Raw genomic sequence first — 45,255 nt, 5'->3', positions numbered from 1 at the left:
GCGCGAGCGCATCGGGTCGCGCATGGCCACCTGGCCCGATTGGTGGCCGATGGCTGGCCAGACGATGGTCGAGCGGACCATCGTGCTCGCGCTGTTCGCGCTGGTGTTGGGCGGCACCGTGCAACTCGTCCGACGTGCTATGGAGCGGCGCCCGGCACCGGCGCGCGGCCCGGCCGTTCCGTAATCACCGGCTCACCCTGAGCCTCGCCCCCTCGCTCTCTCCCTCCGATGGCCACCTGCATGCTTCGATACGCCCTCCTGCTCGCACTGCCGACGGCTTCCGTTTGGGCTCAGCCCGTCGTCACCAAGGCCACCCCCGGCACGCGAACCTCGGGATCCACGGCCGCTGACACGCTGCGCCCGTTCGGGACGCTCCGGGATCAGGCCTTCAAACAGCAGCAGTGGCTCGAACTGCGCATGGAGCGCACGCTGCCCGCCCTGATGCGCCGCGAAGGGGTGGACATGTGGGTGATCCCCATGCGCGAGTACAACGAAGACCCCGTGTTCACCGCCATCACGTCGCCCACTACGTTCGCCGCGCGCCGGCGCACGATCTATGTGTTCTTCGATCGCGGGGCGGCCGGCATCGAGCGCATCGCGCTTGGCGGCACGTCGCAAGGCAACGTGTTCAAGGCGGTGCGCAGCATGAAGCCGGTGCCGGCGCCGGCGGCCGGCAGCCGCGGCAACGAGCGTTCGGCCGAGCTGTGGGGCGACGAGCAGTGGAATGTGCTCAAGCAGGTCATTGAGGAGCGCCAACCGAAGAAGATCGCGGTGAATACCTCGCGCACCTTCGCCTTCGCCGATGGACTCACCAGCGGTGAACGTGACGGCATGCTGCAGGCGCTCGGACCGTCGTGGGCGGCCAAGGTGGTGCCCGCCGAGGCCCTCGCGGTCGACATGATCGCGTCTCGTCAGCCCGAAGAGGAGGCCATGTTTCGCGAGTTGAATCGCGTGGCGTGGGAAATCATTCAGGAAGCGTTCTCCAACAAGGTCATCACGCCCGGCGTGACGAAGGCCGACGACGTGGTCTGGTGGATGCGCCAGCGCATCAGTGATCTCGGGCTCTCCACCTGGTTCCAGCCCAGCGTCGAAATTCAGCGGCAGTTCGGCAGCCCGGAGTTGGTGGGCGTGAATCCCACCATTCTTCGTGGTGACATGCTGCACTGCGACTTCGGCATCACGGCGCTGGGGCTCAACACCGACACGCAGCACAACGGCTACGTGCTCCGCGAGGGTGAGACCGACGTGCCTGCGGGGCTCAAGAACGCGCTGCGCGCGTCGAACCGACTGCAGGACATCACGCTCGAGGAGCTCCGGCCGGGCCGCACTGGCAATGAGGTGCTGGCGGCCACGCTCAAGCGCATGCGCGACGAAAAAATCGACGGCACCGAGTATTCGCACCCCATCGGGTTGCACGGCCATGGCGCCGGCGCGCTGATCGGCCTGTGGGATTATCAGGACGGCGTGCCGGGGCGCGGCGACCACAAGATCATTCCCGGCATGTGGTATTCGATCGAACTGCAGGCCACCACGGCCGTCCCCGAGTGGAACAACCAGCTGGTGCGCTCGGCGCAGGAGGAAGACGTGATCATCGACGCCAAGGGCACCGTGCGGTGGGCGTTCGGACGTCAGAGCACGTTCCACCTGGTGAAGTGATGGCGGCGCGACGGGAGGCGACGAAACTCGCGTCCTCGCGCTCCGTAGGATCACGATATCTCTAACGTCTCGGGAGCGGCTTCCATGTCTTTGGGCGATTTTCTCCGTAAGCAGTTCGTTGACGTCATTCAGTGGACCGAGTCCGGTCCCGGCGTCCTCATGTATCGCTTCCCCATGCAGGACATGGAGATCCAGAGCGGCGGCAAGCTGACCGTTCGGGAATCGCAGCTCGCGCTCTTCGTGAACGAAGGCCGCGCGGCCGACCTGTTCGCGCCGGGGCTGCACACGCTGGTCACGGCGAACCTGCCGCTGCTCACGAACCTCCAGAACTGGGACAAGGCCTTCCAGTCTCCGTTCAAGAGCGACGTGTACTTCTTCTCCACGCGTGTCCAGACCGGCCAGCGGTGGGGTACGCAGCAGCCGATCACGATCCGCGACAAGGAGTTCGGCGCGGTGCGTCTGCGGGCGTTCGGCATGTACGCCTTCCGCGTGGCCGACGCGGCGGTGTTCCAGGCCAAGGTCGGCGCCACCGACGCCGAGTATACCGTCGCGCAGATCGATCCCGCGCTGCGCAACGCGATCATGAGCGGCTTCACGTCGGCCTTCGCCAGCGCGCAGGTGCCGTTCCTCGACATGGCGGCCAATCAGGCCGAGCTCGCCAAGCAGATTGCGACGGCGGTGCAGCCGGCGTTCGCCGAGCTCGGACTCGCCCTCGAGTCGTTCACCGTGGAGAACCTGTCACTCCCCGACGAGCTGCAGAAACGTCTCGACGAGCGGATCTCGATGAACATGATCGGCGACCTGCGTCAGTACACGCAGTTCCAGGCGGCGCAGTCGATTCCGATCGCAGCGGCGAATCAGGGGGGCATGGCGGGGCTTGCTGCCGGTATCGGTGCCGGTGTCGGACTCGGAGGCATCGTGAGCGACGCCATGCGCGGAGCCATGGGCACCCCAACGCCGGCCGCCCCGAACAGTGCGGCCGTCGGCGCCGGTGCGGCGGCGGGTGCAGCGGCGGGAGACGCGTCGTCCGGCGACACCAAGTTCTGCACGAATTGTGGGGCCAAGCTCCCCGCGCCCGCCAAGTTCTGTTCGTCCTGCGGCGCGCCGCAGGGCTGACGCGGCGCACGCCCATCATCACGCCGCCGCTCGCGCCTCGCGTGCCCCCGTCGGAGCACCATACTGGCTGTGAATGGATCGTCGAGGCATATGGGTGCGATCCCGTGCGCCTTGCCGATCCAGCCGCGTTGCGCGCGCTCTTCGACGCCATCGTGATCGAGCTGTCGTTGCATCCGGTGGGCGAGCCGGTGTGGCATCAGTTCCCGGCACCCGGCGGGCTCACCGGACTGCTGATGCTCGCCGAGTCGCATCTCACGGTACACACCTTCCCCGAGCACGCGTCGGCCTGTCTCAACCTGTTCTGCTGCACGCCGCGCGCCCCCTGGGCGTGGGAGGCGCGTCTCGCGGCGTTGCTTGGCGCCCACAGGGTGGCCGTTCGCGAACTCGCACGCGAGTACGCCCGCGGACCCGTTCGCGCCGCCACGCTCAAGGAGGCCGTCCGGTGACCGTTCCGCAGCCGCATGGCGTGGCCTGCCCGAACTGTGGCGCGCCGGTGCGTTTTCTGTGGGCGCAGGCGGTGCAGACCACCTGCCCGTACTGTCGGTCGGTGTTGGTGCGCCGAGATCTCGACCTCGCCACCCTCGGGAAGCAAGCCGATTTCCCCGCCACTGGCTCACCGATCCAGATCGGCACCGAGGGACAGTGGCACGACCAGCGGTTCGTCGTGGTCGGACGCATCGCCTACGGCTGGGCGCGTGGCAAGTGGAACGAGTGGCACTGTGTGCTCAATGACGGCACCAGTGCCTGGCTGTCCGACGCGCAGCTCGAATACGCCATGACGATCGCCGCGCCGGCTGATTTCGACGTGCCGGCCGTCAGCACGGTGCAGGTGGGCGAGACGTATTTCTGGAACGACACACCGTACGAAGTGGCCAGCATCACCGAGGCCCGCTATCTGGGCACCGAGGGCGAGTTGCCGTTCACCACGTGGGAGAAGTCGGCCTGTCTGTTCGTCGACCTGCTCAACGCGCAGCACGGACTCGCCACGATCGACGGCTCCGAAGCACCGCCGATGCTCTTCCTCGGCGAATATGTGAACTTCGACGACCTTCGCTTCCGGCAGCTGCGGGAGTTCGAGGGATGGTAGCACCGTTCGCAACACCGACGGCGCGCGTGCCCAAGGCCGCCGGATTCAACTGCCCTTCGTGTGGCGCGGCGATCGCGCTGCAGGCGCAGGGATGGGCCGTGTCCGTGGTGTGCGGCGCCTGCGGGGCGCAGCTCGACGCCACCGACGACAACCTCAAGGTGCTGCAGTACGGCGAACGCGTCACCGCCAAGCCCCGCATCCCGCTGGGCACGCGCGGTACGTGGAAGGGTGCGCCCTGGGACGTCATCGGCTTTCAGGTCGTCACCATCACGGTCGAGGGCACCGACTACTCGTGGACCGAGTACGTCTGCTTCAATCCGTACCGCGGCTTCCTGTATCTCTCGGAGTATCAGGGACACTGGAACGTCATCGAGAAGCTGCGCCGGCGTCCGGAGCGTGAACGGGGCGGGCTCCAGCCCACGGTGGAGCTGAACGGCACCACGTACAAGCACTTTCAAACCGCCACCGCGGTCACCACTGCGGCCTTGGGCGAGTTTCCGTGGGAGCTGCGCCTCGGTGACAGCGTGGTGAGCCGGGATTTCGTGGCGCCGCCGTACCTTTTGAGTTCGGAAGCATCGGGAAGCGAGGTCACGTGGTCGCTGGGCACGTACACGCCGCCCGAGGTGATCCAGAAGGCGTTCGGATTGACCAAGCCGCCCATGCAGCCGATCGGCGTCTTCGCGAATCAGCCGAATCCGCACGCCGGAACGCCCACGCGTGTGTTCGGACGATTCGCCATGGCGTTGCTGGCGCTGGTGCTGATGCTCGTCCTGAACATCACGACGGCAGCCAATCGGACGGTCTTTGAGCGGGCGTTTTCGTTCAGCCGCGCCGAGGACGCGCAGGCCACGGTCACCGAGCCGTTCGCACTCGATGGGCGCACGTCGAGTGTGGCGATCGACCTCGAGTCCGACCTCGACAACGACTGGATATTCTTCGTGTTGTCGCTGATCAACGAGACCACCGGGGAAACCCGCGAAGTCACGCGGCAGCTCAGCTACTATCGCGGCGTCGACAGCGATGGTTCATGGAGCGAGGGCGACAAGCGCGAGACGGTGCGGATCGCGTCGGTGCCCGCCGGTCGGTACTTCCTCCGTGTGCAAGCCGAGGGCGGTGAGCCGGGGCGGGCATCGGCGTCGTACACCGTGCGAGTACGTCGCGATGCACCACACTATGGGTTCTACGGGATCGCCGTGCTGGCGCTCTTGCTACCCGTGGTGTTCGCCGTGGTCCCATCCGCCAGCTTCGAAGGTCGGCGCTGGGCGGAGAGCGATCATGCCCAAACGTCGAGCAGCGATGATGACGATGAGTAGAGGAGCCGCCTGATGGGTGCCCGCATCTACACCGTGTGGGCGGTGGCTGTGCTGATGCTGTTGGGCACGGCCCAGTATCGCGGCTGGAGCCTCACGCGTGCCAATGAGTCCCGCAATAATCCCCGGTCGGTGCGCGACAATCCCGGCGCGTATCGCTCCTCGTACTACATCCCGGGGCGTACGCTCCGCGGCAAGTGAGGATCCTGTGATGGACCAGTTCGCTCAGAACGTGCTCAATTCCGGCGCCTTCGCGCTGATCGGCGTGGTGATGTTCATCCTCGCGTTCATCATCATCGACCTGCTTACCCCCGGCAAGCTCTGGGACGAGATCGGCGTGAAGAAGAACACCGCGGCGGCCATTCTCATGGGCTCCGTCGCGATCGCCCTTGGCATCATCGTCGCCGCCGCTATTCACTAGTGTCGCTCGCGCTGTTCATCTCAGTTTGTCTCATCGCCGCCTGTGGGCTCATCTATGAGCTCGTAGCCGGCGCGCTGGCGTCGTACCTGTTGGGCGATAGCGTCACGCAATTCTCGACCATCATTGGCACGTATTTGTTCGCCATGGGGATCGGCAGCTGGCTCTCGCGCTTCGTCGTGCGCGGGGTCGTCACGCGCTTCGTCGTGGTGGAGATGCTGGTGGGGGTGATCGGCGGCCTGTCGTCGCTGATCCTCTTCCTCGCCTTCGCCTATACCGAAGCGTTCCGCCCCACGTTGTACGGCATCGTGTTACTCATCGGTATTCTTGTCGGGCTCGAGATACCGCTGCTCATGCGCATCCTGCAGGATCGCTTCAGCTTCAAGGACGTGGTCGCGAACGTGCTCACGTTCGACTACATCGGCGCTCTCTTCGCGTCGCTGCTCTTTCCGCTGCTGCTGGTGCCGCGGCTCGGGCTCGTGCGGTCGGCGCTGCTGTTCGGCGTGATCAACGTGATGGTTGGTCTCTGGAGCACATGGCTGTTCCGTGATGTGCTGCCGCGCAAGAACTGGCTCCGGGCCGGCGGCCTGCTGGCGTTGCTCGTGCTTGGCGCCGGCCTCTGGAAAGGGCAGCGGATCACGACGCTCGCCGAAGAGGGGATGTACGCCGACCCCATCATCCTGGCCAAGGACACCCGCTACCAGCGCATCGTGCTCACCAGTTGGAAGGACGATCTGCGGTTGTATCTGAACGGGCACCTGCAGTTCGCGTCGCGCGACGAGTACCGCTATCACGAGGCGCTGGTCCATCCCGGCCTGTCGGCGGCGACCGCACGCGGCCGCGTGCTGGTGCTGGGCGGCGGCGACGGTCTCGCGGTACGCGAGATCCTCAGGTATCCCGACGTGCAGCAGATCACGCTCGTCGATCTCGACGAGGGAATGACGGCGCTCTTTCAGCAGCATCCGCGGCTCACCGGCCTCAACGCCGGTTCCCTCACGGACCGGCGCGTGCAGGTAGTGAACGCCGATGCCTTCACGTGGCTCGACAGCTCGGCCGTGCAGTTCGACTTCGTCGTCGTCGACTTCCCCGATCCGTCCAACTATCACGTGGGCAAGCTGTACACCAGCGCCTTCTATCGGCTCGTGAAGCAGCACATCGCCCCCGGCGGTTTTCTGGTCGTGCAGAGCACGTCGCCCATGTTCGCGCGGCAATCGTTCTGGAGCATCGTCACGACGCTCGAGAGCGCCGGGCTGCGCACCTGGCCGTATCACGTGTACGTGCCGAGCTTCGGCGAGTGGGGCTTCGTGATCGCGGGGCTCAGCAGTTACGCGCCTCCCGCCACGCTGCCCAACGGCCTGCGCTATCTCACGGCGTCCACCGTGCCGGCCCTCTTCGACTTTCCGGCCGACATGCAGCGCGTGCCAGCGCTGGCGAACCGGCTCAATGATCAGGTGCTCGTGCGCTACTACGAGCATGAGTTCGACGCGATCAACCGGTGACGGCGCTCCAGTGAAGGCGCTCCGGTGAGAATCGATTCATGACCGCGTCGCGCCGCGAGTTCTTTCGCGCCCTGGGCGCCCTCGCAGCGGCGCCGGCGTTGATCGGGCTCACGCCCAAGGGGCGCGTGATCGGCGGCGGCTTCGTGCCCGATGGCAGCGCCGAGGGTCACCTGCTGCGCGACGGCACCGCGCGCGATCGATTGCGGGCGGGCACGACGCGTCGGGTGGAACGTCGGGTGAAGGTCGCGATCGTAGGTGGCGGTATAGGCGGCCTCTCCGCCGCGTGGCGACTCGACGCGCTCGGGATGCACGACTGGACATTGCTGGAAATGGACGCCCGTACCGGCGGCAATGCACGTTCGGCCGACTATCGCGGCCAGCGCGCGCCGTGGGGGGCCCACTATGTGCCGGTGCCGTCGGTCGATGCCGTGTACGTGCGGCAGCTGTTCCGCGAGCTTGGCGTGCTGAGCGCCGACGGCACGTGGGATGAGCGCGTGCTCTGCCACACGCCGCAGGAGCGGATCTGGCAGCACGGACGCTGGCACGAAGGGCTCGAGCCCACCGACGCCATGTCGCGTGCGCACCGCGAGCAGTTCCGTCGGTTCGAGGAGCGCATCGGGGAGTGGCGCGCATCGGGCATGTTTCGCGTGCCGAGCGCGCAGGGGCACGCGCAGCGCATGGTGGCGCAGCGGGCCGGCGGTACCGCGGCGAAGCTCGCGACCCGCGTCGCGTCGCTCGACGGCATGACGGCGCTGGAGTGGATGACGCGCGAAGGCTTCGATGCCCCGGCACTGCGCTGGTGGGTAGAGTACGGCACACGCGACGACTACGGCGCCTCGCTCAGCCAAGCGAGCGCGTGGGCGGCGGTGCACTACTTCGCCGGCCGAGAGGCCGACGAGCAGGGGCCGCTGACTTGGCCGGAGGGGAACGACTGGATCGTCCAGCAGCTGACGGCGCGCCTGTCGGCCCGCCGTCACCCCGACGGTCTCGCCCGCATCGCGACCGGCGCCCCGGTGTGGCAGCTCACGCGCGCGGGCGCGCGCTGGATCGTCGAGACGCCGCGTGAGCGCATCACGGCCGATGCGGTGATCTGGTGTGCGCCCCTGTTCGTCCTGCCGGGGGTCTGCGAGGGGGTCACGCTGCCCGTGACGCACGAATACGCGCCGTGGGTCGTGGCCAACATCGTCGTCGATCGCCCCCCAGCGTCGGCCGGGGCCGAATTGGCGTGGGACAACGTGATCTACGGCAGCCGCTCACTCGGCTACGTGAACGCGGCGCATCAGGGACTCGGCACGCCGCCCGATCGTACCGTGTGGACGTGGTATCACGCCGTGGTCGATCGCCCGGCGCGCGATGCACGGATCTGGATGCAGCAGCGCGCGTGGACGTCGTGGCGCGATGAGATCCTGGCCGACCTTTCCCGCGCGCACGGCGACATCGCCGAGTGTGTGGCGCGCATCGACATCATGCGTTGGGGACATGCGATGGCGCGCCCCACGCCCGGTGTGCTGGGGCGAATCGCCGCGCTGCAATCGTGGCAACCCGCTCCACACCTGTTCGTGGCGCACGCGGATCTGAGTGGCCTCAGCCTCTTCGAGGAGGCCCAATGGCATGGCGTGCACGCCGCGGCATCAGCGTATTCTGCCGTGGCGGGGTGAGTTCGTGGTACGCGTCGGACGGATCGCGCGGGCGCGGCGCCCCTGAGCGCTTGCTGTAGCAACGGGGCGGTTGGAATCGACTTGCCAACCGCGCTCCGGCGGCGCCGTGGTGCCCCCCCCCCCTCCAGCCCACCCGCGGCCCGGCTCCCCCACAGCGGCTCTCTGCAAGCGAATGCCGGCGCGCCAGCGCCCGGCGATCCGCGCCGCAGCAAAGCCGCGAAGGGGGACGCCGGGCCGCGGGCGGGCGGCTCCGCCAGCACACGAAAGCCCAACGCCCAAAGCCCAAAGCCGGCAGATTAGATTCCACCAAGAACCCCAGCGCGTGTCAGGAGTACATGAATCGCAAGCACAAGCGTTTGATCGTCGTCGGTGACCGCGTCCTCGTGAAGACCGAAGCCGGCGACCAACGATCGAAAGTCGGGCTGTATCTGCCCCCAACGGCTATCGACAATCAGGCCGTGCAGGGGGGAGAGATCGTGTCCACCGGCCCCGGTCTCGCTCTGCCCGAGCTCACCGACCAGGGCGAAGAGCCGTGGCGGATTTCCGGGGGCTCGGGGCGCGAGGCGCGCTTCGTGCCCATGCAGGCGCAGGTTGGTGACTACGCGCTCTTCTTCCGAAAAGCCGCAGTCGAGATCACGTTCGAAAACGAACAATACTTGGTGGTACCGCAGGCGGCGATCCTCGCCCTCGTGCGTGAGCCGCGAGAAGACATTCCGGAATACTAGGAGATCGATCGATGATGTATCCCGAGTACATGCTCCAGCCCATGCGTGAAGAACTCACCCGTCTGGGCGTGCAGGAACTGCGCACCGCCGATGCCGTGGACGCTCTGCTGCAGGAGCACAAAGGTACGGCGCTGGTCGTGGTGAATTCCGTGTGTGGCTGCGCCGCGCGCAACGCCCGTCCGGCCATCGCCATGGCACTCGCCAACGCCGCCAAGCCCGAGGTATCCACCACCGTGTTCGCTGGTCAGGATCGTGAAGCCACCGACCGCGCACGGTCGTACTTCACCGGCTATGCGCCGAGCTCTCCGTCGATTGCGCTGTTCAAGGACGGCGACGTCGTGTTCATGCTGGAGCGCTATCAGATCGAGGGTCGCAGCGCGCAGGAAATCGCCCAGGATCTCGCCGGCGCCTTCGACCAGTACTGCGCCGCGTAATCGGTCGCGGCGATGCCGACGTGGACGTACCGCGTCGGCATCGCGCCGCCCGCCGTCGCCAGCCGCAATCCCCGGTGCATCACCGCGTGGTCATCGACCGCTAGCGGATCCACATCCAGCGCCACACCTCGCGCAGGCTCGGGCGCTTCCCGTACATCAGCACGCCGACGCGATACAAGCGGCTGGCGACGAACGTCATGCCAAGGGCCGAGAGCGCCAGCACCACCAGCGAGATCACGATCTCACGCATGGCGATCGGCGCCAACGACAGGCGCAGCGGCAGGATGATCGGCGAGGAAAACGGCACCACGGTGAGCAATCGCGCCATCGTCCCCTCGGGGCTCGTGAGAATCCCCTGCACCGAGCCAAGACTGATCGCGAGCAACAGCACGACCGGCAACTGCGCCTGCTGCGCGTCCTGCTCTGAACTCACGACGGCGCCCACCATGGCGAACAACGCGGCGTAGAACAGGAAGCCGAGGACGAAGCTGAACAGGATCACCAGCCCCATGCCGACGCTCAGCTCCGGCAGTGAGAACCCGGCGGCCGCGATCCCGAACTTCGCGAGAATCGGCGCGCGCGCAAAGAGCAGGGTGGTGGCCACCGCCAGCCAGATCAGCAACTGCGTGAACCCCACCGCACCGATCCCGATGACTTTGCCCATCAGCAGCGCATCGGAGGGCACGCTCGACAGCACCACCTCCGCCACGCGCGTCTGCTTCTCTTCGAGGACGCCACGCATCACGTTGGCGCCGTGCATGAAGATGGTGAGGTACAAGGTGATGGCGATGCCGAGGGCGAAGGCCACGCCGATCTGACCGGAACCGCCGCGTCCGCGCTCGGTGAGCCGTTCGGTTTCGACCCGCACCTGCTGCCCCGCCAGCATCGCACTGCGATCGGCGTCGATGCCGCTGGCTTCGAGCTGGCGCGAGAGCACGGCGCGGTTGAGGGTGCGCTCGAGCTGTTGCATCGCCAGCAACGCCGTCGTGTTGCGGCCACTGTAGCGCACCACGCCACGGCCCAAGGCACCCGGCTCGATCTCCAAGTAACCGACCAGTGATCCGGAAAGCACGTCGCGCGTCGCACGGTCGCGCTCTGCGGTCATGGCGGTCGGCGACGCTGCGCGCGCGAATTGTGCCCGCGCCGTATCGCCCATGATGCCGCCCTGCAGCGCCGATACCACCAGCCGCCCGACCGAGTCCGGCGTGGCATCGATCACGCGCACCGTACCGGCCTCCGCCTTCCGCGCGCGCAGCTCGAGGAGCGACGGCAGGAACAGCATGAACGCCATGAAGACCGGTCCGATCAACGTCGCGATCAGAAACCAGCGCGAGCGCACGCGCTCGAAATACTCGCGCGCGATAATGGTGTCGAGCTTTGAGATGAAACGTGGCATGTGTTGGTTGCTCACCCGTGTCCGGACAGGCCGACTTCGACTTGCGCGCCGACTTTCTCGAGGAAGATCCGGTGCAGCGACGGGCGCACCAGCTCGAACCGTTCCAGCCGGGCGCCCGTCGTCACGAGCCGGGCCAGCAAAGCCTGCGGATCCGCATCGGCCGCCAGCTCCACCTCCACCGTGAGGTGCGCGTCGTTGTAGTGCCTGACCAACGCTGGATCACGCAGCACCACATTCGCCTCGGCCGTCGGTGCCGACTCGAACTGAATCATCACTACGCGCGAGCCATGGACGGCGCGCACCTCGCTCACCGGCCCATCAAGTACCTTCTCGCCACCGGCTACGATGCAGACGGCATCGCACATGCGCTCCGCGTTCTCCATCACGTGCGTGGAGAAGATCACGGTGCGGCCCTTGGTACGCAGCTCGAGCACCGTGTCCTTGAGCGCTTGCGCGTTCACCGGATCCAATCCGCTGAATGGCTCGTCGAGAATCACGAGCTCCGGATCGTGCAGCAGCGCGCCGATGAACTGCACCTTCTGCTGCATCCCACGCGACAGTTCATCCACCCGGGCGCGACTCCAGTCTTCGCCGCTGCCGCGCAGCTGAAAGCGCTCCAGCCATCGGTCGATGCGCGCATCGAGTCCCGCGCTGGGCACGGCCTTCAGTCGCGCCAGGAACCGCAGCACATCACGCACCCGCATCTTGCGGTAGAGGCCGCGCTCTTCCGGCAGGTAGCCGATCCGGTCGTTCAGCGAGGCGTCGCCGTGAGTGCGCCCCAGCAGGGTCACCGATCCCGTATCGGGCACCAGAATGTTCAGGATCATCCGGATCGTCGTCGTCTTTCCCGCGCCGTTCGGGCCGAGCAGGCCGTACACCGACCCTGTCGGGACGCGCAGCGACAGCTCCCGGACGGCTACGTGGCTCGCGAAGCGCTTGGAGATCTGGTCGATCAGGATGGCGGGTTCGTTCATCGGGGGAAGATCGGGGGACGTCGTGGCAGAGACACCACGCCTGCATGGACGACTTGCGGTCGGGTGACGCCACCGACTCGGTCGATGCTTCCGGGCGGCGCCGGCGTTAGTCTACCCCGTACGCTTATGCCGACGTTCCCTCCGCCCCACCCGCTCCGCTTCACCCGCGCCGAATTCGCCGGGGCGTTCGGTGACCTCGGCACTGACCTCCCGTTGCTGGTCGGCATCGTCGTGGCCACCGGCATGGACGCGACCACGGCCTTCGTGGTGTTCGGCGCCTTGCAGATCGCCTCCGGGCTGGCGTATCGGCTCCCGATGCCGGTGCAGCCCCTCAAGGCCATGGCGGCCATCGCCATCGCCGGCAAGCTGGCCCCACCGCTCCTGGCGGCCGGTGGGCTCATCGTCGGCGTGGTCATGCTCGTCCTCGCCCGATCAGGCGCGCTCGAGTGGATCGCCCGCACCGTCCCCAAGCCCGTCGTGCGCGGCATTCAGGTCGGACTCGGCATTCAGCTCGCCCTGCTCGCCCTGACCCGGTTCATCCCGGCGGATGGCACGCGTGGCTGGCTGCTCGCGGCGGTGTCGCTCGGCATTATCGCCTGGCTGCGCGAGAGTCATCGCGTGCCCGCGGCGCTGGTCGTGATCGCCCTCGGCGTTGCCGTCGCGGCCATCACCTGGCCGACCGGCGCGCCGCTGCCGCTCGGTGTTCGGCTCCCCGTGCTTCCGGCGCGCTGGCCCACGCCCGGCGAATTCGCCCAGGCCTCGCTCCTGCTCGCCCTCCCGCAGCTCGCGCTCTCTCTGGGGAACTCCGTGCTGGCCACCAGGCAGGTGGTGGCCGATCTCTTTCCCACCCGTGAACCGCTCAGCGTGCGACGCATCGGTACGACCTACGCGCTGATGAATCTCGTGGCCGCGCCGTTGGGAGGGATTCCGGTCTGTCACGGCTCCGGCGGCATCGCCGGTCACTACGCCTTCGGCGCCCGCACCGGGGCCAGTGGCATCATTTACGGCACCTTTCTGGTGCTCTCCGGGTTGCTGCTCGTCGGCGAGCCGGCGGCCTTCCAGCGCCTATTTCCCGGTCCGGTGCTTGGCACACTGCTGCTCGTCGAAGCCGTCACGGTGCTGCTGCTCGTGCGCGACCTGCGTGACACCCCCGGTTGGCTGGCCTTCGCCGTGGCCTGCGGGCTGGCGGCGGCGTTCCTGCCGTATGGCTACGCCGTGGCCCTGCTTGGTGGGACCCTGATCAGCCTGGCGCTAAAACGTTGGCGGTCCCCACGCGGGTCACGCTGATCACGCCGGCGCCGACTGCGCTCGTTGGCGTCGGCGCGGCGCCTTAGAAGAACCAGCGCTGCAGTCCCGTGCGCCCCTGGTTGTTGGCGCCGGCCAGACGCCAATACAGGGTGAACCCGCTCACGGTGAGCGCGAGCAGGGCGAGGCCCCAGAGCATCGACGCGACCAGTCCGCCGTCGCCGAACACCTCACCGCTATGCACGCGGTTGATGAAGGGCTTGTCGGCGTACCCGTCGATGCGCAGGAACTTCCCCGTCCGTGCATCGAACAGCAGTCGACGGTCTTCACCGCCCGTTTTCGTGCCGAGGTACAGGCTGATGACCGGTGCTTGCCCCTTGAGCTCGATCGCGATCTTGTCGATCGGCGCCCCCGGGGCCTCCTTGGCGGCGCTGGCCATGGCGGCGTTGATCGCCCCCATCCACGCGTCGGGCGGGGAGTCGGTGTGCACGGCACTCACCAACCCGCGATTCGCCTCGCGAACGGCTTCGTCTTCACCAAAGAACTCGGTGCCGGCGACCAGCACGCCGGTCACGGAGGCGAAGGCCAGGAACAGCGTGGCTGGCGCGCCAATCCACCGGTGCCAGCGACGCCAGAAAGCAGGGGTAGGCATACGGACGGTCTATGGGGTCAGAGACTCGGGGCGGGGAGGTTCGGCTGCAACCTGTCGCGCGACACTCCCGCTCGCAAACCGCCGGATCGGTGATACCTTTCCTGCGTGGACCCCCGGTGACCCTCGTTGAGCGTCCTCCCCCACCATTTAGAGCTTTCATCATGACCAAGATCCGTATGGCCGTCGTGTCGGCCGCACTCGCCCTGTCCGTGACCGCCGTGGCGGCACAGCGCATGTTCGCCGACTTCAGCGGCAAGTGGAACGTCGCGATCGACGCGCAGGGCCAGTCGATGCAGTCGCTCATGACCGTCACGCAGAAGGGAGACTCCGTCTCCGGCACCACCGAATCGCAGATCGGCACCGCGAATTTCGACGGCGTGGTGAAGGGCGACTCGATCTTCTTCGGGTTTGCGTACGACATGGGTGGACAGCAGATCAGGATCCGTGGCACCGGCGTGATGACGGAGAAGGACAAGATGATGGGCACCATGGAAGCCGAAGGGCTCGGCGCCTTCCCGTTCGCCGCTGCGCGCCAGCCGAACTAACCGGACATGCCGTCCACCGCACTCGGCGAGTTCGTCGGAACGCTCGTACTGATTTTGCTCGGCAATGGTGTGGTGGCCGGCGTGTTGTTGGAGAAAACGAAGTCGAACGGCGCGGGATGGCTCGTCATCACGGCCGGTTGGGGCTTCGCGGTGCTCGGCGGCGTGCTGGTGGCCGTGGGGCTCGGGGCCCCCGGTGAGCTCAATCCCGCGGTCACGTTGGCCAATGTGATCGCGGGGACGCGCACCGTGCCCGATGCGCTCGGGCACGTCGCGGCGCAGATGGCGGGCGCGATCCTCGGCGCGACGCTCGTGTGGGTCCACTACTTCTCGCACTGGCGCGAAACGCGCGATCAGGGCGCTATTCTCGCCTGCTTCTGCAACGCACCGGCGATCCGTCGCCCCGTGCCGAACGTGATCAGCGAGATCATCGCCACGATGGTTCTGGTGCTCGTGGCCAGTGCGATCGGCAGCACCGGCGTGGCCGGCAGCACGCCCGCCACCAACCTCGGGCCCGCCCTCGTCGGCGCCCTGGTGTGGGGGATCGGTCTCTCGCTCGGTGGCCCTACGGGATACGCCATCAACCCGGCGCGCGACCTCGGGCCGCGCATCGCCCATGCCATCCTGCCGATCGCCGGTAAGGGTGGCAACGACTGGGGATACGCCTGGATTCCCGTCGTAGGACCGCTGGCCGGTGGTGCCCTCGCGGCCCTGCTCTGGGCCGCGCTATCCGCCGCAAACGGAGTACCGACGTGAGCATGACAACGGGACGGTTGGTGACGGCGGCGCTCTGTGCCGCCGTTGGCATTGGTACCACCTACGTGGGCGTGGCCGGCGCGGGTCCGCTGCCGCCACTTGGCGGATTGCTCTCGCCGGCAGTCGGACTCTGGGCCAACGCCGTCAACGACCTGCCGGCGGAAGCCACCACCCGGATCCCGTCGCTCGATGGGACGGTCGACGTGCGCTACGACTCGCGCAGCGTTCCGCACATCTTTGCCACCACGGATGCCGACGCCATGCGCGCCCTCGGTTACGTCACCGCGCGCGACCGGTTGTTTCAGCTCGAGATCCAGTCCCGCGCCGGCGAAGGCACGCTTACCGAGTTGGTGGGCGAGGTCGCGCTCCCGGCCGATCAGGAAACCCGCCGCCTCGGTATGCCACGCTCGGCGGAACGGAAATGGCGGGACATCGGCGAGAACACTACTGCCGGAAAGCTGCTGCTGGCCTACGCCGCCGGCGTGAACGCATATCGCACGTCGCTGTCGCCGGGGCAGTGGCCGGTGGAATACAAGCTGCTCAATCGGGCGCCGCGCGAATGGCTCCCCGTGCATTCGGTGCACGTGCTCAATCGAATGGGCTACACCCTGGCGCGCGGACCCGGCGAGCTCGAGCTGCTCGAAGCACGGGCGCTGGTGGGTGATGCGGCGGCGAACGCGCTGATGGAAGAGAACTCACCGGTGCAGGAGCCCATCCAGCCGATGAATCGCAACGCGGCGCGACAGGCCCTCTCGTCGGTGCCGGCGCCCGGTGCCCCCGACAGCCTCGCGGCGCGCATGGTGGCGTCGCTGCGCGCGAACGCCGGTACATCGCGAACGGGGATGTCGCCGCTCTCGTGGCTGAAGGACGTCGATCCGGCCGTCGAGCAGGCGCGTGCCTTCGCCAGTAACAACTGGGCGGTGGCCCCGTCGCGGTCGGCCAACGGTCATGCGATGCTGGCCGGCGATCCGCACCTCGAGCTCACGCTTCCGAGCATCTGGTACGAAGTGCACATCGTGGTGCCGGGCAGCATTGAGATCGGTGGTGTGTCGATTCCCGGACTGCCGGGCGTGCCGATCGGGTATTCGCGCGCGGTGGCGTGGAGTGCCACGAACACCGGTGCCGACGTGATGGACTTCTGGCGCGAGCGCGTCGACAACGACGCGGCGCCCACGGCGTATGAACTCGACGGCGTGATGACGAAGTTCGCCGACACCCGCATCGAGACGTATCGCGACAAGGCCGGCGCCACCATCGCCGTGGACACGATCTACTACACGCACCGCGGCCCGATGCAGCGCCAGGGACGCGAGTGGCTGTCGATGCGCTGGACGGTCCTCGAGGCGGGGAAGGAGCTCGAGGGATACTTCGCAGCCTTTCACGCCACGACCGCGCCGGCCTTCCTCGATTCGATGGCGCGCTATTACCAGGCGCCCGCGCAGAACTTCATCACCGCCGACACGTCGGGCACGATCATGATCCGCTCCACGGGACGCTATCCCGTGCGGGCCGACAGCGGTCGCGGTACCGAGGTACGCGACGGATCACTGCGCAAGAACGACTGGATCGGCGACTGGCCGGTGACGCGCTATCCGCAGGGGCAGAATCCGGCGCAAGGCTATCTGGCATCGGCCAACCAGCAGCCCATCGATCCGCAGCAGGAGGCGCTCTATCTCGGCCCCGATCCCAACTTCGAGATCTGGCGCGCGTTGCAGATCAACCGGTTGCTGCGCGCCGACAGCACGGTCACGCTGGATGAGATGCGCGGCTTTCACACGAATCCTGGCAGTGTGCGCGCCGACCTGCTTGCCCCCGCGCTGGTGTCCGCAGCGCGCGCACGTATGGCCGCCGGCGACACGTCACGGTCGCTCAAGGCGGCCGAAGTGCTGCTGTCGTCGTGGGACCGGCAGTACACGCGCGTGAACACGGGGGCGCGCCTGTTCGAAACCGCCGTGGGCCAGACCACCGCGCTGTTGTACGACGAGTTCATCCCCGCCAAGTCGAACACGCGCGCGGTCACGCCGAGTGAATCGCGCTTGCTGCAGCTGCTCGCCGATTCGGCGAATGGATGGTGGGACGATCGACGTACCACCACCGAACGCGAAGACCGCAACATGATTCTCGCCAAGGCGCTGCGCACGGCCTACGACACGCTCGTCACGGAGTACGGCGATCCGGCGACCACGCCGTGGACGTGGGGACGCGTGGCACCGGCGAAACCGAATCACCTGCTGCGACTGGCAGGGTTCGCGGCGCCGGAGATGCCGATCGACGGGGGACGCGGCACGCTCAATCCCTCCGTGGGATCGAAGCGCGCGAATTTCGGGGCGAGCTGGCGCATGGTGGTCGAGATGGACAAGGAGCCGCGCGTGCATGCGGTGTACCCGGGCGGGCAGAGCGGCAATCCCGCGAGCACGCGCTATCTCGATCGATACGCCATGTGGGCCAACGGACAGCTCGATAGCGTGCGCACGCCGCGCAGCGCGAAGGACTTGGCCGCGTCGGATACGCGTGCCGTGCTCACTCTTACACGCTGAACGGGCCGTCGACCATGTGGATGCATCTGATCAGCGCCGTCCTGCTGCAATTCGTGGCGCAGCGCTTTCTGGGGGTATGGGGCGCAGCCGTGGCGGGGGCGCTCACGGGCGTGCTCTTCCGGCAGGGCGGGGCGATTCGCGCCGGCGCCTTCTCGGCAGCGCTGGCCGCCGTCGTGCTGCTGCTGGCCGCCGCCGAGCGCGGGGTTGCACTCACGGAGTTTGCGACCACGATCGGTCGCAACTTCTCGCTGCCGGGATGGGCGGTGCTGGTGGCCACGCTGGTGCTGCCGGCGCTGCAGGCCGGCGGCTTCGCCGGCCTGGTGAGTCGCGTGCTGAGGAAGGAGCGCGCCGCGATCCGCTGACGGCGAACGACGTTACTTCGAAGCCCCATCGAGCTCCGTCCACAGGCGACGGATGGCGATGGGGCTTTGCTGTTCCGCCAGAAACCACTTCCCGTACGTGCCCCAGTTCACCTGCGCGATGGCCTGATCGACGGTGAGTCCGGCGGCCTTGAGCCGCTTCACCTCGGCGATCACGGCCACGAGCGCCTCGCGGAACGTCACGAGCTCTTCGCGCGACACCGTCGCGTCTTCGATGAAGCCGTGCCCCGGAATGAACCGGTCCACGTTCTTGAGGGCGAGCGCGCGGTCGATCGTGCGCACCCATTCGGCGCCGTAGGCTGAGCGCATGGCCGGGAAGACGCGATTCAGGTACGCCTCACTCATGAACAGCAGCTTCTCCGACGGCACTTCGACCATGAGGTCGCCGCCGGTATGCGCGCGCCCGAGGAAGCGTACGCGTACGCTGATGCCGCCGAGGTCGATGGTCTCGGTGTCGCTCGTCATGGCGGTAGGCGGCACGATCACGGCCGGGCGATTGGCGGCGACCGCCGCGGCAGAATCCTTCTTGAGTTGCGCCAGGGAGTTGGCGTGCACGATGAACTGAATGTCCCTCGGCAGCGCGCTGTTGCCCGCCGTGTGATCACCGTGATCGGAGCCCACCACGTACCACTTCACCGGCAGGGCCGAGATGGTCTTGATCTTGTCGAGCATGGTCTGCGTGGCTTGCACACTGCCTTGCCCGTCGGCCACGAGCACCCCGTTGCGTCCGATCACGATGAGACTGACCGTCGTGAAGCCGGGCTGACGGATCTCTTCGTAGCCGTACACCTTGTCGCTCAGCTTCACGAAGCGCGGGAACTCGCTGAGGGCGACGCCGCGCACGGCCGGATCGGCGGTGCGGACAGGAGACTGAGCCTGCAGCGAAGTCGCGGCGGCGGCAAGAAGAAGGAGAAGGGCGGCTGGGCGCATCTGGGTTCCGAGTTCTGGGTGCTGAGTGCTGAGTGCTGGGTGAACGGCGAACGGCGCTAAGAATCGACCGCGCTAAGAATGAACGGCGCTAAGGTAGGGAGCGCTAAGAATTAGCAGCGGGACCAGCGGAACCGCGAACAGCGCGGGGACACCCAGACTACGCTGGCCGCCCCCGCGCTGTTGATGCGCCCCAACGCGCCCCTCATTCTTCGCGCCGTTTACCTTAGCGCCCCTCACTCTTAGCGCCCTTCACTCTTAGCGCCGTTCGTAGTTAAGAAGCCGCCCCAGCATGTCGACGAACTCGGAGCGATAGCCGCCGTCGTCGCTTCCTTTCGCCGCCGTCGCCATGGCCAGCGCCGATCGCAGCGTCGCCGTGCCTTTGTGTTCGGAGTTGCGCAGCACCATCCCGAACTCGGCCACGGAGGCGGCAAAGCGGAAGTCATTGGACGCGCTGCGCCCGCGCCCGTCGATCACCGCCTGCGTGATCTGCCGGCTCGTGTTCTCCCCCGGCGTCTTGTAGCGCATCCGTACGAACATCAGCTCGTTCTTCGCCGCGTTAGTGCGTGGCGCGTCGGTGGCCGGCACCTGATATCGCAGCGAGTCCTGCTCACGCAGCGCGATGGTGCCCGTCACGCCGTTCGGCACCACTTCGTACAGCGCCGTGACCGAGTGACCGGCACCCATGTCGCCCGCGTCCTTCGTGTCGTCGGTGAAGTCTTCGGTGGCGAGCAGGCGGTCTTCGTAGCCGACCAGGCGATACGCGCGCACCGCCGCCGGGTTGAACTCCACCTGCAGCTTCACGTCGTTGGCAACGGTGACCAGCGTGGCGCCCATTTCCTGCACCAGCACTTTTCGCGCTTCCGCGATGTCGTCCACGTAGGCGTAGTTGCCGTTGCCGCGCTTGGCGAGCTTCTCCATCTTCGCGTCCTGATAGTTGCCCTCCCCGAAGCCAAGCACCGTCAGGTACGTCCCCTCGGCGCGCTTGCGCTCGATGAGACGCTCCATCTCGCCGTCGCTGCTGGCGCCCACGTTGAAGTCGCCATCGGTGGCCAGAATCACGCGGTTGTTGCCGGTGGGATTGAAATGTTCGCGGGCCGTGCGATAGGCCAGTTCGATACCGGCACCGCCGGCCGTTGAACCACCCGCTTCCAGTCGATCCAGCGCGGCCACGATCGTCGCCTTCTCGTCGCCGCTCGTGCTGGGCAACACGAGCCCGGCCGCACCGGCATACACCACCAGCGCCACGTGATCCTGTGGGCGCAGCTGGTCCACCAGCAGGCGCAGCGACGCCTTCACCAGCGGCAGCTTGTTCCACGCGTTCATCGACCCCGACACGTCGATCAAGAACACCAGGTTGCTGGGCGGCAGTGCGGCCGTCTCGATGCGACGCGCTTGCAGCGCCACCCGTACGAGTCGGTGCTTCGGCTGCCACGGCGCCGCCATCGTTTCCGTCGTGATCGACACCGGCGCGTTCCCCGTGGGCGACGGCAGATCGTAGGGGAAGTAGTTGATCAGCTCCTCGATGCGCACCGCGTCTGGCGGCGGCGTCTGCCCCTGCGCAATGAAGCGCCGCACGTTGCTGTACGAGGCGCGGTCGACGTCCACCGAGAACGTGGAGCGTGGATGCACCGACACCGAGAGAAACGGGTTGTCGTCGATCTTGTCGTACTGCTCGCGGTTGCCGCCGGCGTCGCGACGCCGTTCCGCGCGTGGGCGGATCATCTCGGGAGAGACACTTCCCGCCACGCCAAGGGCCACGCCGCCGGCCACGCCACGGCCGCTGAAATCCCGCGCCGACGGCGCCGGTGCCGACCGTGCCAATGGCGGTGCCGACGGCACGTTGATGGCCGCGTTCTGGCGACTGGCATCCTGCGCTGTAAGCACCTCGCGCAGGGCCATCACCGTCGTCTGCATCGCAGGTGCCTCGGCGAGCTCCGCCGCCGCCTTCGACGCCGCCGTCTTCGGCGCCGCCGCCTTCGATGCCTCCGCCTTCGGCGCCTCGGCCTTCGGCGCCTCGGCCTTCGGCGCCTGAGCGATCGGCGCGGCCACCGCCGGCACGGCGACATCAGCCATCGTTCGTTCCACCGCCGGCGTGCGCGACATCACCCACGTGGTTCCACCCGCCATGAGCGCCAGCGCCGCGGCCACTCGGAACGCCGGCCGCGCGAACCACGCCGTCGCCGCCTTCTGTTCGGCGTGCGTGCGCCGATCCGCCTGCGCCACGATCGCGGCGGCAGCCTTCGCGGTGTCGGCCGGCGACACCACCCCAGCCGGCGCGTCATCGAGCGCCCCGAGAATGCGCGACGTGGCCGCCATGTAGCCGCGCAACGTAGCGACCTCGCGCTGGCACACCGCGCAGCCCGCCACATGCGCCTGCACCTGCGTCGTGCTCGCGCCGTCGAACGCATCGTCCAGCCACGTCTGCAGTGAGCCTTCGTCGGGATGTCCCGCCTCGGTCCAGACGATCGCCAGTGCGTCGTCCGGCGTCATTTCGTTATGCGACATCGGCTCCTCCCTGTGCGTCGCGCTCGCGAACGAGCGACTCGTAGATGTCCACCAGGCGGCGTCGGGCGCGTGAGAGCGTCGTGCCCACGGATCCCACCGACAGGCCAAGCGTGGCGGCGATTTCGTGATAGTCGAGGCCTTCTTCGCGCAGCAGCAGCGCCGCGCGGTCTTTCTCGCCGAGCGCGTCGATGGCGGAGCGTGCGAACGCCTGTTCGCGCAGCTGCTCTCGCTGTTGCTCCTGCGACACGGACTCGTGTTCGATCGTGTGCGCCTGCGATTCGTCGGCCCGCAGGGCGTCGAGATGGCGGCGGTGGCGCGTGGCACGGCGGCCTTCGTCGCGGATCAGATTCGTGGCCACGGCAAAGAGCCACGAACGTTCGTTCGTGAGCGGCAGATGCCGCATGGCGCGGAGAAAGGTCTCCTGCGCGAGTTCGTCCGCGAGATCACGGTCGCCAAGGCGTCGCGCGAGATAGCGCACGACGGGCTGGTGGTATTCGCGGAACAGTCGGTCGATGTCGTCCATCGCCTCGGGAGCTGGGGGTTCACGAGTGGGACGCCGGCGCGGCCGGAACTTGCACACGCCCGCAGTAACCGTCCGCGCCGCGTTGCTAGGCGCCCTTGGCCCGATACCGCTCCAGCCAGGCCGTCGACCACGAGTCGAACCGCTCCTCCCGGATCGCCCCCCGGATCTGTTCCATGAGCCGTAACAGGAACGTCAGGTTGTGCAGGGCCAGCAGGCGCTGCCCCAGCGGCTCCTCGTTGTCGTGCAGGTGCCGGAGGTAGGCGCGGTCGTAGTCGGTGCAGGCGGGGCAGGGACACGTGTCGGTGAGCGGCCGGCGGTCGGTGCGATGGCTGCTCTTTCGGATCGAGACTTTGCCGTCTTCGGTGAAGACGGTGCCGTGCCGCCCCATTTTCGTGGGGGCAACACAGTCGAACAGGTCCATGCCGCGACGCACCGCCTCGATGAGATCATCGGGGAAACCGACGCCCATGAGATAGCGTGGCTTGTCGCGCGGCAGCAGCGGCGCGCAGGTATCGAAGGTGGCGTACATGAGCGGCTTGGCCTCGCCCACCGACAGGCCGCCCATGGCGATGCCGGCCCAGTCGCCCGTCTGCAGAATGCCGTGGATCGATGCCGTACGCAGGTCGTCGCTGGTGCCCCCTTGGATGATCGGGAACAGCGCCTGTGGAGGCGCCATGCGCTCGAGATCAGCGTCGCCCCCGTACATCGCCGGCGCGCCGTCGGGGACGGCGAACGACTTCGCCGGCTCCCGCCCGTCGCGCTCGAGTCGATCGAATTCAACGCGGCACCGCTCCAACCAGCGCAGGCTCCGCTCCATCGCCGAACGCGACGCCGCATGCTCGGCACCACCTTCAATCAATTCGTCGAGCTGCATGATGACATCGGCACCGAGATTGCGCTCGATCTGCATCACCCGCTCGGGCGTGTAGTTGTGGCGTGACCCGTCCGAGATGCTCTTGAACGTCACCCCCTCTTCGCGCACCTGCCGGAACTTGGCCAGCGAGAACACCTGGTAGCCGCCGGAGTCGGTCAGCATCGGGCCGCTGAAGCGCGAGAAGGCGTGCAGCCCGCCCAACGCCCGAACCATCTGATCGCCCGGATTGAGATACAGGTGATACGCGTTGGCGAGGAGCATCTGCGTGCCCATCGCGCGCATCTCGCGCATGTCGATGCCGCGCACCGCGGCCCGTGTGCCTACCGGCATGAATTCCGGTGTCTGGACCACCCCATGCGGCGTCGTGAACCACCCCAGTCGTGCCCCTTCCCGGTCATGCGACGCGCGAAAGGCGAAGCCCGGTGACGTCGTAATGCTCACGAACCCTCGCCCACACCGGTACCGCGCGCCGCCTGCTCGAGTGCGCGCTGCTGCGTTTCCGCATCCATCACGTGACGCAGCGCCACCAGCACCGGATGATCGCGCGTGTAGGCCGCGCCGTACTCGATGTTGAACAGGAAATCGAATCCCTCCGGCATCGCGCCCTGATTGTGCTGCAGAATGGTCTCGAGCTTGTCGAGGCCCTTGGCCAGCTTGGCCTCGGGGCTGGCGGCCGCCTCGTACTCGTCCCACAGCGCCACGAGGTCGGCCCGCACGGCCTCCGGCAACGGTTGGACCAGCTGCACGAGATCCGCCCGCTCCTGCTCCGCCTTGTTGGGCACCGACGCTTGCAGCGCCGCCGAGATGTCGCCGCGGATCGCCTCACCGAGGTCATGTACGAGGCAGATGCGCAGCAGTTTGCCCACGTCGATGCCAGGACACTGCGGCGCCAGCACCAGCGCCATGAGGCACAGCCGCCACGTATGCGCGGCCACGGTTTCCTGACCGCCGTCCGACGTCCACGATGTGCGCGTCATGTACTTCAGCGATTCGGCCGCCCGCAGAAACGCGAGCGTCCCCTGCAACTCGGCGCCAAGTGGTGACGCGGAAAACTCACTCATGCGGACGTGGTGACGGCGTGGGAGAAGACGGATCGGAGGGAGCAACCTGCGTGTGCTTGGTAAACCGGGCCACGGCATCGGCACCGCCGTGACGGACCAGCCACGCGAGCCCCAGGGCGCGGGTGAGGCGGCCGGCAGCCAGTGCCAGGAAGAACTGGTGAAACGGCACCCCCGCGGCACCCGAGGCGATGCTGGTGAGCTTGGTCGACAACGGGGACATCGTGCTGGCAAAGATTGCCCAGCCACCATACCGCGCCAGTGTCCCGCGATACTCGTCGATCGTGGCCGTCGTGATGGCGAAGTACCGTGACACCGGCCCCTCCAGCCAGCTCAAGGCCTGCGCCCCGGCGACATACAGGACGACGCTGCCGATCAGCGTGCCGGCCGTGGCCACCAGCGCGTACCGGTAGGCGCGTGCCGGACGCGCGAGCGCCAGCGGGAGGAAGAACACGTCGACGAAGCCCGGAAAGACGCAACCTTGCAGCAGTCCCCATCCGAACACCACGCTGTTCGACCATCCCGCGTCAGCCCAGTGCTCGAGGCGCGCATGGGTGCGCGCCAGCCAGGTCGGCTCGAGTGACATAACCGGAAAGATAACAGCGCCAAGTGATGGGTCGACACGCATATTTCGGCCATGCGACTTCGATCTCTCGTGTGGCCGCTGCTGGCCGCGCTGCCGGTATTGTCGGCCTGCCGCACCCTCGCGCCGGGCCGTTCCCCTCGCTGTCCGTTTGCGGTCGCGCCCACGGTGGCCGACACCATCGACACCGAGGTGCTCTCCAGCGCGGTGCGATTGCATCGGTTGGTGAACGTGAAGGCCCCGTGGCGGGCCTGGGTGCTCGACGTGAACATGTCGGCGTGCGCCAGTGTGCAGGCGGTGAAGGGGGAGGCCACGGCCGTGGGACGCAACACGACGAGCGTGCTGTTGTCGCGGCTGCCGGCGGCATCGCGCCCCATCGCAGCGGTCAACGCCGACTTCTTCCTGTTCGCGCCGCCCGGCGTACCCACCAACGCGCACATCGAACGCGGCACCGTGCTCGCTGGCCCCGGCCCGAACGTACTGCTCGGATATGACGCGCAACGCGGCCTGTTCATCGATTCCGTACGCGTGAGCGGCGCGGTCTCGTCACCGCGTGGAACGGTCGCACTGCTGAACTGGAATCGACCGGCCCCGAACCGCGCCGGACTGGTCGACGCCCACTGGGGCGTGCCGCTCGATACGCTGGTGCGCACCCGTGCGGTGCGGCTCGAGCCACTCGTGGCCGTGCAGCAGGATACGAGCGCCGGCCGGTACGTCGTACGCGCGGCGCGGCCGGCTGACACGCTGGTGTTCGGCGACACGCTGCTGCTGATCGTGCCACCGGCTCAGCGCACGCGGGTGATGGCCGGTGACACCGTCACCGTGCAGCGGCGCCTCACCCCCTACTGGCCGCGCGAAACGGTGGGCGGGCGCGGTGTGCTGCTGATCGACAGCGTGGTGGGCGCCGATGTGGATCGCGAGGGCAATGCCGGCTTCCAAGGGCTCAATCCGCGCACCGCGGCCGGCATCGCGCGAGTCGGCACTTCACAGCGGCTGCTGCTGGCCGTGATCGACGGACGACAGCCGGGCTACAGCATGGGGATGACGCTGCGGCAAACGGCGGAACTGCTGCAGTCGCTCGGCGCCCAGCGCGCGATCAATCTCGATGGTGGCGGCTCGTCGGCCATGATCGTGCGCGACCACGCCACCGGTGCGTTGCGGGTGCGCAACAAGCCGTCTGATCCGACCGGCGAGCGGCCGGTCGGGAACGCCCTCGCGGTGCTGGGCGTCTGCGCAGGGCGCTAGTCGTGCGGTCGTGCTGACGGCGAGGGCGTAGCCAGCGGAACGTCAAGCGGTTCGCGCGAAGCTCGCGAAGAACAGCAAAACAAAAAATTGAGAGAAACGTCGTCGTCGACGATCCCGCTTGGATACACCGCTGTTCTTCGCGTGCCTTCGCGGCCCTTCGCGCCCTTCGCGCGAACCGCCAGACCGTCCGCCAATTACGAACGGTCCGCAAGCACACCGAGCACTCCCCGCCGACTACAGCGTGTCGAGCCCTTCCGTGCCGATCACGGGGTTCCACGGCAACAGCTCGTACTGCGCCAACGAGCGCTTCGTAAACGGATCACCGTCGCGAATGCGGTCCAGCGCCGCCCCCATCTCCTCGCCGTCGGGGATGCGCAGGAGCAGTCCGCCGCCGGTACGCGGATCGAACGGCCCCGACGCGAGCAACAGCCCCTGCGCCTTGAGTTCCTTGAGATAGGCCCGATGCTCGTCAACGTACGGAGCGATCTCGTCGAACGGGCGGCGGTAGCGGATGATGGCGAGTGCGTACATAGGCGGAATGGAACGCCGTGCTCCGGCCGAGTCAACCATTCCCGGACGTTCGCGCGCCGCCGCGCTACCGTTTGGCCGCGAGCGCCTCGCGCAACGCTTGCCAGGGCAGCATCGCACAGCCGTGGCGCCCCGGGAATGGGGCGACCCCCAGCAATGGCGTCAGCGCCGGCGGGAGCCCCAACTCCGCGTCCGCCCCCGACGCGTGCAGCATGCGATCCACGGCATCCGCAACGGCCAGCGACGCCCCTACTGTGCGCCCCGCCACGGCATCGGTCATCATCGAGGCCGACGCCGTCGCGATCGAGCAGCTGCGCCCCGTGAAGGCGACGTCGCGCACCGTGTCGGCGTCGAGCGACACCATGACGGTGATCTCGTCGCCGCACACCGGATTCTTGCGCGCGCCGCTCGTCGTGGGCGCCTCGATCACCCGCCGGTTGTGCGGCGCGCGATGGTGGGCCAGCAGGGCGTCCTGATACATCGCCGCGATGCTCGCCGTGAACGGCGCGACGCTGCTCAATCGACCGTCGCGAACAGCTGCTGGGCCGCCGTGAGGGCGCCGACCAGCGCGTCCACGTCGCGGCCATCGCTGTACACGTAGAAGCTGGCCCGCGCCGTCGCGCTCACACCCAAGCGCCGCATGAGTGGCTGCCCGCAATGATGTCCTGCCCGAATACACACCCCGTGCTGATCCAGAATCGTGGCCAGGTCGTGCGGATGCACGTCGGCCAGCGAAAAGCTCAGCACGCCACTCCGCTCAGCCGGGGGCGGTCCGTACACGGTCACCCCCGGCAAGGCCCGTACGCTGGCCTCAGCGGCCTCCAGGAGCGCGATCTCATGCGCCCGTACCTGGGCCATGCCCAGGCCGTCCAGATAGCGCACCGCGGCCGCCAGGGCCACGGCGTCGGCCGCGTTGGGGGTGCCGGCCTCGAACTTGTGCGGAAGCACGTTCCACGTACTGTCGGTGTCGCGCACCCACTCGATCATGTCGCCGCCGAACTGGTACGGTGGCATGGCCTCCAGGAGCGTGCGGCGCCCCACCAGGACGCCGATGCCCATCGGGCCCAGCAGCTTATGGCCGCTGAACGCGTAGAAGTCGACGTTGAGTGAATCGAAGTTGACGGCCAGATGCGGCACGGCCTGCGCGCCGTCCACCACGATCACGGCGGCCGAGCGCGCGCGCACGATACGCACCACGTCGTGCAGCGGCGTGATGGAGCCCACGGCGTTCGACACGTGGGTGATGGCCACGATCTTGGTGCGCGCGCCGACCACGTCACGCAGCATGTCGAGGTCGATCGTCTGCGTGGGCGTGAGCTCCACGATACGGAGCGTGGCACCGGTGCGCAGCGCGAGTTGCTGCCACGGCACGAAGTTGGCGTGGTGCTCGAGGGCCGACACCACGATCTCGTCGCCGGGTCCCACGTGCGCGCCGCCCCAGCTCGACGCCACGAGGTTCATCGACTCGGTGGTGCCGCGCGTGAAGATCAGGCAATCGGCGTCGGCCACGCCCACGAATCGCGCGATGGTGGCGCGGGCATCGCGATAGGCATCGGTGGCCAGCGCCGATAGCGCATACGCACCGCGGTGTGGGTTGGCGTTGGCCGTCTCGTAGAAGTGGCGCAGCGCATCGAGCACCGCCGCCGGCTTCTGCGACGTGGCGGCCGAGTCGAGGTAGTGCAGCGCCGGGTTGGCGGCGAGCAACGGAAAATCAGCGCGGGGCGCCAGAGACGCGATCGACATAGAACCTCTCGAAGACGAACGGGCGTACAGTCGGCGACGCACCACTCACTACGTATGGCGCGGCCCGACAAAGACATCCCCATCGGCGATCCGGACGGGATACGTGCCCAGATCATCGGTAGAAGGACCGGAAATCACGGCGCCGGTACGGACATCGAACCGCGCGCCGTGCCACGGACACTCGAGCACGCACGGCTCCACCACATCGCCGCCGGAGATCGCGAAGTCGCGATGCGGACAGCGATCGTCCACCGCGTGCACGGCGTCTCCCTCGCGCACCAGACACACCCGCCGCCCGTCGGTCATCACGACACCCAGCGGAAATCCCGCCTCGATGTCGCGGAGGGCCGCCGCCCGCACGAAGCCGGCGTCGACGCTCACGCTTCCGTGCTCACCGACGGCACGGCGTCGGTCGGACCGTCGTCGAGCGCGGCCTTGAGCGTATGCCACGCTAACGACGCGCACTTGACGCGCACCGGAAACCGTGAGACGCCAGAGAAGACGACCAGCTGCCCCAGATCCTTGCCGCCAGCGGCGTCCTGCCCAAGCACCAAGGCATGAAAGCGCCCAAACAGCGCTTCCGCCTCTTCGCGCGTTTTCCCCTTCACCGCCGACGTCATCAGCGACGCCGACGCCTTGGAGATCGCGCAGCCATGACCGGTGAATTTCACATCGGTGATCACGTCACCGTCCACATGCAACGCGACATGGACTTCATCGCCGCACAGCGGATTCTTGCCGTCCGCTGCCCGGTTGGCGCCATCGAGCGCACCGAAGTTCCGCGGCTTGCGGTTGTGGTCGAGAATGACCGACTGATAAAGCTCTTGAAGATCCGACATGATACTCAGTGACTGGTCTCACCCGTAAACCGCACCATCGTCAACTGCTCCAGCGCTTCCTTCACGGCCTCGTTCTCGATCGTTTCCAGCACGTCGGCCGCGAAGGCATACATGAGCAACTGGCGCGCCAGCAGCGGTCCCACGCCGCGGCTCTTCAGGTAGAACAGCGACGTCTCGTCGATGCGGCCCACCGTGGCGCCATGGGTGCACTTCACGTCGTCCGCGAAGATCTCCAGCTGCGGTTTGGTGTCGATCTGCGCGTCCCTCGACAGCAGCAGCGTGTTGTTGGTCTGCTTGCCGTCGGTCTTCTGTGCTTCGGGGTGCACGTACACCTTGCCGTTGAACACGCCGTGCGAGGCGTCATCGAGCAGCCCCTTGTATGCCTCGCGGCTGAAGCAATGCGGGGCCACGTGCTCCACGCGCGTCTGGTGATCACCGTGCTGCTCGCCCCCCAGCATGTACAGGCCGTTGAGCGTGGTGCCGCACCCTTCGCCGGCCAGCACCGTGAACACGTTGCTGCGCGAGAGCGCGGCGCCGGTCTGGAAGGTGAAGGCCATGAAGTGGCTGTCGCGCCCCTGCCGGGCCTCAACGGTGCCCACATGAAACGCGGTGGGCGATTCCCGTTGGATACGCAGCAGCTGCAGCGTGGCGCCGTCGCTCACCGACACCTCAACCACGGCGTTGGTGAAGTACGACACGTCGGCCAGCGCCACATAGCTCTCGATCACCGACGCCTTGGTGTGGCGCTCGGCGATCAGGACATGCCGCGGATGGCTCATCACTCCGGCGCCATTGCCGTCGGTCACGTGCAGGATGTGCACCGGCGCGTCGATCACCATGTCCTTCGCCATGTGAATCAGCACGCCTTCGCCGGCGAACGCCGCGTTGAGTGCAGTGAAGCCATCACGATCGGCCGGTGCCGCCACGCCAAGGTGACGTGCCACCAACTCCGGCTCCTGGTCCGCCGCGGTGGCCAGCGTCATCACCCGCACGCCCTCCGGCAGCGCGCTCAGCGACGACAACGCCGGGGCATAGCGTCCGTTCAGGAACACCACCAACGGCCATGCGCCATCGAACGTGTAGGGCTCGAGCGCGGCGGCATCGAGCGTACCCACCGGACGGTCGTGCGCGGCCACGAACGGCGTGCTCGCAATCGCCGATACACTCGTGTACTTCCAGTCCTCGCTGCGCGTGGTCGGGAAGCCGAGGCGCGCGAACGCCTCGGCGCCGGCGGCACGCAGCGTCGTGAGTGGGGCAGGGGCGCGGTCGGCCGCCGACGCGGCGAAGGCGCTGGCCTGCTCCTGGACACTCACCGCGGGGCTCACCGTGGTGCTCACGCCGCCTCCAACACCCAGTCGTATCCGCGGGCTTCGAGCTCCAGCGCGAGCGACTTGTCGCCCGACTTCACGATGCGGCCACCGGCGAGCACGTGCACGTAGTCGGGCACGATGTAGTTGAGCAGGCGCTGGTAGTGCGTGACCACGATCGCGGCGTTGTCCGGGCGCTTGAGGGCGTTCACCCCGTTCGCGACGATGCGCAGGGCGTCGATATCGAGGCCGGAGTCGGTTTCGTCCAGGATCGACAGCATCGGCTGCAGCACGGCCATCTGCAGGATCTCGTTGCGCTTCTTCTCACCGCCCGAGAAGCCCACGTTCACCGAGCGGCTCATCATGCTCACGTCCATGTCCACCAGCTTGAGCTTCTCCTCGACGACGTCGAGGAACTCCATGGGATCGACTTCCTCGAGCCCCTTCGACTTGCGGATTTCGTTGTAGGCGGCACGCAGGAAATACGCGTTGGTCACGCCCGGGATCTCGATGGGATACTGGAAGGCCAGGAACACGCCGTGCTGCGCGCGTACTTCCGGCGCCAACTCCAGCAGGTCTATGCCGTTGTAGGTCACGGAGCCGCCGGTGACTTCATACGACGGATGGCCGGCCAGCACCTGGGCCAGTGTGCTCTTGCCCGAGCCGTTGGGTCCCATGACGGCATGCACTTCGCCGGCGTTCACGGTGAGCGTGATGCCCTTGAGAATCGGCTTGCCGTCGATGGCGGCGTGGAGATCGGTGATCTGCAGCATATAAGTGCGAAGTAAGGGGTACGGAGTAGGGAGAGCGCCGGTTACCCGACGGAACCTTCGAGCGTGATACCGAGCAGTTGCTGCGCTTCGAGCGCGAACTCCATCGGCAGCTCCTTGAACACTTCCTTGCAGAAACCGCTCACGATCATGGAGACCGCCTGTTCAGCGTCGAGCCCGCGCGCCTTGAGGTAGAAGATCTGGTCTTCGCCGATCTTGCTCGTGCTGGCCTCGTGCTCGAGAATGGCGCTGTTGTTCCCCACTTCGACGTACGGGAACGTGTGCGCGCCGCAGGCATTACCCACCAGCATCGAGTCGCACTGCGTGTAGTTGCGTGCCCCCTCGGCCTTCGGCAGGATCTGCACCTTGCCGCGGTAGCTGTTCTGCCCCTTCATCGCCGAAATGCCCTTCGACACGATGGTGGACCGCGTGTTGCGGCCGATGTGGATCATCTTGGTCCCCGTGTCGGCCTGCTGCATCTTGCTCGCCACCGCCACCGAGTAGAACTCGCCGACGCTGTTGTCGCCCTGCAGGATCACGCTCGGATACTTCCAGGTGATCGCTGAGCCCGTTTCCACCTGCGTCCACGACACCTTCGCGTTGGTCATCGCCTTCGCGCGCTTGGTGACGAAGTTGTAGATGCCCCCGAGGCCGTTCTCATCGCCGGCGTACCAGTTCTGCACCGTGCTGTACTTCACCGTCGCGCCGTCGAGCGCGATGATTTCCACGATCGCCGCGTGCAGCTGATTGGTATCGCGCTTGGGCGCTGTGCACCCTTCCAGATAGCTCACGTACGAGCCTTCATCGGCGATGATCAGCGTCCGCTCGAACTGCCCCGTCTCCGCCGCGTTGATGCGGAAGTACGTGCTCAGGTCCATCGGGCACCGCACGCCCTTCGGGATGTAGCAGAACGAACCGTCGGAGAACACGGCGCTGTTCAGCGCCGCGAAGAAGTTGTCGCTGTAGGGTACGACGGTGCCGAGGTACTGCTGCACCAGCTCCGGGTGTTCGCGGACCGCCTCGCCGAACGACATGAAGATGATGCCGTACTTGCTCAGCTCTTCCTTGTATGTCGTGCCGACCGACACCGAATCGATGACGGCATCGACCGCGACCCCGTTCATGCGCTTCTGTTCGCTCAGCGAGATGCCGAGTTTGTTGTACATCTCGAGCAGCTGCGGGTCCACCTCGTCGAGCGACGCCAGGGGCTTCACCGACTTCGGCGCGGAGTAGTAGCTCGCCGCCTGATAGTCGATGGGCGGATACTGCACGTTGCCCCAATGCGGCTCGGTCATCGTGAGCCAGCGACGGAACGCCTTCAGGCGCCAGTCGAGCAGCCACTGGGGCTCGCCCTTCTTCGCCGAAATGAAACGCACCGTCTCCTCGGACAGGCCGGGCGGGAGCGTCTCCGCCTCGAAATCCGTCGTGAAGCCGTACTGGTACTCGCGATTGACCAGGGACTCGATGGTCGAACTCATGCCTGCTCCTGTTTCTCAGCCAAAAGGTGGCTTGCCACGCCATATTCACATCGGCCACAGCCGTCCATCCGATGCGCGCCGCGCACCAATGGAACGCCCAGCAGCCGCTCCACGAACTTCGCCTCCGCCGCGCACGCTTCCGGGAAGCGTTCGGCGATCTCCCGCACCGCGCAATTGTGAATGCGCAGCGTGGTCTCTCCCGGTGCCCCATCGGCGCCGTGTACCGGCACCGCCTCCGCCATGTAGCCTTTGGCCGTCAACAGCTCGGCCACCAGCGGCATACGCTCGTCGAGCGGCAAGGCCGCCAGCACCGGACCGGCCTCGTCGGCCAGCCGGTTCCATTCGGACTCCAGTACCCCCGCCACGGCCGCCGTGCCCTGTTCGGCCCGCAGCGCATCCAGCGCCGTGGCCAGCACCGACACGTAGCTGCGGGGGAAGAGGGCCTCGCCGGCCGGCGTCAACGAATACGCGAACACCGGCGCACCCACGCCGTGTACCGCGCGATCGTAACGCACCAACCCATCCTCTTCGAGGGCCTTGAGGTAGCGACGGAGCCCGTTGGCGGTGAGGCCGAACTGCAGCCCAAGCTCATGCGCCGTGAGCGGCTGCGCTTTCTTCAGCGCAACCAGTAACTCGGCCCGAACCCCCCGAAATCCCCCCAGTGCTCCGATCACATCCTGCATCAGGGATAGTATAACTCGGATTTGGCCATTACGTCAACGAATCTGTTGACGAATTGCCCAGCGCCACCGGCCGATGGCGGTGCGTCAAGAAATCCGTCATCTTCCGAATGGGTATCGCGCCGCGGCGCGCCGCCGTGTACGATGTTTTGTTTCCCGGATCATCCGCGGTCGACCTCACCCGCAGTACCCAACGGAGCCACCCCGCGTCTTGCGCCTGACTGTCATCGTAGCCGTGGTGGTGCTGGTCATCGGACTGATCGCTCTGATTCGCGCGCAGCGCATCAATCGGGCGTCGATCGAGCGCGACGGACTGTCGCGCTTCCGTGATGCGTTCCGCGGACGTTACCCTGAGCTGCTGTTGGCGCATGTGTACGCCTATCTGGCCGAGCGTCACGGCGCCGTCGAACCGCATTACATCGTCAACCCCAGCGACGATCTGCGGCGCGAGCACGGTCTCGTCGATCTGGATCTCGAGGATGCGGTCCTGGTCATTGCCGATCGGGCCGGCGCTCGTCTGCCGCGGGCGCAGGAACTCGACGAGCTGAAGCTGACGGTGCGGTCGGTGGACGACCTGCTGCGCTACCTCGAGCCATTCTTTCGTCCGGAAGTGGTCAAGGGGTGAGGGCGCGGCGCGCGCCGGTCCGCTCAGCGACGGCGATGGCGCTGCTCTGGGTGGTGGCGGCCTGTTCGACCTCGCGCCGGGTCCCGCCCGTCACGGTACCCGCCTCCGACGCGGTGTTGCCCCCGACCGCCGCACCGCGGCCAATCGGCCCCACGCCAGCGCATGTGGGGCCGCTCGACGCGCGGGTGAGTACCGACGACCTCGACGCGCTCTGGGAGCGCCAGCTCATGGTCCCCGTCGAGGGAATCCCGCGGCAGGCGCTCCGGGACGATTTCACCGCCAAGCGCGGTGCGCGTATTCACGGGGCCCTCGACATTCTTGCCCCTCGTTACACCGCGGTCGTGGCCGCCGACGATCTCGTCATCGGCCGCCTCTTCTCCGGGCCGGTGGGTGGCATCGTGATCTACGGGTCCGATCCCACTGAGCGCTTCGTGTACTACTACGCCCACCTCGCGCGTTATCGGAAAGGGCTCGCGGTGGGCGACCGAGTCGCCAAGGGATCGGTGATCGGCTACGTTGGGACAACGGGCAACGCACCACCGGACACGCCGCATCTCCATTTTCAGGTGATGAAGCGGGCGGCGGGGCGCGCATGGTGGGACGGTCCCGCCATCAACCCGTTTTCGTTCTTTGCGCTCGATGCCCTGCGTCCATGACGTCGGCGCGCAGGCGCCCGAGGGAGTCATGAGCATGAAGGGCAAGGACCGTGCGGCGTTGCGCGCGGAAGCACACCACCTGAGTGTGCAGGTGCACATCGGCCACGCCGGGCTGACCCCGGCGCTGCTCGCCAGCCTCAATGACGTGCTGCGCACGCATGAATTGGTGAAGCTGCAGGTGGCCAAGGCCGGCGACCTGACGGCCAAGGAGGCTGCCCGGGATGCCGCCGAACGCGCGCGCGCCGAAGTGATTCAGGTGATCGGTCGCACGTTCACCCTGTATCGCGAGAATCCCGATCTCAAGCGCGGTGAACTGCCGCCCTGGCGCGGATAAGTTCCCGACGCCGGTCCGCTTGTCGTGCGTGCGCCGCCGAGTATCTTCCCCTTTCATTCGCCGCCATTCCTGGTCGCGTCGGACCCGAGACTTCGCTCATGCCCTACGTCATTACTGAAGCCTGCATTTCCGTCAAGGACAAGTCGTGTGTGGACGTCTGCCCCGTGGATTGCATCTACGAGGGGGAAGACCAGCTCTACATCCACCCCGATGAGTGCATCGACTGCGGCGCGTGCGAGCCGGAGTGCCCCGTGACCGCGATCTTCCCCGAGGAAGACGTGCCGGTGCAGCTCAAGAGCTTCATTGGCAAGAACAAGGACGTCTTCGTCGGACCGACGCCGCCGGGACGCCCCACGCGCTGAGACGCGTCAATGCCGGATGCGAAGCGGGCCGCGACATCGTGTCGCGGCCCGCTTTCCATTGTGCCCGAACGACCTAGAGCGTCCAGCCGCGGTTCTTGAGCCAGAACAGGCCGCACAACACCACGTACTGCATCAAGGTCGAGCGCTCGCTCCAGATGGCCTCGGCCCAGTCGTGCCGGCCTTTTGTGCTGCCACTGGGTGGACGACCAAACCAGCGCGGTGTGCGAGCCTTGTACTCCAGATACTCCTGCCCGAAGATCGATTCCAGCACACCTTCTTCGTAGCGCACGATCAGCGTGTACTCGATCGCGAAAATCACGATCGCCACGGGAATGAACCAGTTCACGCCCGACACGACCGTGAAGCCGATCCACGCCAGGAAGTTGCCCACGTACAGCGGGTTGCGGCACCACGCGAACGCCCCGTACGTCACCAGCCGCTCCACCTCGCGCGAGCGACGACGGGTCACGGTTCCGGCGGCCGCCACACCCGCGGTGCGTACCAACTCGCCCAGCAACACCAGCAACAGTCCGGCCGTCCACGTCTGCGGGGACTGCACACCGGGCACCAGCAGCGGCACCGCCAGGAACGGCACGGGCAGCCAGCCGCGGTTCTTGAACAGCACCTGCCCGATGCGGGCAGCGGGTGTACGTTCGGCTTCGGAAATGGGAGCAGTCATCGACGGAGGAAAAGAGCAGGATGAAAAGCGCCGTCGATGAGTCGGTCAGACCGAATCGGCGAGTGACGCGAGGAAGTCGGACACGGCATGCGTCGTGGCCGCAGAGCGCTCAACGCACGGCAGGTGCCCCGCCCCCGCAATGATCTCCATGCGGACGCGCGCCGCAGCGGGAAGGGCTTCGGCGATCGCGCGCGCTTCGTTGATCGGCGTCAGCACGTCCTCTTCCCCCACCACCACGAGTGTGGGAACGGTAATCGTGCCGAGCGTTTCCCGTGAGTCCGGGCGATCGCGAAGCGCCTGCAGGGCCCCGGTGATCCCTGCGACCGACTGCCGGGCCATCATGACCCGCACGGCGTTCACCACGTCGGGGCGCCGCGCCCGGGTCTCCTTTCCCAGCATCCCCTGCAGCTGGGCGTCGGCAATCGCCCGCGCGCCGTCGCGCTTCACGAGCGCGATCAACGCGTCCCGGCGGGCGCGGGTGTCCTCCTCGTCGGCACCGGCCTTGGTGTCCGAGAAAATCAGGGCGCGAATGCGATCGGGGTGTCGACGCCACATGGCCATCGCCACGTAGCCGCCCATCGAGAGCCCGCACACGACGGCCGCCTCGATGCCGAGCCAGTCGAGCAGCGCCACGACATCGTCAGCATACTGATCCATCGAGAACGGCCCATGCGTGCTCGAATGGCCGAAGCCCCGCAGGTCGGGCACGATGCAGCGCACGTGCGGCGCCAGCGACGTGCGCTGCGCCGTCCACAAGGTCCGGTCGTGCGGAAACCCGTGCAGGAACACGACCGGCAGCCCGTCGCCGCTGTCGTCGAAGCCGACCTGGTATCCCGGGAGCTGGGCGATCATGTCGATCCCGGCGTTGGACCACGGTCCGCCACATCCATGACGGTGTCCGGATCGATGTCGGCACGCGCCACATCCTGCCCCATGCCGTGTCGCGCCATCGCCTGCTCCCGGGCGTTCTCCCGCTCGGCCATCATGCGCAGCGGCACCAGCACGGCCGCGGTGAGCGGCACCGCGACCACGAGCCCGATGAAGCCGAACACGAGGGTCATCAGCGACTGGGCGATCAGCGTGATCGCCGGTGGCAGATCCATCTCGCCGCGCATGAGATACGGAATGAGCAGGTTGTTCTCGAGGAACTGAATGCCCCAGTACGCGACCAGTACGGCCAGCGCCTTCTCCGGCGAGTCCACGAACGCCATCAGGATCGCCGGCACCGCACTCAGCACCGGTCCGACGGAGGGAATGAACTCGAACAGGCCGGCGATGAACGCGAGCGCGAACGGCGCCTTCACCCCCAGAAGCAGCAGCGCGATCATGCTGACCACGCCGATCACCACCATGGCGATCATCTGCGTCACGAGCCATTTGCGCAGCACGGTCGCGATTTCAGCCAGCACCAGACGGACCTGCGCCCGAGACGTGGCCGGGACCACCGAGAGGAGCCATCCGCGATACACCTCGGGCTCGGCGCCGATATAAATCGCGAGGAACACGAGCAGGACAAAGGACGCCGCCGCGGTCAGCGTGTTAGACACGAAAGAAAACAGATGGCGGGAGGCGCCGCCCAACCCCTCGGTGATCCGCCGCTTGATCGCCTCGCTCGGCGACGCGGCGATCGAATCGGACACCTGACGGGCGACCTGCGCGACGGACGGTTTGCGCGGGCCGGTGGTGGGCAATCCCCCCGCTACCGGGGCGACCACGGGACTGGGCGTCGGCGTCAATCGCGCGCTCGCCGGCGACGACGCCGCTGACTTGATCAGCGTGCCAATCAGCCCGGTGCGCTTCGAGTCGATCCAGGTCTGCAGCTTGTGAATCGCTTCGGGGAACTCGGTCTGCAGCTGCTTGCCCTGCTCGATCAACGTCGGTGCCGTCAACGCCAGGGCCCCCCCGATGGTGCCGAGTGTGCCCAGCACGATCAGTGCCGACGCGATGCCGCGGCGGACCCGGAATCGTTCGAGGAAGTCCACGCCACGGCCCACCGCCAGTCCGAAGAGCGTCGCCAGGAACACCAGGAACACGAGCGAGCTCACGGACCAGAGCAGCTGGAGCCCGAACCAGACGGCGAGCGCCACGACGGCGGCCCGGGCGAGATCCGCAGTACGCCAGCCTCGTCGCTCGGGGGGCAGCGGCGTGGGGAGGAGATCCTGATCGGCGGGGGGCATAGACACGAAACTACTGCGGAAGCCGTGCCAACGCGGTGTCGCCGGGGCCGGGCGCATTCATTCGACGAATTTCCCCCTCCGTGAAGCCGACCGATATACCTTTCGCACAGCCATGTCCGCATCCGCACCGCTGTATCTCGATACGGTCGACACCGTCGATCAGTTCCTCGCGAATCTCTCGCCAGTCCGCGCCATCGCGCTCGACACGGAGGGCGCGAGTTTTCACCGGTTCGTCGACCGCATCTACTTGCTGCAGCTGTCGACGGATCGCCATGAAGCCGTCATCGATCCGCTGCCGATCGGCAAGCCGTCGCGCCTCGGGGCGCTGATCGAAGATCCGCAGGTCGAGATCGTGCTGCACGACGCCGATTACGATCTGCGTCTGCTGCATCAGGACTATGGTTGGCAGGTGCGGAATCTGTTTGACACGCGAGTGGCGGCGCAGCTGCTGGGCATTCGCGCCTTCGGGCTCGCGGCGTTGCTGGAACAGTACTTCGGCCTCAAGCTCGACAAGAAGCATCAGCGCGCCGACTGGAGCATGCGTCCGCTCACCGCGGACATGCTCGATTATGCCGCGCAAGACACACGACACCTGCTTGGCCTGCGTGACAAGCTCCATCAGCAGCTGGTGTCGAAGGGGCGCTGGCATTGGGCGCAAGAAGAATTCGTTCGCGCGGAAACCACGCGCTGGGATCCTGATCAGGCCGAGCAGGGGTTTCTTCGGATGAAGGGCGCGCGCGATCTCACGCGTCGGGAGCTTGCGCGCCTTCGCGAGCTGGTGCGGTGGCGGGACGCGATCGCCGCCGAGCTCGATCGGGCCACCTTTCGCGTGGCCGGTAACGAAACGCTGCTCGATCTCGCACGACTGGCGCCGGCGTCTCGCGACGCGCTGTTCGCCGTGAAAGGGTTCCCGCGCGGCATGAACGACGCCCGGGCGCAGGACGCGCTCCAGGCGATTGCCCGCGGCAACGATGTGGCCGACGCCGACCTGCCTCGCTTTCCGAAGGCTGCGCGTTGGGACCGGGAGGCCGACTTCGACGATCGCGTCGCGCGGCTCAAGGCCGTGCGCGACGTCGTCGCGACCGACCTCGATCTCGATCCGGGCGTCCTCTGCTCGCGTGATCGGATGGAAGCGGTGGCGCGTCGTCGACCGCGCCACGTGGATGACCTGAAGGAGCTCCCGGAGCTCCGGAACTGGCAGGCCGAGGTGCTCGGCCCGGGCTTCGTGAAGGCGCTCGCGCCGTTTGCCACCCCCTCCGACTCGCCGTACAAGGCCGAGTAGCCTAGCGGGGGCCGTGGCGCGACAGTGTGGCGCGGCCGCCACGACCGTCTCGTGAGCGCACGGATTTTCGTCACCTTCGGCAGCGATTCCGCCGACCGGCCGCGCAGCTCAAGGCACCGCCCGACGCGTATCAAACGCGCTAAATGCATGGTTGGGAATGTTTTGCACTTTTTGACGAGCTCTGCGGTACCGCTCGAGCATGGACGGCAGCATGCGCTGCGGCCGCGGCACGGAGAGTGCAACGGATATGGATGAGCTTCCTCGGCCTGTTCGATCCCCTCCCTCCGCACCACCGCATGCGACTCGATATGCTTCGCGCTTCGCGCGTCCAAGGCCTGTTCGCCAGTGTCCGTATGCGTTTCGTCGCCCTTACCACGGTGGTGGCCGCCGTCGATCTGCTGTCCAAGGACATCGCCGTGCGGTCACTGGGATCCCATGGTCTTGTGTCGCTCAGCGATCGGTTCTCGCTGTTCGTCGTGTTCAATACGGCCAGTGCTGGCGGCGTCGATATTGGGCCCTACACGTGGGAGCTCAACGTGCTGGTCACGGCACTGGCGGTCGGTCTGATCGCGTCCGTCGTGCAAGGGATGGCGTTGGTGGACCGTCGCGCCACGTACGCGCTGGCGCTGGTCGCGGGCGGAGCCGTTGGCAACTTGCTCAGCATGATCTTCGGCCCGGAGGGCGTGGCCGACTTTCTGGCCGTTCGCGTGTCGGGAGACACCACGATCGTGGCGAATCTGGCCGATTTCGCGCTCTGGACGGGCGCCTCGATGCTGGCGCCGATTGCTCTCGTCTTGTTGCGCAAGGCCCGCGCCGAGAGCCGCGCCCCCGTGAGCGCCCGCCCCTAACAAGCGGCGGCGGGCTTCAGTCGGACGACTCGCTCGCTAGAAGCCCATGTAGGCCCGGACCCGAGGCTCGATGCGCTCCGGGGTCCAGGGCGGCGACCACACCAGGTTCATCGTGACGTCACCGATGCCGGGGATCGTGCGCAGTTGCTGCTCGGCCTCGCCCATGATTTCCGGGCCGGACGGGCATCCGGGCGACGTGAGGCTCATGTCGATCTGCACATTCGCCCCGCTCACGTGCACCTCGTAGATCAGGCCGAGATCGACAATGTTGAGATTGAGCTCAGGGTCCTTGACGCGTCGAAGCACCAGACGCGCCTGATCGGCAGAGATCGCACCGTCGGTCGTATCCGGCGGCGGCGCATCGGAGGGCTCCGTGCTGGCCGGCTCGGTGTCAGGCATCGGGTCTAGGCGTTCATCCATGCTGGAACAATAACCGATCAGTCCAGTCCCCGTTCGCCTAGCGCGGTGTCTTCGCGCGCTTTTTGCCGGTGGACTTCTTCTGGGCCACCGACGACTTCTTGGCCGTGGACTTCGTCTTGGCCGCCGACTTCTTCTTCACCACCGACGTCTTCTTGGCCACGGCTTTCGTCTTGGCGGCGGACGCCTTGGCGGAGGGCGACTTGGCCTTGGAGGTCTTGGCGGTGGACTTCTTGGCAGCGGCGCGCCGGGTTGCCGCCCGCTGGGCGGCTGCCCGTTGGGTCGCTCCCCGACGACGGGCCGCGGCGCTGCGGGAACGGCTGGATCGCAAGGGGCGGTTCCAATCCTGCGCGCGGTCGGCGCGGAAGCTCACCGGCATCGCCATGACGCCGCTCGGATCGTCCATCACGGCCAGCACGGCGGCGTCGGCCAGATCATTGCGCACGTCGGCAATGACCGTGCTGGGGCGACGGGCGCGGGCGGCATGCACCCGATTGGTCAGCAGGATGACGAACATCTGCCGGTCGGGATCGATCCAGAGCGAGGTCCCCGTGAAGCCGGTGTGGCCGAAGGCGCGCTCCGACATATACTGGCCGCAGCCCGCCCCACCGTCGCAGGTGTCCCATCCGAGGGCGCGATGGCCAGCCGCCCGCTTGGTGAACAGCGCCACCGCCGAATCGGACACCACCCGCACGCCGTTGTACACGCCGCCGTTGAGCAGCATCTGGGCGAACACCGACAGGTCCTCGGCCGTGCTGAACAGCCCCGCATGCCCGGCCACGCCCCCAAGCGCGTAGGCGTTCTCGTCGTGGACCTCGCCACGCAGCGGGTAGCCACGAGGGGGGGCGATTTCGGTCGGGGCGATCCGCACCGACGACATCGCCTCGGGTCGGAAATGCGTGTCCGTCATGCCCAGCTTGGCGAACACGCTCCGCGCGAGGAACGCATCGAGCGACTGGCCGCTGGCGGCCTCTGCCACAAAGCCCAGCAGGTCGGCGCCAAGATCGGAATACTCGTAGCAGCTGCCGGGGGTGCACTGGATCGGCGCGGCCAGCACGGCTGCCCGCGCTTCGATCGGGGTCTTCGCGATCCGCCAGAGTTCACGGCCGGCCGGGAGACCGGCCCGGTGCGTGAGCAGATGACGCACCGTCACCTGATCGCGCAGTCCGCCGGAGAAGTCGGGGAGGTACCGCGACACCGGGGCGTCGAGGTCCACCCGGCCCGCGTCATACAGCACCATGATGGCGGTCGTGGTTGCCACCACCTTCGTGAGCGACGCCAGATCGTAGATGCTCTCGCGGGACGTGACCGGCATGCGCCCCGTCCAATCGAGCGAGCCGAAGCCGCGGGACCAGACCGAGTAGCCCTTCCGGCCAACCACCACGGCGGCACCAGGATACCCGCCCGCATCGACCCCGCGCTGGACCACCCGATCGATCGTGGACAGGCGCGCCGACGACATGCCGACCGCCGCCGGCTCCCGCTCGGGGAGCCCGCTGGTGGCCGTCATGTCGGCAGCAGCAATCACGAGTGCGGCGAGCAGTAACACCAGAGGTGGCCGGCCATAGGGCGAAGAACCAGAGGTGGGCGTAACCGCCCACCATGAGCATTTAAGACCGACTGCCGCGCCCGTCAAGCGAACACGCACTGTTTCCACGATCCGGGCCGCCGAACGCAACGCGCGTGTGGTGCCGTCGCGGCCATGACCGATCCTTCGCGCCGTCCATGGCACCGCCGGTGCCGGATGAACCGCCGGCTATTTCATGCTGCCGGCGGGCACCGTGTAGAGCAGGCGCACGGTGGAGCGGTCGGCCTCGCTGAGTTCCCGCACGCGCACGCGAGCCGACATGATGTCATCGGCCGATTCGGCGTGATCGAGGCCGAGCAAATGACCGACTTCATGCAACGCAATCGCGCGCATCTCTGACGGGGTGACGAAGCCGCCGCCAGGATGCGACACCGCGAGTTGAATGGTGCTCGACACCAGCCAGAATGTGGCGTCGCGGCTCCAGATCGTCTTGCCGCTGATGCCGTTGGCGAAGGCACTGGTGAAGTGCACGTGCACGTCGGCACTCGCGGAATCGACCACGAACGTGAAGCGCACCGGAATGCCGGCCTGCACCCAGGTGTCGAACGCATCGCGCACCACCGGGAGATAGTCCGCGGTCCATCCCGCGACGTCGTCGCCGTCGCGCATGAAGACACGCAACGGCCTCGTGGTCCGGTCGGGCCAGCGCGTGAGTGCCGAATCGCGGGAGCGCAGCAACGCGTTCATGTACGTGCCAGTGATGCCGGGCGCGAGGCGACGACGCATCTCGTTGGCGGAAATCGACGGGCGTTCGGGGCGCACACGCGGGTCCGCCGCGACCAGTACCTCTTCGCCGTGTCGAATCGCGCGCGACGCGATCGTCCCGCGGTCGACGGCGATCCGCGGGTCTCGGCTGGTGAGCGGATCACGCGCCTCGATGGCGCCGCCGGCCTCGCTCCGGGCGGCGGCGGTGTGCACGCCGACGCTCTGCCCGCCAATAAAGCAGGCCAATCCGACCACACAGCAGGCGAGCAGCGTTTCCGCGGTCTTCATCGCGTCGCGTCAGGAGTCTGGTGATCCCTCCGCGAGGAAGGCATGCACCGCAGCAAAGAACGCGTCGGGGGCTTCCCAGAAGGGATTGTGCCCTGCCTCCGCGATCGGTAGCAGGCGCGCGCGGCCTAGATGCGCTGCCGTCCGCGTTGCTTCCGCGAGCGGCAGCACGTCCGCCACTCCATGCACGACGAGCGCTGGCGTGGGCAGGTCACGCAGCGTGTCGCGCCAGTCATAGCCGTCACGGCGCAGCCGCGCCGCGACGACCGCGCCGAGCGCGCTGCGGCCCTGCGGCGGTGCGACGCTGGCCGCAAACCGCTGGTCGGCGAACCACGCCGGAAAGAAGGCCTGCGTGTAGCTCGCGTGGACGTCCAGATGGGGGAGGGCCAGGGCGGCCGTGTCGAACGCCGCCAGCCGGGCCTGCGCGTCGCTCGACAACCGGGCCACGCCGGCGTGATGGAGCGGCGCGAGCCACGCACTGGTGACGCCCACGGCGTTCACCAGCACCAGTTTCCGCGTGGCCTCGAGATCCTGCGCCGTAGCCAGCATGGCGATGCCACCACCCCACGAGTGACCGAGGACATCCCACCGCGGGATGCCGAGCGCGGTGCGGAGCGCTGGGACATCGCCCGCGTCGAACTCGATGCGCGACGCGTGAATGCCCGGCGGCGACGCACTGCGGCCGCGGCCGCGCTGGTCGAAGAAGACGAGCTGCCGATGCGAGGCGAGGGCGGCGAGCGCCGGCCAGAGCAGCGTGTGATCGAACAACAGACCGCCGTTGATGCACACGAGCGGCAGTGCACCAGCAACAGGCGGTGTGAGATAGACGGCGAACTCCAGCCCGCGGGCGCGTACCACGCGGTGCTCGAGCGTTGGACGCGGCCCCAGCGATCGACGAAAGGCGAGGTAACGCTCGAGGGTGGAGAGGCTCATGTCCACGGGGTGACCGCCTCGATCAGGCGGCCTGTCTCGATGAGCTCGTGCAGCTCCTCGCCGAGGGCCGCGCTGGCGTCGAGAATCGTCTGCCAGCGCGTCATGCGCTGCGCTTCGGTGAAGTCGAAGAAATCGCGTCGATCGGGAATGCGTCCGCCAGGCAAGGAGGCCACGAACGCCGGTGATGGAGCGATGAGTAGCGTGCGCGAAAAGTTCGCCGCACCGGCGCGGCGCCAGGGCAGCGATTTGTCGAACCACCCGGGCACGATGTGGTCGTAGAAGTGCGCATAAAGGACAAGTCCGGGCCCCACGCCGTAGTCGAGATCGAGGTGATAGTCGGTCACCCCCCCATCCCAGTGCACGCCGGGCGCACCGGGAATGCGCACCCCCTCCATGAGCAGGGGAATCGATCCGGAGGCGAGGAGCGCCGCGCGCAGATTCTCAGGCGTGAGCGAGCGATGGACCGTGGGCAGATCACGCAGCTGCAGAAACGGCGAGTCGTCGCCGGCCGAGTGAAAGATCGTGCGGCGCAGCTGCCAGCCGAGCGACCGTCGCGTCACGAGGTTGGCGGTTGCGGCCAGCGTCATGGCGGTGGCCAGCACGGGTCGGCGGCTGCTCGACGCCATGCCGCGCGACTCGGCGGTGATCACGTGCACGCGAAACGTGGGGTGCGCGAGGATCTCGTGGACGCCGACGTCACCGAGCAGATAGTCGAGGGCGCCCGTGAGGACCTCGCTCACTTCGCGCGCCTCAGGCTTCGGCGTGTAGCGCTGGCGGTAGATGTACGCCTCGTGTCCGCGGGCGAGCGCGGCTACGGGATCCTGTTGCGCGAGACAGGCCATGCGCCAGCTGCCGATCGACGAACCGATGAGATGCAGCGGGCGGCAGCGCGGCTGTTGCAGCAGCTGGCCGAACA

General features: G+C 67.3%; 50 protein-coding genes. 24 read left to right on the top strand and 26 right to left on the bottom strand.

Translation table 11 applies throughout. From position 1 onward, the window contains the following. The 12 genes from ACIRA7_RS05550 to ACIRA7_RS05495 form a co-directional block, all read left to right on the top strand. A partial coding sequence (locus ACIRA7_RS05550) for a hypothetical protein (protein WP_396219837.1) occupies positions 1-184 on the top strand: 184 nt, incomplete at its 5' end. A gap of 44 nt (positions 185-228) precedes the next feature. Continuing rightward, positions 229-1,656, top strand: a complete 1,428-nt coding sequence (locus ACIRA7_RS05545; RefSeq protein ID WP_396219836.1) for a M24 family metallopeptidase — start codon at positions 229-231, stop codon at positions 1,654-1,656. An 84-nt stretch (positions 1,657-1,740) separates the two neighbouring features. Continuing rightward, a complete protein-coding gene (locus tag ACIRA7_RS05540; RefSeq protein WP_396219835.1) occupies positions 1,741-2,772 on the top strand; it encodes an SPFH domain-containing protein in 1,032 nt (343 codons plus the stop codon). 41 nt (positions 2,773-2,813) lie between these two features. Beyond that, the gene (gene speD, locus ACIRA7_RS05535; RefSeq protein ID WP_396219834.1) at positions 2,814-3,218 is read left to right on the top strand and encodes an S-adenosylmethionine decarboxylase; all 405 of its coding nucleotides are present in this window, start codon (positions 2,814-2,816) and stop codon (positions 3,216-3,218) included. After that, positions 3,215-3,859 (top strand): DUF4178 domain-containing protein, encoded by a 645-nt coding sequence (locus ACIRA7_RS05530; RefSeq protein ID WP_396219833.1) that lies wholly within the window; start codon positions 3,215-3,217, stop codon positions 3,857-3,859. Before speD ends, ACIRA7_RS05530 begins: the two co-directional genes overlap by 4 nt. Beyond that, positions 3,853-5,172, top strand: coding sequence for a DUF4178 domain-containing protein (locus ACIRA7_RS05525; RefSeq protein ID WP_396219832.1), 1,320 nt, complete (start codon positions 3,853-3,855; stop codon positions 5,170-5,172). The genes ACIRA7_RS05530 and ACIRA7_RS05525 overlap by 7 nt, the downstream gene beginning before the upstream one ends. Positions 5,173-5,184: 12 nt before the next feature. After that, positions 5,185-5,370 (top strand): hypothetical protein, encoded by a 186-nt coding sequence (locus ACIRA7_RS05520; protein WP_396219831.1) that lies wholly within the window; start codon positions 5,185-5,187, stop codon positions 5,368-5,370. A 10-nt stretch (positions 5,371-5,380) separates the two neighbouring features. Continuing rightward, positions 5,381-5,590, top strand: a complete 210-nt coding sequence (locus tag ACIRA7_RS05515; RefSeq protein WP_396219830.1) for a DUF350 domain-containing protein — start codon at positions 5,381-5,383, stop codon at positions 5,588-5,590. Beyond that, on the top strand, positions 5,590-7,086 hold the full coding sequence (locus tag ACIRA7_RS05510; protein ID WP_396219829.1) for a polyamine aminopropyltransferase: 1,497 nt from the start codon (positions 5,590-5,592) through the stop codon (positions 7,084-7,086). Before ACIRA7_RS05515 ends, ACIRA7_RS05510 begins: the two co-directional genes overlap by 1 nt. A 38-nt stretch (positions 7,087-7,124) precedes the next feature. Continuing rightward, positions 7,125-8,744, top strand: a complete 1,620-nt coding sequence (locus ACIRA7_RS05505; protein WP_396219828.1) for an NAD(P)-binding protein — start codon at positions 7,125-7,127, stop codon at positions 8,742-8,744. A 335-nt stretch (positions 8,745-9,079) separates the two neighbouring features. Further along, on the top strand, positions 9,080-9,469 hold the full coding sequence (locus ACIRA7_RS05500; protein WP_396219827.1) for a co-chaperone GroES: 390 nt from the start codon (positions 9,080-9,082) through the stop codon (positions 9,467-9,469). A 14-nt stretch (positions 9,470-9,483) separates the two neighbouring features. Beyond that, on the top strand, positions 9,484-9,903 hold the full coding sequence (locus ACIRA7_RS05495; protein ID WP_345785808.1) for a BrxA/BrxB family bacilliredoxin: 420 nt from the start codon (positions 9,484-9,486) through the stop codon (positions 9,901-9,903). Positions 9,904-10,003: 100 nt separating this feature from the next. On the opposite strand, the gene ACIRA7_RS05490 is transcribed toward ACIRA7_RS05495, so the two are convergent. Continuing rightward, on the bottom strand, positions 10,004-11,299 hold the full coding sequence (locus tag ACIRA7_RS05490) for an ABC transporter permease (RefSeq protein WP_396219826.1): 1,296 nt from the start codon (positions 11,297-11,299) through the stop codon (positions 10,004-10,006). An 11-nt stretch (positions 11,300-11,310) separates the two neighbouring features. After that, positions 11,311-12,273 (bottom strand): ABC transporter ATP-binding protein, encoded by a 963-nt coding sequence (locus tag ACIRA7_RS05485; protein ID WP_396219825.1) that lies wholly within the window; start codon positions 12,271-12,273, stop codon positions 11,311-11,313. 126 nt (positions 12,274-12,399) lie between these two features. Between ACIRA7_RS05485 and ACIRA7_RS05480 the strand changes: the two genes are divergently transcribed. Further along, the gene (locus tag ACIRA7_RS05480; RefSeq protein ID WP_396219824.1) at positions 12,400-13,560 is read left to right on the top strand and encodes a putative sulfate/molybdate transporter; all 1,161 of its coding nucleotides are present in this window, start codon (positions 12,400-12,402) and stop codon (positions 13,558-13,560) included. Between the two features lie 43 nt (positions 13,561-13,603). Here ACIRA7_RS05480 and ACIRA7_RS05475 read toward each other — a convergent pair whose 3' ends face one another. Continuing rightward, positions 13,604-14,170 carry a PepSY domain-containing protein gene (locus tag ACIRA7_RS05475; protein ID WP_396219823.1) on the bottom strand — a complete coding sequence of 189 codons (567 nt, stop codon included), beginning with the start codon at positions 14,168-14,170 and terminating at the stop codon, positions 13,604-13,606. 161 nt (positions 14,171-14,331) lie between these two features. Between ACIRA7_RS05475 and ACIRA7_RS05470 the strand changes: the two genes are divergently transcribed. The 4 genes from ACIRA7_RS05470 to ACIRA7_RS05455 are packed head-to-tail and all read left to right on the top strand — an operon-like array spanning position 14,332 to position 18,367. Continuing rightward, the gene (locus ACIRA7_RS05470) at positions 14,332-14,715 is read left to right on the top strand and encodes a hypothetical protein (RefSeq protein ID WP_396219822.1); all 384 of its coding nucleotides are present in this window, start codon (positions 14,332-14,334) and stop codon (positions 14,713-14,715) included. 6 nt (positions 14,716-14,721) lie between these two features. Continuing rightward, positions 14,722-15,468: an MIP/aquaporin family protein gene (locus ACIRA7_RS05465; protein WP_396219821.1), complete on the top strand. Its 747-nt coding sequence runs from the start codon at positions 14,722-14,724 to the stop codon at positions 15,466-15,468. Positions 15,469-15,470: 2 nt separating this feature from the next. Then, positions 15,471-18,005: a penicillin acylase family protein gene (locus tag ACIRA7_RS05460; protein WP_396219838.1), complete on the top strand. Its 2,535-nt coding sequence runs from the start codon at positions 15,471-15,473 to the stop codon at positions 18,003-18,005. Between the two features lie 20 nt (positions 18,006-18,025). Continuing rightward, positions 18,026-18,367, top strand: a complete 342-nt coding sequence (locus ACIRA7_RS05455; RefSeq protein ID WP_396219820.1) for a hypothetical protein — start codon at positions 18,026-18,028, stop codon at positions 18,365-18,367. Positions 18,368-18,379: 12 nt separating this feature from the next. Here the strand turns inward: ACIRA7_RS05455 and ACIRA7_RS05450 are convergent, their stop codons facing one another. The 6 genes from ACIRA7_RS05450 to ACIRA7_RS05425 all read right to left on the bottom strand — a co-directional run bounded on the left by ACIRA7_RS05450 (position 18,380) and on the right by ACIRA7_RS05425 (position 24,861). Further along, on the bottom strand, positions 18,380-19,228 hold the full coding sequence (locus tag ACIRA7_RS05450; protein ID WP_396219819.1) for an MBL fold metallo-hydrolase: 849 nt from the start codon (positions 19,226-19,228) through the stop codon (positions 18,380-18,382). Positions 19,229-19,570: 342 nt separating this feature from the next. Further along, positions 19,571-21,820 (bottom strand): von Willebrand factor type A domain-containing protein, encoded by a 2,250-nt coding sequence (locus ACIRA7_RS05445; protein WP_396219818.1) that lies wholly within the window; start codon positions 21,818-21,820, stop codon positions 19,571-19,573. Continuing rightward, positions 21,810-22,343, bottom strand: coding sequence for an RNA polymerase sigma factor (locus tag ACIRA7_RS05440; protein ID WP_396219817.1), 534 nt, complete (start codon positions 22,341-22,343; stop codon positions 21,810-21,812). Before ACIRA7_RS05440 ends, ACIRA7_RS05445 begins: the two co-directional genes overlap by 11 nt. A gap of 85 nt (positions 22,344-22,428) precedes the next feature. Continuing rightward, on the bottom strand, positions 22,429-23,658 hold the full coding sequence (locus ACIRA7_RS05435) for a tRNA guanosine(34) transglycosylase Tgt (RefSeq protein ID WP_396219816.1): 1,230 nt from the start codon (positions 23,656-23,658) through the stop codon (positions 22,429-22,431). Then, entirely contained in the window at positions 23,655-24,278 is a 624-nt protein-coding gene (locus ACIRA7_RS05430) for an HD domain-containing protein (protein WP_396219815.1), read from the bottom strand. The genes ACIRA7_RS05435 and ACIRA7_RS05430 overlap by 4 nt, the downstream gene beginning before the upstream one ends. Then, on the bottom strand, positions 24,271-24,861 hold the full coding sequence (locus ACIRA7_RS05425) for a YqaA family protein (RefSeq protein ID WP_396219814.1): 591 nt from the start codon (positions 24,859-24,861) through the stop codon (positions 24,271-24,273). The genes ACIRA7_RS05430 and ACIRA7_RS05425 overlap by 8 nt, the downstream gene beginning before the upstream one ends. Before the next feature lie 51 nt (positions 24,862-24,912). Between ACIRA7_RS05425 and ACIRA7_RS05420 the strand changes: the two genes are divergently transcribed. Then, positions 24,913-26,103 (top strand): phosphodiester glycosidase family protein, encoded by a 1,191-nt coding sequence (locus ACIRA7_RS05420; protein ID WP_396219813.1) that lies wholly within the window; start codon positions 24,913-24,915, stop codon positions 26,101-26,103. A gap of 234 nt (positions 26,104-26,337) precedes the next feature. On the opposite strand, the gene ACIRA7_RS05415 is transcribed toward ACIRA7_RS05420, so the two are convergent. From ACIRA7_RS05415 to ACIRA7_RS05375, 9 genes are all read right to left on the bottom strand, one after another. Then, a complete protein-coding gene (locus ACIRA7_RS05415) occupies positions 26,338-26,634 on the bottom strand; it encodes a YciI family protein (RefSeq protein ID WP_396219812.1) in 297 nt (98 codons plus the stop codon). 64 nt (positions 26,635-26,698) lie between these two features. After that, a complete protein-coding gene (gene sufU, locus ACIRA7_RS05410) occupies positions 26,699-27,151 on the bottom strand; it encodes a Fe-S cluster assembly sulfur transfer protein SufU (RefSeq protein ID WP_396219811.1) in 453 nt (150 codons plus the stop codon). Continuing rightward, on the bottom strand, positions 27,148-28,374 hold the full coding sequence (locus ACIRA7_RS05405; protein WP_396219810.1) for an aminotransferase class V-fold PLP-dependent enzyme: 1,227 nt from the start codon (positions 28,372-28,374) through the stop codon (positions 27,148-27,150). The genes sufU (ACIRA7_RS05410) and ACIRA7_RS05405 overlap by 4 nt, the downstream gene beginning before the upstream one ends. A gap of 48 nt (positions 28,375-28,422) precedes the next feature. Then, a complete protein-coding gene (locus ACIRA7_RS05400; RefSeq protein ID WP_396219809.1) occupies positions 28,423-28,755 on the bottom strand; it encodes a Rieske (2Fe-2S) protein in 333 nt (110 codons plus the stop codon). After that, the gene (sufU, locus tag ACIRA7_RS05395; RefSeq protein ID WP_396219808.1) at positions 28,752-29,213 is read right to left on the bottom strand and encodes a Fe-S cluster assembly sulfur transfer protein SufU; all 462 of its coding nucleotides are present in this window, start codon (positions 29,211-29,213) and stop codon (positions 28,752-28,754) included. The genes ACIRA7_RS05400 and sufU (ACIRA7_RS05395) overlap by 4 nt, the downstream gene beginning before the upstream one ends. 5 nt (positions 29,214-29,218) lie before the next feature. Continuing rightward, on the bottom strand, positions 29,219-30,550 hold the full coding sequence (sufD, locus tag ACIRA7_RS05390) for a Fe-S cluster assembly protein SufD (RefSeq protein ID WP_396219807.1): 1,332 nt from the start codon (positions 30,548-30,550) through the stop codon (positions 29,219-29,221). Beyond that, complete coding sequence (sufC, locus tag ACIRA7_RS05385) at positions 30,547-31,293, bottom strand: Fe-S cluster assembly ATPase SufC (protein ID WP_396219806.1); 747 nt, start codon at positions 31,291-31,293, stop codon at positions 30,547-30,549. Before sufC ends, sufD begins: the two co-directional genes overlap by 4 nt. A gap of 41 nt (positions 31,294-31,334) precedes the next feature. Beyond that, positions 31,335-32,768 carry a Fe-S cluster assembly protein SufB gene (gene sufB / locus ACIRA7_RS05380; protein ID WP_396219805.1) on the bottom strand — a complete coding sequence of 478 codons (1,434 nt, stop codon included), beginning with the start codon at positions 32,766-32,768 and terminating at the stop codon, positions 31,335-31,337. Then, positions 32,765-33,451 (bottom strand): helix-turn-helix transcriptional regulator, encoded by a 687-nt coding sequence (locus ACIRA7_RS05375; protein WP_396219804.1) that lies wholly within the window; start codon positions 33,449-33,451, stop codon positions 32,765-32,767. Before ACIRA7_RS05375 ends, sufB begins: the two co-directional genes overlap by 4 nt. A 208-nt stretch (positions 33,452-33,659) precedes the next feature. Here ACIRA7_RS05375 and ACIRA7_RS05370 point away from each other — a divergent pair, with 208 nt between their 5' ends. From ACIRA7_RS05370 to ACIRA7_RS05355, 4 genes are all read left to right on the top strand, one after another. After that, positions 33,660-34,073 (top strand): hypothetical protein, encoded by a 414-nt coding sequence (locus ACIRA7_RS05370; RefSeq protein WP_396219803.1) that lies wholly within the window; start codon positions 33,660-33,662, stop codon positions 34,071-34,073. 35 nt (positions 34,074-34,108) lie between these two features. Next, on the top strand, positions 34,109-34,729 hold the full coding sequence (locus tag ACIRA7_RS05365; protein ID WP_396219802.1) for a M23 family metallopeptidase: 621 nt from the start codon (positions 34,109-34,111) through the stop codon (positions 34,727-34,729). Continuing rightward, on the top strand, positions 34,713-35,063 hold the full coding sequence (locus ACIRA7_RS05360) for a YhbY family RNA-binding protein (protein WP_396219801.1): 351 nt from the start codon (positions 34,713-34,715) through the stop codon (positions 35,061-35,063). Before ACIRA7_RS05365 ends, ACIRA7_RS05360 begins: the two co-directional genes overlap by 17 nt. 98 nt (positions 35,064-35,161) lie before the next feature. After that, complete coding sequence (locus ACIRA7_RS05355; protein ID WP_396219800.1) at positions 35,162-35,425, top strand: indolepyruvate ferredoxin oxidoreductase subunit alpha; 264 nt, start codon at positions 35,162-35,164, stop codon at positions 35,423-35,425. 73 nt (positions 35,426-35,498) lie between these two features. On the opposite strand, the gene ACIRA7_RS05350 is transcribed toward ACIRA7_RS05355, so the two are convergent. The 3 genes from ACIRA7_RS05350 to ACIRA7_RS05340 are packed head-to-tail and all read right to left on the bottom strand — an operon-like array spanning position 35,499 to position 38,281. Then, positions 35,499-36,104 (bottom strand): methyltransferase family protein, encoded by a 606-nt coding sequence (locus tag ACIRA7_RS05350; protein WP_396219799.1) that lies wholly within the window; start codon positions 36,102-36,104, stop codon positions 35,499-35,501. Between the two features lie 45 nt (positions 36,105-36,149). After that, positions 36,150-36,956 carry an alpha/beta fold hydrolase gene (locus ACIRA7_RS05345; protein ID WP_396219798.1) on the bottom strand — a complete coding sequence of 269 codons (807 nt, stop codon included), beginning with the start codon at positions 36,954-36,956 and terminating at the stop codon, positions 36,150-36,152. Further along, the gene (locus ACIRA7_RS05340; RefSeq protein WP_396219797.1) at positions 36,953-38,281 is read right to left on the bottom strand and encodes an AI-2E family transporter; all 1,329 of its coding nucleotides are present in this window, start codon (positions 38,279-38,281) and stop codon (positions 36,953-36,955) included. The genes ACIRA7_RS05345 and ACIRA7_RS05340 overlap by 4 nt, the downstream gene beginning before the upstream one ends. 112 nt (positions 38,282-38,393) lie before the next feature. Between ACIRA7_RS05340 and ACIRA7_RS05335 the strand changes: the two genes are divergently transcribed. Together ACIRA7_RS05335 and ACIRA7_RS05330 are read left to right on the top strand one after the other, a co-directional pair. Beyond that, positions 38,394-39,563 carry a ribonuclease D gene (locus ACIRA7_RS05335; RefSeq protein ID WP_396219796.1) on the top strand — a complete coding sequence of 390 codons (1,170 nt, stop codon included), beginning with the start codon at positions 38,394-38,396 and terminating at the stop codon, positions 39,561-39,563. A gap of 251 nt (positions 39,564-39,814) precedes the next feature. Then, on the top strand, positions 39,815-40,411 hold the full coding sequence (locus tag ACIRA7_RS05330; protein ID WP_396219795.1) for a signal peptidase II: 597 nt from the start codon (positions 39,815-39,817) through the stop codon (positions 40,409-40,411). A gap of 36 nt (positions 40,412-40,447) precedes the next feature. Here the strand turns inward: ACIRA7_RS05330 and ACIRA7_RS05325 are convergent, their stop codons facing one another. From ACIRA7_RS05325 to ACIRA7_RS05305, 5 genes are all read right to left on the bottom strand, one after another. Then, entirely contained in the window at positions 40,448-40,831 is a 384-nt protein-coding gene (locus tag ACIRA7_RS05325) for a metal-sulfur cluster assembly factor (RefSeq protein WP_396219794.1), read from the bottom strand. A gap of 37 nt (positions 40,832-40,868) precedes the next feature. Then, positions 40,869-42,377: a serine hydrolase domain-containing protein gene (locus ACIRA7_RS05320; protein ID WP_396219793.1), complete on the bottom strand. Its 1,509-nt coding sequence runs from the start codon at positions 42,375-42,377 to the stop codon at positions 40,869-40,871. A gap of 207 nt (positions 42,378-42,584) precedes the next feature. Then, a complete protein-coding gene (locus ACIRA7_RS05315) occupies positions 42,585-43,409 on the bottom strand; it encodes a matrixin family metalloprotease (protein WP_396219792.1) in 825 nt (274 codons plus the stop codon). A 9-nt stretch (positions 43,410-43,418) separates the two neighbouring features. After that, positions 43,419-44,339 (bottom strand): alpha/beta fold hydrolase, encoded by a 921-nt coding sequence (locus ACIRA7_RS05310; RefSeq protein WP_396219791.1) that lies wholly within the window; start codon positions 44,337-44,339, stop codon positions 43,419-43,421. Next, a partial coding sequence (locus ACIRA7_RS05305) for a patatin-like phospholipase family protein (protein ID WP_396219790.1) occupies positions 44,336-45,255 on the bottom strand: 920 nt, incomplete at its 5' end. The genes ACIRA7_RS05310 and ACIRA7_RS05305, both read right to left, overlap by 4 nt.

The organism is Gemmatimonas sp., assembly GCF_044376735.1.
Taxonomy (GTDB): Bacteria; Gemmatimonadota; Gemmatimonadetes; order Gemmatimonadales; family Gemmatimonadaceae; genus Gemmatimonas.
The sequence above is the reverse complement of the archived record's forward strand: the minus strand, read 5'-3'. Positions and strand labels throughout refer to the sequence as shown.

Bases quoted from the DNA above. Each gene is read 5' to 3' on its own strand.
- ACIRA7_RS05330 (WP_396219795.1), top strand. From the start codon at position 39,815: ATGAGCTTCCTCGGCCTGTTCGATCCCCTCCCTCCGCACCACCGCATG.
- ACIRA7_RS05445 (WP_396219818.1), bottom strand. From the start codon at position 21,820: ATGTCGCATAACGAAATGACGCCGGACGACGCACTGGCGATCGTCTGG.
- ACIRA7_RS05365 (WP_396219802.1), top strand. From the start codon at position 34,109: ATGGCGCTGCTCTGGGTGGTGGCGGCCTGTTCGACCTCGCGCCGGGTC.
- ACIRA7_RS05500 (WP_396219827.1), top strand. From the start codon at position 9,080: ATGAATCGCAAGCACAAGCGTTTGATCGTCGTCGGTGACCGCGTCCTC.
- ACIRA7_RS05310 (WP_396219791.1), bottom strand. From the start codon at position 44,339: ATGAGCCTCTCCACCCTCGAGCGTTACCTCGCCTTTCGTCGATCGCTG.
- ACIRA7_RS05540 (WP_396219835.1), top strand. From the start codon at position 1,741: ATGTCTTTGGGCGATTTTCTCCGTAAGCAGTTCGTTGACGTCATTCAG.
- ACIRA7_RS05460 (WP_396219838.1), top strand. From the start codon at position 15,471: ATGACAACGGGACGGTTGGTGACGGCGGCGCTCTGTGCCGCCGTTGGC.
- ACIRA7_RS05350 (WP_396219799.1), bottom strand. From the start codon at position 36,104: ATGACTGCTCCCATTTCCGAAGCCGAACGTACACCCGCTGCCCGCATC.
- ACIRA7_RS05405 (WP_396219810.1), bottom strand. From the start codon at position 28,374: ATGTCGATCGCGTCTCTGGCGCCCCGCGCTGATTTTCCGTTGCTCGCC.
- ACIRA7_RS05495 (WP_345785808.1), top strand. From the start codon at position 9,484: ATGTATCCCGAGTACATGCTCCAGCCCATGCGTGAAGAACTCACCCGT.
- ACIRA7_RS05355 (WP_396219800.1), top strand. From the start codon at position 35,162: ATGCCCTACGTCATTACTGAAGCCTGCATTTCCGTCAAGGACAAGTCG.
- ACIRA7_RS05475 (WP_396219823.1), bottom strand. From the start codon at position 14,170: ATGCCTACCCCTGCTTTCTGGCGTCGCTGGCACCGGTGGATTGGCGCG.
- ACIRA7_RS05455 (WP_396219820.1), top strand. From the start codon at position 18,026: ATGCATCTGATCAGCGCCGTCCTGCTGCAATTCGTGGCGCAGCGCTTT.
- sufC (WP_396219806.1), bottom strand. From the start codon at position 31,293: ATGCTGCAGATCACCGATCTCCACGCCGCCATCGACGGCAAGCCGATT.
- ACIRA7_RS05335 (WP_396219796.1), top strand. From the start codon at position 38,394: ATGTCCGCATCCGCACCGCTGTATCTCGATACGGTCGACACCGTCGAT.
- ACIRA7_RS05315 (WP_396219792.1), bottom strand. From the start codon at position 43,409: ATGAAGACCGCGGAAACGCTGCTCGCCTGCTGTGTGGTCGGATTGGCC.
- sufU (WP_396219808.1), bottom strand. From the start codon at position 29,213: ATGTCGGATCTTCAAGAGCTTTATCAGTCGGTCATTCTCGACCACAAC.
- ACIRA7_RS05545 (WP_396219836.1), top strand. From the start codon at position 229: ATGGCCACCTGCATGCTTCGATACGCCCTCCTGCTCGCACTGCCGACG.
- ACIRA7_RS05485 (WP_396219825.1), bottom strand. From the start codon at position 12,273: ATGAACGAACCCGCCATCCTGATCGACCAGATCTCCAAGCGCTTCGCG.
- ACIRA7_RS05420 (WP_396219813.1), top strand. From the start codon at position 24,913: ATGCGACTTCGATCTCTCGTGTGGCCGCTGCTGGCCGCGCTGCCGGTA.
- ACIRA7_RS05470 (WP_396219822.1), top strand. From the start codon at position 14,332: ATGACCAAGATCCGTATGGCCGTCGTGTCGGCCGCACTCGCCCTGTCC.
- ACIRA7_RS05415 (WP_396219812.1), bottom strand. From the start codon at position 26,634: ATGTACGCACTCGCCATCATCCGCTACCGCCGCCCGTTCGACGAGATC.
- ACIRA7_RS05465 (WP_396219821.1), top strand. From the start codon at position 14,722: ATGCCGTCCACCGCACTCGGCGAGTTCGTCGGAACGCTCGTACTGATT.
- ACIRA7_RS05360 (WP_396219801.1), top strand. From the start codon at position 34,713: ATGCCCTGCGTCCATGACGTCGGCGCGCAGGCGCCCGAGGGAGTCATG.
- ACIRA7_RS05520 (WP_396219831.1), top strand. From the start codon at position 5,185: ATGGGTGCCCGCATCTACACCGTGTGGGCGGTGGCTGTGCTGATGCTG.
- ACIRA7_RS05345 (WP_396219798.1), bottom strand. From the start codon at position 36,956: ATGATCGCCCAGCTCCCGGGATACCAGGTCGGCTTCGACGACAGCGGC.
- ACIRA7_RS05490 (WP_396219826.1), bottom strand. From the start codon at position 11,299: ATGCCACGTTTCATCTCAAAGCTCGACACCATTATCGCGCGCGAGTAT.
- ACIRA7_RS05525 (WP_396219832.1), top strand. From the start codon at position 3,853: ATGGTAGCACCGTTCGCAACACCGACGGCGCGCGTGCCCAAGGCCGCC.
- ACIRA7_RS05430 (WP_396219815.1), bottom strand. From the start codon at position 24,278: ATGAGTGAGTTTTCCGCGTCACCACTTGGCGCCGAGTTGCAGGGGACG.
- ACIRA7_RS05515 (WP_396219830.1), top strand. From the start codon at position 5,381: ATGGACCAGTTCGCTCAGAACGTGCTCAATTCCGGCGCCTTCGCGCTG.
- ACIRA7_RS05425 (WP_396219814.1), bottom strand. From the start codon at position 24,861: ATGTCACTCGAGCCGACCTGGCTGGCGCGCACCCATGCGCGCCTCGAG.
- ACIRA7_RS05325 (WP_396219794.1), bottom strand. From the start codon at position 40,831: ATGGATGAACGCCTAGACCCGATGCCTGACACCGAGCCGGCCAGCACG.
- sufB (WP_396219805.1), bottom strand. From the start codon at position 32,768: ATGAGTTCGACCATCGAGTCCCTGGTCAATCGCGAGTACCAGTACGGC.
- ACIRA7_RS05375 (WP_396219804.1), bottom strand. From the start codon at position 33,451: ATGCAGGATGTGATCGGAGCACTGGGGGGATTTCGGGGGGTTCGGGCC.
- ACIRA7_RS05480 (WP_396219824.1), top strand. From the start codon at position 12,400: ATGCCGACGTTCCCTCCGCCCCACCCGCTCCGCTTCACCCGCGCCGAA.
- ACIRA7_RS05440 (WP_396219817.1), bottom strand. From the start codon at position 22,343: ATGGACGACATCGACCGACTGTTCCGCGAATACCACCAGCCCGTCGTG.
- ACIRA7_RS05340 (WP_396219797.1), bottom strand. From the start codon at position 38,281: ATGCCCCCCGCCGATCAGGATCTCCTCCCCACGCCGCTGCCCCCCGAG.
- ACIRA7_RS05505 (WP_396219828.1), top strand. From the start codon at position 7,125: ATGACCGCGTCGCGCCGCGAGTTCTTTCGCGCCCTGGGCGCCCTCGCA.